Here is a 57,671-nt window from a genome sequence, read left to right on the forward strand (position 1 = left end):
TTACCGCTTACCGCTTACCGCTTACCGCTTACCGCTTACCGCTTACCGCTTACCGCTTACCGCTTACCGCTTACCGCTTAATTTCCGATGAACTTATTCGTTCATTTGTCACTCTTATAAACAAAAACGGAGCGCTTGGGTGTTAAAAAGGAATTATAAAGCATGGATCATTTCAATTACGCTGCATGTTTTGTTATTGCTGCTATTTATTCAACATGGCAAATTTGTGAAGCTGCCTTCAGTTGTCGAGCGACCAAAAGTAATCAACGCTTATGTGAGTGTTGATTTAACTGCGTTACCGAGTGTGAAGAAAACCCAAGAAAAACCTTCACCAGAACAGCCACAAATAATGCCAGATGAGGCTAAGCCTGTGCCACAAAAAGAAGGTATACCGAAGAATGGCTCTGAACAGATAAAAGATGCTAAAGCACTTGAAAGCTTGGTTAGTGAGCAGAGACAAGTGAGCACTGAAAACTCAAAAGCAGCTGCGATACCCTTTAAAAAGCTCAACCCTTATGCGCCAATTCCACAGCTTAATTTTGAAAATAGCGCTACTAGTGCCTCTGCATTTGGACAGGTTGAAGCCGCACATAATAATTCGTCTGTAGGCAGGGTTACAGTGCCTGCGCAATTAACCGTCTCTGATAAAGCAACCGTTGTTTGGCAAAGTGGCGATGGTAGCAAGCGTACCGAGATGCTTAATGGTCAGTGCTATGACATTGACCTTAATTCGGTGTTTGGTAAATCTGGAGTGCCAAGCGGCTCCCCAAGACCCTGTGAAGATAAAGAAGCAAAACTATTTAAACAAATTATGAATAAATGGGGTAAAAAATAATAACAAAACACTTTACCTCAACTTAACTTGAGCTTTTAAAGTGATTTTTTGTTATGGATATCCCTATGAGCTCACTAGAAAACTATTTATTAAGCCTACAGATCAATTGCTATCACACGTCAGTGATACAGGTTTATCAAGTGCAAAAGCACATTTGGCAGTCATTACAAAATAATTCTAGTTATGCGCAGAATGTAATCGAAGAGTTTCAATTAAATGGGCAACCTATGGGTTACCAGCAGAAAGCGCTATTTACACTGGTTTTACAGCACCTCGGTTACAAAATACAGCCAACACCAGAAAACACTTTGTCGGTAAGGCATAACCATTTGTTACATGACATTCGTCTCGTCGAGCAGTTAAACGTATTCGAGGGTTAGGTCATGTTTTGTCGTTTAAAAAGGCACTTAGCCGAAACTAAGCGCCTTGGCTTAACGAAGTTACCAAATCATTTCTACAAATTCTGGGTGATCCACAAATGGGTTGCGGTTACCTTGATGTTCATAAGCAGCTTGGTTACGGTCAAGCTCTAATTGGCTAACAGGATCCTCATTATGCCATTTTAATAACATAGCAACGACCCAGCTCTCAAATACCTGATTTGATGAACCATTCAGTACAGCGTTACTGTAGGTTGTGTTGTTTTGCCATGAGCCAATCACGTTTTCATAGCGTGTTGCCATATAGAAATACGCTCTTGCAAAGTCACCTTTAAATTCATCAATAGGTTCAAAAACTGTTCCTGAGTAATTTAATGAGCTAGCAGCGCTGCCTAATTTGCTGCCGTTACTAGAGGTATAGCTTGCACTAGCTACTTCACCAAATGGGTAGTTACTACGTTTTGAGTTGACATAACCATCAGTGGCAAAAATGTGATGTACGTCTGAATTCATTGGTTCAACTGTTCCACCAAACCAACTTTTCGGGAAAGAATGCTCACGGTTATAGCAATCTGCTTCGCTGTTGTATGTACCACATTGATCGCTCACAGCAACATAGTTGTAGCTGTCTTGGCCTGCCGGGTTTTCTGAATAACGGTCTAAAATTGAGTTGTCATTTTCAAAATACTTATCGCGTGAAGCAACATCGTAAAAACTCCAAATTGCTGAATAGCCCTGCGAGTTGTGACCTTTAATGATGTTGTATAACTCTGTTTTCAGTGCATAACCACTAAGGCCTTGCGTTGTAACATAGTATCCAGTTGGCTCAGTTGGTGTCGTACCACCACCGTCACCGCCGCCTGAGCTATCACCTAAACTAAACGGCGTAGCTTCTGAGCTTTGGAAGCTTGCACCACTAGCAAGTACTGTTTGACCTGACGAAAGGCTATAGCTACCGTTACCGTAAGAGCAACATATGCCATCACCATAACTATCAAAAATAGTAAAGGTATAGTCACCATCAGTTAAACATGCTTGCTCACTGTACTGAGTATTTGCTGCATAGCTGCCGCCTGCTGCCACTGCACTACCTTGGCTATTAGTGATTTGCCAGCTGGTTTCTTCCCCATAGTTATCGGTAGTGAGGGTCAAAGATACTTGGTTATCTGCGCAGCTGCCCATAGGAGGTGGGGTTGAGCCTGTGCTTGGTGCCAAGTTATCTACATAAACTACTTCGCTGCCATCAAAACCTGCGACGTCGTAAAAGCGTAAGCCAACATTAATAGACGTTGTTGCAGAGGCTGTATACTGGTAACTGACTTGTTGCCACTGATTAGTTAATGCTGAATTAGAATAGCCTTGATAGCCATCAACCACTAAGCGTGCTTTTACGCCGCCTTCTGTATGGTAAACCCAAGCAGAAAACTCATAACTTTCGCCCGCCACAACATCAACTAATTGTTGTAAATCGGTATTACTTTGCGTGCCAGTATTTACCACGACTTGCGCTGAGTAATTACCTGAGTAAACCACATTACTATTAGCGCTAAGACTAATACCGCTATCTATGATGCTCCAGCTTGCAGGGCTATTTGCTGACCAAGTTTCGAAGTCGGCATTATTAACATTTGCAAATGCTGAACTCGCTAGACACAGTAAGCCACTGGCTAGCATATATTTATTACATGTCCCGTGTGACATTGTAGTTTCCTTTTTATATTTTAATAGTTTTTGCTGTTCTCAAAATGAACACAGCGAGTATAGGCTAATTGGCTTATGTTGCAATAATGTTAATTAATAAAAGTTTCTTATTTAGGAGTTTTTGCTTTTAACATGTTTTTTTTGGATAAATGCTAAATTAATAACTAAATGGAATATAAAAGCAGATTCTATTCTTTTTTAATCGCATCAGACCTCGTTATTCTTCACGCTCAGATAAACCTTTAAAGCATTTCTATTTGGTCTTTAAAGTCGAAAAAATTGTTCGCGAAATGACAGTAGCAAGTTCATTTCGCAGTTAACTTTTCAGGGTTACGAGGAATAAATTCATGTTGTTAAGTCAACTAAATGCAGCGGCGAGCCCGCTATCGCAAGAGCAAGTACAAAAGCTGCAAGGCTTAGTGGCTGAACTTAATCCAATTCAGCAAGCGTGGGTAAGTGGTTACTTAGCTGCTAATGCCAACGCAGGTGCAATAACGGGTGGTGTTGCTGCCGCTCCAGCTGCTAGTGATGCTGCACCGTTAACTATTTTATACGGCTCTCAAACGGGTAACGCAAAAGGCGTTGCGACTAAGTTAAAAGAGCAAGCAGAGTCGCGCGGTCTAACTGTTAAGCTAGTAAACATGGCTGATTACAAACCAACTGCCCTGAAAAAAGAAAAGTTCATTACTGTTGTTGTTTCAACCTATGGTGAGGGCGAGCCACCAGAAGATGCTGAAAGCCTACATGAATTCTTAACTACTAAAAAAGCACCAAAACTAGATGGTGTTAAAGTGGCTGTGATTGGCTTAGGTGATTCAAGCTACGAGTTCTTCTGCCAAACAGCAAAAGATTTCGAAGAGCGTTTTAACAAGCTTGGCGCAGAAACTATTTTCCAGCGTGCTGACTTAGACGTTGATTACGATGATGAAGCTGCGAAGTGGATTGATGGTGCTCTCGATGCGTTCGAGCCAGATCTTAAAGCGCAGCAAACGAGTGGTGGTCAAGTTGTAGCTATGCCATTTGGGGCAGCTGCACCAGCAGCAAGTCAGTACACTAAGCAAAATCCATTTGCTGCAGAACTAAGTGTTGTACAAAAAATTACGGGTCGTGACTCAAGCAAAGATGTTCGTCATGTTGAAATTTCTTTAGAAGGTTCAGACATCACCTATACACCGGGTGATTCGCTAGGTGTTTACTTCTTAAATGACGAAGCACTTGTAGATGAAGTACTTTCGCTTACACAAATCGATGCATCTAGCACGATTAAATTAGGCGACGAAGAGCTGAGTATTCGTGATGCATTAATCGAAAAATTAGAATTAACCCAGTCATACCCAGGTTTTGTTGAAAAATACGCAACAGCAACTGGCAACCCTGAATTATTAAAGTTAGTTGAAGATAAAGCAGCAATGCGTGAGTACATCGAACCTCGCCAAATCTTCGATATTATTCGTCAAAACCCAGCTCAGCTTGAAGCGCAAACTTTAGTAGATTGCTTACGTAAACTACAAGCACGTTTATATTCGATTGCATCTAGCCAAGCCGAAGTTGAAGAAGAAGTTCACTTAACTGTGGGGCTGGTTGAGTTTGATGCATTCGGTAGCGAACACTTAGGTGGTTGTTCTGGCTATTTAGCACGTCGTGCTGAAGAAGGCTGTAAAGTAAAAGTATTTAGCGAGCATAACGATAATTTCCGTCTACCGGCTAATGATGAAACGCCAATTATCATGGTAGGCCCGGGAACTGGTATTGCACCATTCCGTGCGTTTTTACAAGAGCGTGATGCCCGCGAAGCAAGCGGTAAAAACTGGTTATTCTTTGGTAACCCACATTTTACTCAAGACTTCTTATACCAAGTTGAAATTCAAGGTTACTTGAAATCAGGCTTGCTCACTAAAGTGGATGTGGCGTTTAGTCGCGATCAAGCCGAGAAGGTATATGTTCAAGATAAACTTCGCAAAAACAGCCAAGAAATATTTGCTTGGCTAGAAGCGGGTGCTCATTTCTATATCTGTGGTGATGCAAACCGTATGGCGAAAGATGTTCATCAGGCGCTTGTTGATATCATTAAAGAAAATAGCGGTAAAGATGACGAACAAGCAGAGCAATATTTAAAAGATTTACGTAGCGCAAATCGCTATCAGAAAGACGTGTACTAATCACGTTTAAAAGCTAACAGCCGTCACTGTAACAAATTTAGGAAATACCATGAGCGAACAAGACAAAAACGTAAAGCTTTCTGATAACGAGCGTTTGAAAAGAGAAAGTAACTTTTTACGTGGCACAATTGAACAAGATTTAAAAGACGAGATCACCGGTGGTTTCACTGCTGATAACTTCCAACTGATCCGTTTCCACGGCATGTACCAGCAAGATGACCGTGATATTCGTCCTGAGCGAGCTAAACAAAAATTAGAGCCGTTACATAACGTTATGTTACGTGCTCGTATGCCAGGCGGCATCATCAAACCAGAGCAATGGTTAGCGATTGATAAGTTTGCTGAAGAGAAAACCAGCTATGGCAGTATTCGTTTAACGACGCGTCAAACGTTCCAGTTCCATGGTGTGCTTAAGCCAAACATTAAAGGCATGCACCAAATGCTTAATAGCGTGGGCATTGACTCAATTGCAACTGCTGGCGATGTAAACCGAAACGTATTATGTACGACGAACCCAGTTGAATCTGAGCTTCACCAAGAAGCTTACGAATGGGCTGCTAAGATCTCTGAACACCTATTACCAAAAACCAAAGCGTACGCTGAAATTTGGTTAGATGGTGAAAAGAGTGAAACCACTGAAGAGCCAATTTTAGGTTCAACTTACTTACCGCGTAAGTTTAAAACCACAGTAACAATTCCACCGAACAATGAAGTGGATGTTCATGCTAACGACTTAAACTTCGTGGCGATTGCAGAAAACGGCAAGTTAGTTGGTTTTAACGTGTTAGTCGGTGGTGGTCTTGCGATGACTCACGGTGATACAGCAACGTATCCTCGTAAAGCGGATGACTTTGGCTTTATTCCACTTGAGCACACCCTAAAAATTGCTGAGCATGTTGTGTCTGTACAGCGTGATTGGGGTAACCGCTCAAATCGTAAAAATGCGAAAACTAAGTACACACTAGACCGTGTAGGTTCTGATGTATTTAAAGCAGAAGTTGAAAAACGTGCCGGTGTTCAGTTCGAGCAGAGCCGCCCGTATGAGTTTACTCACCGTGGTGACCGTATCGGTTGGGTTGAAGGTATTGATGGTAAGCACCACTTAACGCTGTTTATCCAAAGTGGACGTATTTTAGATTACCCAAATCAACCTCTTAAAACAGGCTGCCGTAAAATTGCAGAAATTCACCAAGGTGATTTCCGTATGACGGCAAACCAAAACTTGATCATCGCAGGTGTTCCTGCGGATCAAAAAGCCGTGATCGAAGAGATTGCGCGCAACCATGGCTTAATTGATGACAGTCATACAGAGCAGCGTAAAAATTCAATGGCGTGTGTGGCATTACCAACTTGTCCATTAGCGATGGCAGAAGCTGAGCGTTATTTACCAAGCTTAATTGAGAAGACTGAAGCGCTATTAGCTAAGCACGGAATTAGTGATGACAATATCATTATGCGTGTTGTTGGCTGCCCGAATGGCTGTGGCCGAGCAATGTTGGCTGAAGCGGGTCTTGTTGGTAAAGGTCCGGGTAAATACAACGTGTACTTAGGTGGTAACCGTGAAGGTACGCGTATTCCTAAATTGTATTTAGAAAATGTTGGCGAAGAGGTATACCTAGACGCATTCGATAAGCTAATCGGCCAATGGGCAAGTGAGCGTAATGACGGTGAGTGTTTTGGTGATTTTGTAATTCGCAAAGGCATTGTTGCTGAAGTCAAAGTTTCAGTAACCGATTTTCACGCATAATTTTATAAGCGACACCGCTTTAAGGTTTGGAATTAACCATGAGTGAATTTAAAGACATCTTAACGATGAGCAAAGAAGACCAAACAGCCATGCTGGCTGATATTAATGGTCTTCTGGCTGATAAAAGCGCTGAGGAGCGTGTTGCGTGGGCACTTGAAAACTTACCAAGCACGCACTTTTTGTCGTCTAGTTTTGGTATTCAAGCGGCTGTGATGTTGCACTTAGTGACATCACAGCAGCCAGATATTCCAGTGGTACTGACTGACACTGGTTATTTGTTTCCTGAAACCTACCAGTTCATCGAGCAAATGACAGAGCGACTTGCGCTTAATCTTAAAGTTTATAAAGCTGAGCTTAGTCCTGCGTGGCAAGAAGCGAAGTTTGGTAAACTTTGGGAGCAAGGTGAAGCTGGCATCAAACAGTACAATCAACTTAATAAAGTTGAGCCAATGAGCCGCGCATTAAACGAACTGGAAGCCGGTACGTGGTTTAGCGGTTTACGCCGTGACCAATCATCAAGTCGTGCTGATAAGCAGATTGTTGAAATTAGCCGAGGTACAGTGAAAGTGTATCCACTTATTGAGTGGAACAATCGAGATATTTATCAGTACCTAACTAAGCACGATTTGCCGTATCACCCACTTTGGGAACAAGGCTATGTGTCGATGGGGGATGTACACACGACCCGTAAACTTGAGCCTGGAATGACGGAAGAAGAGACTCGTTTCTTCGGTTTAAACCGTGAATGTGGCTTACATATTGATGGTGATGGTATCTAATCCTAAATTCCTATCAGAATTTTCGTAAAGCGCGACCTAGGTTGCGCTTTTTTTGTATTATTTATATACAATTCTCAGGCGTAATTTTGTGAGAGAAATCTATGACTCGTGTTGTTGCTTTATTACTGTTAATTATTGCGCCATTGACTCGGGCTGAAATGCTCAAAGTTGCGCTGTATGACACAGATTATCCCCCTTATCACTTCGCCGATAGTGGCCAGAAGGGACTTGTTGATGAGCTATTAATTCGTTTTGCTGAAAAATACAATCATAATATTCAATATATCCTTGTACCAGAGGTGCGCTCGCAGCACTTACTTGATGAAGGCAAAGTCGACGCTCGTTTAGAGTCTGAACAATGGTATCGAGGAAACAACCAATATTATTGGAGTGATAGTATTTCCGTTGTTGAGGATATTCTTGTAATGCCAACTGGTTGCCATATTCCTAAACTTGATAAGCTCAATGGCTATGTTTTAATGGCTCGGTTTGGTTATACCTACCCGCAGTTTGAATCTATGTTTGCTTCAGGAGAGCTACATCGCGAGGACTTTTATTCTGAGATTGAAATGCTTAACGCTTTGGTTGATATGGAACAAAACCAACGCGTTGCCGTCATCGCAAAAAATACTCTACAGTGGTATAAATCGAAGAATAAAATTTTTAACAAATTCACTGTGAGTGATTACAGTGTTGGCAAAGCGCCGATGCAACTACAGTTTGCTTATAATGAAAAAGGAAAACGAATGAGTGAGCAATTCAGTAAGTTTATTAAAAATCTTAAATCAACTGGTGAATTTGCTAAGATTGAGAGTAACTACCAATAATAGGTAAATGGAATGATTAAGCGTTTTTGTTATCTTGCCGTTATGATGTTACTGACCAGTGTGGCGCTGCTATTTTACATTAAAAAGCCAGACGGTAGGCCTTACCTAGAGCTTAGTATGTTTGAGCGTTACTCAGAAAAAGTCAGCGATGATGTGAGTGATTTTGCTTCGCAGGGTGCCGATACCTTAAGCATTCAAGCTAAAAAACTAACTGAGAAATTGAACTTTAACAAAGATGTAAATGCACCTGTTTTAGTTTATAAATGGCAAGATGAACAGGGTCAGTGGCACTATGCTGATACACCTCACCCAAATTACGCTAGTACCGCAGTAAGTTTAGATCCGAACGAGATAACGGTGCTACCTGCAGAGACTTTTCAGGCTGATGAAAAGCAACCAGCAGTAGTTAAAGCTGACGAAAAATCTTCAGCACTTGGAGTATACGACCCTAAAAATGTACAAAAGATGATGCAAGAAGCCGAGCAGGTAAAACAGCTCATGGAGCAGCGTACTAAGCAGCTTGAAAAGCAGCTAAAAGAGCAAGGTGGCAATTAACTTTGCTTGTTCTGTGCGGTGAGGTCACTTTCCATTTTCATCAGTAAAATAGTGAGATAAATTTTTGTTGGCAGTGAGAATAGCACACCAACAGCAATACACGCTGCGCTGATCATTATGCCATGCACACCCATGCTATCACCTAAGTAATTGCCGGCTAATAAAGAATGCCCCAAAACGATTAAGCATAAACCTAAAATGATGAAGGTTTTTAAGATTCGAATGATGGTTCGTTCAGTCATACAAGCACCTCACTTTAGCCTTAATTAAAGTGTAGGTGCTGTGGTTATTTAATAGATTGTTCTAAATCAAGCAATTGTTGATTATCTATCCAGTTTTACAGGACCGTTGATGTTATCGATACTTAAATCACCTGAACCTGCTTCGATAATTGTCAGGCCTAGTGTGTCATCAACATAAATACTGCCAGAGCCATCGGTAATAATAACAAGTCCTTTGATTTGTCTTACATCTATATCACCAGAGCCGTCTTCGATAGTAAGTGCACCCGCCAGTGTTTTAACGCTGATACTACCTGATTCATCAATAATACGTGCTGGACCTTGGCTGTTCTCGATGCGGATATCTCCTGAGTCATCTTCAATATCAATACGTCCTTGGCCTTGGTCTATCATAATTGAACCAGAGTCATCTTCAATGTTGATATTTCCGCTTACATTGCTAATGCGAATATCGCCCGAGTCATCATCAATATTAATATTGTGACCACCTTCGATCAAAATTGATCCTGAGTCATCATCAATGCTGATATTGTTTTGCATTGCACGTATAACGATGTCACCTGAGTCATCATCGATATCCAGTTTAAGGTTGCTAGGTACAGAGACAATTAAATCAATATGAGGTGATGAACCACTGTAAAACGACAAGCTACCATTATTGAGCTTGCTGATAAGCTCTGCGGTGTCGCCGTGCTTTTCGAGGGTTAGTGTATAGGTTTCATCGCCTTTAGCCGCATAGATATTGGCATTCACAGTGATAGCTGTGGCGTTATGGTCGCCTTTGATGATCAGAGAACCTGCTTCGGCATCAATTTTTAATTCGCTTATATCTGCAGCCGAAACGCTTAAGTCTTGTTGTTTTTGTTCTGCGATTTGACCCGGAGAGACATGAATAACACAGCCAGTTAATAATAAACTTGATGAGATGGCAGTCGCGCAAATTGCGCGTTTGAATGAGGCAATAGTCATATGGATTCCAAAATTATTGTGATTTTTATCTGGTTAGTATTTGCAAACTATGGTCCAATTTTAACATGCTGATTTTTATGTGCTTTTCATTTTTTGTAAATAATTGTGTTGGTCTAAACTGCAATTAATTGGTGTTTTAAACAAAAAAAGGGGCTGAAAATTCAGCCCCTTAGTTAACTTAAATCAATTACTGCTCAGCCAGCATATTACGCAGTACATACTGTAAAATACCGCCGTGCTTGTAGTAATCCCATTCTTTAGGGGTGTCTATACGCACATCAACACTAAAGCTAATTTGTTTGCCTTCACTGTTAGTGGCAATTACGCTTACTTCATTGGTTTTGTCGTATAAACCTTCAAAATCGAATGACTCTTGACCTGTTAGGCCCAGTGATTCATAGCTTTCACCTTCTTTAAATTGCAGTGGTAATACACCCATACCAATGAGGTTAGAACGGTGAATACGCTCATAACTTTGTGCAATAACGGCTTTAACACCAAGTAATAGTGAACCTTTAGCTGCCCAATCTCGTGATGAACCTGTGCCATATTCCGCGCCTGCTAAAATAATGAGTGGCGTGCCATCTTGTTGATATTGCATGGCTGCATCATAAATACTAGCGAGCTCATCGTTTGGTTGTATACGGGTAACACCGCCTTCAGTACCCGGTGCTAATAGATTACGTAAACGCACATTGGCAAAGGTGCCGCGCATCATTACTTCGTGATTACCACGGCGCGAACCATATGAGTTAAATTGTGCTTTTTGTACGCCATGCTCTTGCAAGTAAAGACCTGCTGGGGCATCTGCTTTAATCGCACCCGCTGGTGAAATATGGTCAGTGGTTACTGAGTCACCTAGTTTAGCTAAACAGCGTGCACCACTTATGCTTGGGATCCCTGGAGGCTCAATCTCCATGCCATCAAAGAATGGCGCTCTTTTAATATAGGTTGACGCATCATCCCAATCATAAAGTTTGCCATCAGGAATTTGAATTTTTTGCCAACGATCATCGCCTTGATACACATTGCTATAGCTTGATGCGAACATTTCTTTGGTCACTGTTTCACGGACTAGCTCGCTAACTTCACTGACACTTGGCCAGATATTTTTTAGGTAAATGTCATTACCATTAGGATCTTGTGCAAGGGGCTCGTTATAAACGTCTATATCTGTACGACCAGCTATAGCGTATGCAACCACAAGTGGTGGTGACGCTAAGAAGTTCATTTTCACATCTTGGTGAATACGGCCTTCAAAGTTACGATTACCCGATAAAATAGAGCTGACTACTAGTTTATGTTTTTGAATTGCATCAGTGATTTCATCAGCTAAAGGTCCAGAGTTACCGATACAGGTTGTACAACCATAACCAACAAGATTAAAGCCTAAAGCATCTAAATCATCCATTAAGTCGGCTTTTTTCAAGTAATCAGTCACGACTTGTGAGCCTGGAGCAAGTGAGGTTTTTACCCATGGCTTAACCTTTAAGCCTAATTGCTTGGCTTTTTTAGCAACTAAACCTGCAGCTAAAATAACACTTGGGTTTGAGGTGTTTGTACAGCTCGTAATTGCTGCAATCACACAAGCACCATCTTTAAGCTCAAACTCTTCGCCTTTAAAGTTAACTTTAGCTGCACCCATATATTGCGCTTCGTTCACTGGCTCATCAGGATTGGTTGCTGGGCCTTCATCTTCAATGCGAGCCTCTTGAACATCGCTTTTATCACGGTGTTGCATGCGCTCATCTTGGAAGCCTTTTAAGTGCTCACCAATGATATCACCAGCTTTGTCTAGGGCGATTCTATCTTGCGGGCGTTTTGGGCCGGCAAGGCTCGGCACTACATCATCAAGCGATAGCTCAAGTGTGTCGGTATAATGAGCTTCATCGCCAGGATTACGCCACAAGCCTTGATGCTTCGCATAGTCTTCGATGAGTTTAAGTTGTTTGTCATCGCGGTTTGTTAAACGCAGGTAGTTAATGGTTTCATCATCGATTGGGAAAATACCGCAGGTTGCTCCATACTCCGGCGCCATGTTTGCGATAGTTGCACGGTCTGCAAGTGGTAAATCAGCAAGACCATCACCATAAAACTCAACAAATTTACCCACGACACCATGCTTGCGCAGCATTTCTGTCACGGTTAGCACAAGATCTGTTGCGGTCGTACCTTCTGGCAGGCGACCATTGAGCTTAAAGCCGACGACCTGTGGAATGAGTAAGCTGATTGGTTGACCAAGCATTGCGGCTTCAGCCTCAATACCACCGACACCCCAACCTAGCACCCCAAGACCATTGATCATGGTGGTGTGCGAATCGGTTCCGACTAGGGTATCTGGGTAGGCGAGTGATTTACCATTTTTACTATCGTTAAACACCACACGGGCTAAATATTCTAAATTAACTTGGTGTACGATGCCGGTAGCTGGTGGCACGACTTTCAAATTATCGAAGGCGGTTTGTCCCCAGCGTAAAAATTCGTAACGCTCTTTGTTACGCTCATATTCAAGTTTCGCATTTAAGTCGAATGAGCCATCTTCACCATAGCCATCAACTTGCACTGAGTGGTCTATTACCAGCTCGGCAGGCGATAGCGGGTTAATTTTCGCAGGGTCGCCACCAAGTTTTTCCATGGCATCACGCATCGCAGCTAAATCAACAATGGCTGGAACACCTGTAAAGTCTTGCATTACAACACGAGCAGGCGTAAACGCCACTTCTGCTGACGGTTTGGCTTGTGGGTCCCAGTTTAATAAGGCATCGATGTCTTGCTTTTTAATATTTACGCCGTCTTCATTGCGCAATAGGTTTTCAAGTAAGATTTTTAATGAGAATGGCAGACGTTTTGCTTTGTCGCCTAACCCTTGTAAAGAGTGAATATGATATTGCTCACCATTAATCGTAAGCTGCTTTTGGGTATCAAAACTGTTATTCATTATTTGCCCCTGTGGTTTGAGCAAGCAGTTTGGCTTGCCTTGTTGTTTCCTTTTCGAAATTGACACAGCGTTATTGCAAACTTAATACCAGCTGAGAAATTCATCTAGCTGATGAAAAAATATGCTATCTAATATAGTTGATGCCGATGTGATTTATTTCAAGGGATAGGGACAGATAAATGGGTAGTTATTTTAAACTACCCTCAGAAATAAGTGCTTTTAGTTGAGCCAGTTTTGTTGTTTACCTTTATGGCTAATAAACAGTAATAGTAAACCAATAACGATCACGCAGAATGGCATTGCTAATGCGCTAGTACCAAACATGGCAAGGCTATCTATCACCACAAAATTATAATATTGCTGGACTAATACAGCGATAAACGAGATTAAAAATAACTCTCTGGCAATGGCTTTTTTGGCGAGTAATAAAATGCTCGCAAAGCTTGCTGCAAACACGGCTATTGCAAAGGCAGCCGTTGACCAGAGCGGGATGTTGCGGTATGCGGCTTGTTGTGCTTCAGGGAGTTGGCTAATCATTTCGGGTGTTATCAACAGCTGCATTACAAATGCAATGACGCCTAAAAGATTCCAAACAAATGCTGCCCAAGCAAGTGGCTTGAGCCAAGACGGAGGAGCCATAAATCACCTTTTATTGTTGTTATTATCGCATCCAATTAAAGGTGATTTATGCTAACTAAGCAAGATTTAGTTAACCAAAAGAGATAGGGCGGCGGCCGGTTTTTTCGTCCACTTTTGGCTTTTTAGTACGTTTACGCTTTGATTTTTTTGGCGCTTCTTCACTGTTTTGTGGTTGTGCTTTTTGAACAGATTCCGGTGGGCGAGGGTTCGGTGTAGCATCTTCACTTAATGTAAGTTGGAACAACTCACCATCAAAAGCCAGCACGTCACCACTGTATAATTTTTTCCGCTTTATTGTACAAATTTCATAGTTAACCCCAACATAACCTTCACCAATTAAGGCTTTTGCTTGGCCACCTGTTTCGACTAGGTCGAGCACTTTTAGCAAGTTGCATAGTTCTATTGGCTCTTCTTCTAGTTCAATTTCGATGAAATCTTCGTTCATGTTGGTCTCTCTTAATTCAATCGCAGCCATTATAAAGCCTAGCACTCAATTGAACCAAGATTAAATTTTTAAGCTCTTCAAGCGGTTAAAATTTACAGTAATAAATAATCTTAAACTTTTACAAACAGTAAAAAAACTGCAGTATTTACTGGGTACACTGCGCGCGTTTGGAATTGGTGTACAAATTGCTAAATGCATGTCCGTTTCATTTTTTATTCGTTCAGGAGAAGTTGTAATGGGCGTAAGATCAGCGCTAAGAAAAGAGTTAATGGGTTTGCAAGATTCGTCATTGCTTGCAGCAGATGATGTGCGAGCTTTGTTAACACAAACAATTAAGTCTCAGCCTGAAAAATCAGAACAAGGTTTTGCGTTAATTTCGCGATTTAATGATAATCATAGCCAGCTGAGTTCAGGGGAAACAAATAAAGAAAAACTGCTCCAGCATCAAACCCACCGTTTATTTAAAGATATTCTATATACCCGTCAAAGTGTTAATAGTTGGCTGAAAAAACATCTTAATTAATTGATTTATTGTTTTTCTCACTTTAGACTACAGTTGTAATCCAAAGTGAGAAAGAAAATGAAAAGGATAATTTCAGCAGCCCTATTTTTAATTTTGGCAGGTTGTCAGCAACCAACAGTGTACGTATACACTGAAAAACTTGATGAACAACAGCTGCACACATTAGAGCAAGCTTTAAATAAGCAAAGCTTACCTTATGAATACACAAAGCTACCTATTCCAAGAGACTTTGCTGATGCGACCTTAATGTTATCGAGCGATAAAATTCTGACTCATGAAACCGAGCAACTTGCAGAAATTATGCAGGGGCTGGGTTATCAAGCTGAAATTAAGTACACCACAGATGCCAATCACTTTTACAATCATGGAAATATTGGCTTTTACTTAAGAGCTAAAAATACTGCAACTAGTTTTACTATGCCGACTCGTGTACTCACCACTGGATGTGTTGAAGACAAGTACAATGATCTTGCTGTTACATTTAATGACAAGCAGGCACACTTTACCCTTGCAAGCGGTAGAAAAGTCTCACTAGATTGGGATTATTTATATGGCTACTTAGTCATTTATTATAAAAATTACTCGCAAACATACAGTCATTTAACGCCAAAAGTGAGTACCCCTTTTGGTCTAAAACCATCTGATACTTATCGTTATACGGCTCGCGTTAATAAGCCCAGTTGGTTGAATTGCTCATTGCAAGTGGTGTATATGGACTAACTACCTGATTCGAGGTAATTACTGAGTTTAGTAATACGCTCACTCATGCCTTCGATTATGCGATCTTTAATTTTCTCGCGGATCACATTGGGTAAGCGGATGAGTGCTTCAGGGGTGATAGCTAACAAAATGGTATCGACTCTAGCGCGTGCACTGGTGCTGTGCTCTCGGTTATTAATAAATGCGCCTTCACCGATAAACTCACCGGGCTCGATTGTGCCAAGTTCAAGTAAATGACTTTGTTTGAACACCATGAGTGAGCCACTTAGCACAATATAAAGTCGTTTATCAGTATCATATTGTTTGAAAACTGCGCGGCCCTGTTTGACCAAATATAAATGACTGAAGGACTCTAATAACACTTGTCGCTCACTGAGAGTAAACTCCCTAAAAAACGGCAATCTGTTAATAATTTCCATTTGTTTAATGAGTGGAATGTGCTCGATTAAATTCATTGACTCACATCGGTATAGCTTAAAATTAGCTAATATTGCGCTCTTTTAGCTTGCGGGTCAATGTATTGCGACCCCAGCCAATCTTTACTGCGGCTTCTTGCTTGTGGCCAGCACAGTTGGCAAGAGCTGTTTTAATCAAGCGAGTTTCAAGTTGAGCTTGAATGGCTGGCCAAATATTTGTTTTGCCTTGCTTAAGTTCAAGGTTAAGCCATTGTTGAAATGCATCCAGCCAATCACCTTCTTGCTCAGTAGGCTCGACAGCAACAATCTCCGGTGGTAAATCTTGTTCACTGATAAGCTCACCCGGTGCCATTACGGTTAACCAGCGGCAAGTATTCTCTAGTTGTCGCACGTTACCAGGCCAATTAAACAAGCGTAGCTGCTCTGTGGCTTTCGGGCTTAATATTTTGCTTTCAACTTGTAGCTCTTTGGCACTTTTATGTAAAAAGTGTTGTGCTAGTCGTTCAATATCTTCAGTACGTTCGCGTAGGGCAGGTAAGCGTAAGCGCACAACATTCAAACGATGAAATAAATCGTCACGAAATTTGCCTTGTTTTACTAAATCTTCTAGATTCTGATGCGTAGCAGCAATAATACGTACATCAACTTTAATGCTTTGATGACCACCAACACGATAAAACTCGCCATCAGCTAAAACGCGCAATAAACGTGTTTGTACGTCGAGTGGCATGTCACCAATTTCATCTAAAAATAAGGTGCCGCCATTTGCTTGCTCGAAGCGGCCTTTACGGATGCTGTCTGCCCCTGTAAATGCGCCTTTTTCGTGACCAAATAGCTCTGACTCTACTAACTCTTTAGGAATTGCAGCCATATTCAGGGCGATGAATTGGTTTTCTTTGCGTGGGCTGTGATTATGAAGGGCACTGGCGACAAGCTCTTTACCTGTCCCTGACTCACCGTTAATCAACACACTCATACTTGATGCTGATAATTTACCAATCGCGCGAAACACCTCCTGCATAGCGGGTGCTTCACCTATTATATGTGCATTAGTTTGTGGTGCTTGTTTTCGCTTAGTTTTTTTCGTGGAATTAGCTCGGCATGCACTTTCTACCAGTGCTACAGCTTCATCTAAGTCAAACGGTTTGGCAAGGTACTCAAATGCGCCTTTTTGGAATGCATTAACCGCCGAATCTAAGTCAGAGTGAGCAGTCATGATGATCACCGGTAAGCCCGGGTTTTGTTCAGCAATGGTTTCAAGTAACGCCATACCATCCATACCTGGCATACGCACATCAGATACCAATACCGTGGGCTGGCTAAACTTTAATGCATTAAGCACATCTTGTGCGTTTGCATAGCTTTCAGTTTCAAATCCTGCACGTGCCAACGCTTTTTCTAGTACAAAGCGAATTGAGGCATCATCATCAACTAACCAGACTGTTTTCATGACTACTCCAAAAAACCATTAATCCGTAAAAGGCAAATAGATATTAAACTCTGTATGGCCTGGCCAACTGTCACAATCAATGTGGCCGTCATGTTGGTCAACCAAGGTTTGCGCTATCGATAAACCAAGCCCTGATCCATTTTCTTTGTTGGTGATCATTGGGTAGAACAAGGTTTCACGTAAACTCTTGTCTATACCTGGGCCGTTATCTGAAATTTGTATCAGCAAGGTCTTTTTCGGTGCTTTACCAGGGCGTCTGTGTTGATGATTGATGCGGGTTTTTATTCTTATCTCACCACCATCAACGAGTGCCTGTTGTGCATTACGAATAATGTTCAGTACCACTTGTTGAATTTTACTTTGATCGATGTACACGCTTGGTATACTTGGATCATAGTCTTTCACTAAAGTGATATTGGCATTGTTGTCTAACATGCTCAGTTTAATCACTGACTCCAAAGCTTGGTGAATATTGCCATAAGATTTATGTGGCAATTGATTCGGACCAAGTAAACGGTCTACAAGCTCGCGTAAACGGTCGGCTTGTTCAATGATTAATTCAGCACATTGATCTCGTTCTTGCTGATCAACCTCATACTGCAATAATTGCGCCGCTCCGCGAATTCCACCTAAAGGATTTTTAATTTCGTGTGCTAAACCACGAATTAAGTTTCGTGCAGCTTGATATTGATGCATTTGATTAGAGGCTTGATCGTGACGGATTTCATCATCCATTTGACGGCATTCGAACAATATATAGTGACTATCGTTGTGACTTATACGTCGTGTACTAATGGTCAATTTTGCATGACGAGAATCAACGAACACTACGTCAGCTCTATGCTGATGGCAATCGACACCATCGAATAATGAATACTGAGCTATGCGCTTTAAGTCTATTGAGTGGTAGTTAAATAAATTGTCGAAAGGTTGATTGATGATTCGCTTCGGGCCTAAACCTAAAAGCTCACTGGCGCTATCATTGGCATAAACCAGTTTAAAATCATGGTCGAGTAGAATAACGGCAGTACTTAAATATTTCCAAATACTGTCGAGCAATTCAGAATTAAAGTGTGTATCACTGAGCATGGTTGCACCATTTTAGTGCGTTTCGATTTGTTGCAGCTTAGCATATTCTTTTTGCGTTGCGAGACGTTAAGTTGAAATATTAGTTTCCACTAATTACAGAAGCTCTATGCATGAAAAAGGTGCTGATTGGGCTAACCGAAACGAGTTTATTATTAGCATCATAAAGTTTTGCTTGTAATGTGTGTTCACCGCGGTTGACCTCTCTTAGTGCAAAGGTCGTACTATTACTAGGTTCACTATGGGGCGTACCGTCAAGTAAAAGCTGTACTTTAAACCCTGTTTCAAAGCGTGGGCTAATTCGCGCAGTAACGTATACTGAGCCGGTATTTTCGCGAACAGTGGCTTCGTTTTTAGGAGATGAAATACTGACTTTAAATTTAATAGGTGTGGTGTTTGGCGCGCCCCTATAAAGTATACTGGTATCGGTAGCTGGCATAGTCAAATTTTGGGTATTTATTTTTACTTCGATAGCACCAGGTCGCGGTGTATCAGAAAATACTAAAACGCCGTTCTTATCTTTCCAAGAATATACTTTTTGCGCTGCGCTATAGCCAAAAAAGCTTATAAAAATCAGCAATAATACTAATAAAGTTGTGCTTTTCACCCTGCAACCCTGCATTTTTTATTTAAATAAAACTGTAGAGTAGAACCCGCTCAATTACCATTAAAAAAGCCCGCAAAGCGGGCTTGAGAACACACATTTATTATCTTTCAGATAATTCTGATACAGCGTTATATTAAACGCTGTAGTACATTTCGAACTCAACTGGGTGAGTTGTCATGTTAAGCTTTTCAACTTCTTGGCTCTTAAGAGCAATGTAAGCATCGATTAGGTCATCAGTGAACACACCACCTTGAGTTAAGAACTCACGGTCAGCGTCTAGTGATGCAAGTGCTTCAGATAAAGAAGATGCAACTTGTGGGATCTCAGCAGCTTCTTCAGCAGGTAGATCGTACAAGTCTTTGTCCATTGCATCTCCAGGGTGGATCTTGTTTTTGATACCGTCAAGGCCCGCCATAAGCATTGCTGAGAATGCTAAGTATGGGTTTGCTGTTGGATCAGGGAAACGAATTTCGATACGACGTGCTTTTGCAGACGGTACCACTGGAATACGGATTGAAGCAGAACGGTTACGTGCAGAGTATGCAAGCATTACTGGTGCTTCGAAGCCTGGAACTAGGCGCTTGTATGAGTTAGTAGACGCGTTAGCAAATGCGTTGATTGCTTTAGCGTGCTTGATAATACCACCGATGTAGTAAAGAGCTTCTTCAGAAAGGCCAGCGTATTTGTCACCAGCGAAGATGTTTACACCATCTTTACCTAAAGATTGGTGACAGTGCATACCTGAACCGTTATCACCTACAATTGGCTTAGGCATGAAAGTCGCTGTTTTACCATATAAGTGAGCCATGTTATGGATAACATATTTCATCTCTTGGATTTCGTCAGCTTTTAATACCATTGTATTGAAGCGCGTTGCGATTTCATTTTGACCTGCAGTTGCTACTTCATGGTGGTGAGCTTCTACAACTTGACCAAGTTCTTCAAGAACTAAACAAGTTGCTGAACGCCAGTCTTGTGATGAATCAACAGGTGAACACGGGAAGTAACCGCCTTTAACACCTGGACGGTGACCCATGTTGCCACCTTCGTAATCTTTATCTGAGTTCCAAGCTGCTTCTACAGAATCGATTTTATACATAGAACCAGACATGTCTGATTTATACTTAACATCGTCAAATAGGAAGAATTCTGGTTCAGGGCCGAATAACACAGTGTCAGCAATACCTGTAGAACGCATGTATTCTTCAGCGCGTTTTGCAACAGAGCGCGGGTCACGCTCGTAACCTTGAAGTGTTGAAGGCTCAACTACGTCACATCGTATGATTAGTGTAGCTTCTTCAGAAAACGGGTCCATTTTCGCAGACTCAGGCACAGGCATAAGTACCATGTCTGATTCATTGATACCTTTCCAACCAGCAATTGAAGAACCGTCAAACATTTTGCCGTCTTCGAAGAAATCTTCATCAATTTGGTGATGAGGAATAGAAACATGCTGTTCTTTACCTTTGGTATCAGTAAAGCGTAAATCAATGAACTTAACGTCATTTTCTTTGATAAAATCTAAAACCGATTGTGACATGTGTCCTCCAATTGTTGGGTTTTATTTTTGCTGCATTATTGCTTTTCGCTATTGTAAGCTGGTTTCGTGCCATGTTTTTAACACATTGTTTAGGCTTATAAAAATAAACACGGCTCAGTTTTGTTAACTCTTCAAGCACCAAGTTGGTGCATAAAAAGTTCATTGTGGTGCATAAAAAGTGCAACCTTATTTTTGCACAATTATTGCGCGTGCCAATTTTTCTGCTACGAACACGATTTAGTGCCAAAATATGGTTCAAAAACTAAATTTTCGCCAGTTTTGCGTTCAGATTCACTTTAATTTTCATAAATTTGTCATTTATAAAACAGATACTTATAAAAAGCCTGAAGAAAGTTTATAAATTTATATTGGATAAACTTTCATCCATGCCATTATTAAGGGATAATATGCGCCCTTTTAAATCCTATGCTGGGACATCTGGTGAAAACGCAGGTGACTGCGTAGATCTTGCAGGATCAATGAGATTCAATTTCTCTGAGAAAAAATATGAGCATCGAAAAGTTAAGAAATATAGCGATTATCGCCCACGTTGACCACGGTAAAACAACTTTGGTTGATAAACTGCTTGAGCAATCAGGCACATTAGAAACGCGCGGCGGTAACGAAGAGCGCGTAATGGACTCAAACGACATTGAGAAAGAGCGTGGTATTACCATTTTAGCTAAGAACACAGCTATTTCTTGGAACGACTACCATATCAATATCGTAGACACCCCAGGACACGCCGACTTCGGTGGTGAAGTAGAGCGCGTACTTTCGATGGCTGACTCAGTATTACTACTTGTTGATGCTCAAGAAGGTCCAATGCCGCAAACGCGTTTCGTAACGCAAAAAGCATTCGCACAAGGTTTAACGCCGATTGTTGTTATCAACAAAATCGACAAACCAGGTGCACGTCCTGATTGGGTTATGGACCAAGTTTTCGATTTATTCGATAACCTAGGTGCAACTGACGAACAGTTAGACTTTAAAGTAATCTATGCATCAGCGATCAACGGCTGGGCAACAATGGATTTAGACGAGCCATCAGATAACATGGAACCAATGTTCAAGATGATCGTTGACGAAGTATCTCCACCGGATGCAGATCCTGAAGGTGCTTTCCAAATGCAAATTTCTCAGCTTGACTACAACTCATACATCGGTGTTATCGGTGTAGGTCGTATCAAGCGTGGTACTGTTCGTCCTAACCAACAAGTAACAATTGTTAGTGCAGACGGTACTAAGCGTAACGGTAAAGTTGGCCAAGTAATGAGCTACTTAGGCCTTGAGCGTCATGAAGCAGAATCTGCAGGCGCGGGTGACATCATTGCTATCACAGGTCTTGGTGAGCTGAAAATCTCAGACACTATCTGTGATGTAAATACCGTTGAAGCATTACCACCGCTAAGCGTTGATGAGCCTACAGTAACAATGACGTTCTCTGTAAACACATCACCATTTGCTGGTAAAGAAGGTAAATTCGTAACTTCACGTAACATCCTTGAGCGTTTACAAGCTGAGCTTGTACACAACGTAGCACTACGTGTTGAAGAAACTGACAATCCAGATAGCTTCCGTGTTTCTGGTCGTGGTGAGTTACACTTAGGTATCTTAATCGAGAACATGCGTCGTGAAGGTTACGAGCTTGCGGTTTCTCGTCCACAAGTAATCCTTCGTGAAGTTGATGGTCAAAAAGAAGAGCCATACGAAACACTTACAATCGACTGTCAAGAAGAGCACCAAGGTTCTATCATGGAACAAATTGGTCTTCGTAAGGGTGAACTAACAGACATGTCTCCAGATGGTAAAGGCCGTGTACGTATGGACTTTATGATCCCAAGCCGTGGCTTAATTGGTTTCCAAACTGAATTCATGACATTAACGTCTGGTTCTGGTCTTCTTTACCACACATTCGATCACTACGGTCCACATAAAGGCGGTACTATCGGTGCGCGTAAGAATGGTGTAATGATTGCAAACGCAACAGGTAAAGCACTTACTAACGCATTATTCAACTTACAAGACCGCGGTAAGTTATTCATCGGTCACGGTGTTGAAGTTTACGAAGGTATGGTTATCGGTATCCACAGCCGTGATAACGACCTAACAGTAAACGCACTTAAAGGTAAGCAACTTACTAACGTTCGTGCATCTGGTACAGATGAAGCACAAACGTTAACACCACCACTTAACTATACGCTTGAACAAGCGATTGAATTCATCGATGATGATGAGTTAGTGGAAGTTACACCTCAGAGCATCCGTATTCGTAAACGTCACTTAACTGAAAGTGAGCGTAAACGTGCGAGTCGTGCAGCTAAAGACTAATAAGGTCTTTTAGTTTTTCAAAATTAAAACCGCCGTATTGAAAAATACGGCGGTTTTTTGTTGTATGATTAGCCGTCAGCCGTCAGCCGTCAGCCGTCAGCCGTCAGCCGTCAGCCGTCAGCCGTCAGCCGTCAGCCGTCAGCCGTCAGATCGCAAGTGACTTACACTATGTGTCGCAACTAATGTCCCAACCTGAGTGGGATGGTAATCCTGACCTTGATATTACTTTTCTTGTTGGCGTAATATTTCGTACCACAGTGATTAATGTTTTATTGCTACCTACAGGAATTTTAGGAAAATACTTCCATAACAAAGTTAATGCCACTGGAATTTAGCCTAAGCTCATTCACTAGGAGTGAATTGTTCCAACATTGCTATTAGAGCTATAGCTTTGCTTATTTTTTGTATTTCTAACCTAACTAATTAGTTTAATGAGCAACTCGCAACTTTTTACTAACCCCCCCACTTGTACTATCTTTTCTAAATCTACCTTGCAGGAGAGTAAAATGTATTTAGTTAGACTGATTTACACAAGTGAAATTAGCGATGGATTTGGACCTAATGACATCGAAAATATTCTAGAGAAAGCTAAACAGAATAATGCTAAATGTAATGTAACAGGGCTACTTTGTTTTAATAGTTCTCATTTTATGCAATGCCTCGAAGGGTCACGAAAAGCAGTGAATGAGACTTATCATCGTATTCTTAATGACAAGCGTCATCGTAATATTATCATGCTGAATTATTGTGAAATTTATGAAAGGGAATTTGAAAATTGGTCTATGGGTTATATTCCTTACACTAAACAAGTAAGCCCTATTAATCTTAAATATTCAGGGACCAGCGAATTTAACCCATTAGCCATGTCTGCAGGAAGCGCGCATAAACTTATGCTGGCTTTACGTGACTCATTGCTCAAACATACGATGTAATGCTTGCAGGTGTCGCTACAGTGACACTTGCTCGCCTTCATTTAATATGTAAAGAGGAACTTGGCTGTTCATCTGCTTTTGCATATGTAGTAATCTCAATAACGCAGAGTGACTCGAGTGATCACCCATTTGCCAGCTTGAGTTGCCATAACCCCATGGGATCATCACTTTACAGCTTAGTTCCTCTGCCGCGTTTAATGCATCTTCTGGCGTTGTGTGAACATAACGATACCATTTGCCATTTTCTTCATGGTAATAGGAAGCTATCGGCAGCAAACACACATCAATCTCGCCATATTTTTGGTTAATATCTTGAAAATGTTTTGAGTAACCGGTATCGCCAGCAAAAAATAAGGTTTTACCATTTTGTTCTAGTAACCAGCCATTCCAGAGATCTTTGTTGTGGTCGTCGTAAATGAAAGGCACCATTATACGGCTACTAAAATGGTGCGCTGGCACCGCATTAACCGTTAAGTCATTAATTTGTGTACTTGCGTACCATGCCATTTCTGAAATATTAAAGCCACCCGTCGGGAAGTTATCTGCAAACCCTAATGGCACTAAATAGCGCGGAGCATTGCCAATTTCTTCTATATCCGCTTTGTTAAAATGGTCATAGTGAATATGTGAGTACATTACCGCATCTAAGCCATTAAGTTGTACTTTTGATGGCCAAAAACCGGGTTTGCGATAGATGCCCCCTGCTAGCTTAAAGGCTAAGTCTACGGGTGAATCAAACTGATCCTTAACAGGGTCAAACAACAGCTGTTCACCATTGGGTGACTGAATATAAAAGCTAGCATGGCCTAACCAACGAACCTTAAAGCCTGAGTTGATTGCAGGTACATTTTGCTGTGCTTGATATTGGCATTGTGAGTTGCTGTCGTCGCACAGGAGTAGTTCTGACGCTTCATAGCAATTGTCAGTGCAGGTTGTTGGGTATTCTTTATCACCAGGATAAAGGTTGTGGTAGCGACCTTCGTACTCACCCTCGGTTTTTAATGGAGTGATGGTGCCTTCACCGGCAATAACATTAACAGTGTTTGAATTACTGCATGCACTCAAGAGTGCTGCTGCAATAAGTGTTGAGAGAGTTTTTAAATGCATACCATGCTTACTTTTTATTCTTTGCCGTGAGTTTAGCAAAATAAAATTTAAGATAAATCATTAAAAAGTAACAAGAGGTTACACAAAAAAGCCTACGTTTAAGTAGGCTTTTGTTACTAATAGCTTGAGTTGGTTAGCCCGCTTTATTCATTTGCTCAATGAACTTATTAGAGTCTTCAATTGATTTGTTCATGTCGTCCATTAACACTTTTATATCGCGTTTTAGGCTTGTGAACTCACCTTTGATTGCAGTAACGGCCTGCGCATTGAGGTTATGTTTTAAATACAGAACATTATCATGTAGTGATGATAATACCGGCTCCATTTTGCTTTCTGCACTGCGCATTGAGCGAAGTAGTTGATCAAATTGGCGCTTAGTTGCATTGAGCTTTTTGCTGCTTTCACGTTTTAGTGAGGCGCTTTTGTATTGCTCTAGCTCATCGGCCCATTCATCAAATAGGGCTTCAGCTACATCTTCTACTTTATTGATGTTACTTGTTACATCATTCGCTGCCGCTAAGCTCGACTCGTAGTCATCATTAAGTTGATTGTAGGCATCTTGTAGTTCACCACCTTCAAAGTTGATTAGTGTGGTTAATCTATCTAATGCTGATTGAAACTCTTCTTGCGATTCTTGCTGCGCCTCTTTTGTTTCTTCTACGCGATCAACTAAAATGTCGCGCTTATGCACACCGACAGACTCCATGGCTGAGTAATAAGCTGACTGACAGCCTGTTAATGCCATTGTTACTGCAAATAGTGGTGCACTTAAAAGTGTCAGTTTTTTCATTGAGAATCCTTTTTAGGTACCTGTCATTTCAAATTATGTGGTGGATTGCTATGATTATCAAAACATTTTAGCAGAAATTAGATTCTATGGATGAGAAGCTCAGTCGTTATAAGCTGCAAATAAGCATTTTCTTGAAGCAACAACCTACTTGGTGGATGCAGTATCTTAATCGTTGTATTGACGATCAAATCACTGTAAATGCTGGTTATTTGGCTTATGTAACCCTGTTATCGATCGTACCTTTAGTGGCTGTCGGTGTGGCAATCTTTTCTGCTTTTCCTGGGTTCGAAAGCACATTGGTGACCATAGAAAACTTTTTGTTTACTAATCTTGTGCCGACCTCTACAGATGTAATTAAAGAGCATATCAGTGCTTTTGCAGGTAATGCTAATAAAATGACTGCTGTCGGTGTGGGCTTTTTAGCAGCGGTTTCCTTACTACTTATCCGGAATGTTGATGCTACATTAAACCGAATTTGGCGTATTAAGAAAAAACGCCCAATGATGATTTCGTTTGCCGTATACTGGATGGTGCTCAGTTTAGGCCCTGTACTACTAGGTGCAAGTATTGGTGTGACCTCATACATTGTCTCTTTAGTGTCATTTGCTGATCAGGGGATTCCCGGATTTAGCGGCTTTTTATTGAAATTATTACCTTACATAATTTCAATGATTGGCTTCATTATGCTCTATACTTTAGTTCCTAACACACGAGTTCCATTTAGAGCGGCAATTCCGGGCGCTTTGTTTGCAGCTATGTTGTTTGAGCTGACAAAAAAAGGCTTTGCTTTGTACATCAGTCACTTCCCATCGTACGAGGTTATTTATGGGGCGTTGGCAACAATACCTATTCTGTTTGTATGGGTGTATTTGTCGTGGATTGTCGTATTACTCGGTGCAGAATTTACTGTATGTATCAGCCCTGAGAATATTGAGGACACGCCTGATATAGAGGTTTAAATATACTGCACCTAAGGAGAGCGAGGTGCAGTTACATCCACATTATGTTGCTAACCGTGACTATCATTTGAGTGTTGGTGATGGTCATCAAATCCATGTTCAAGAATATGGTGCGTCTACGGGAATTGCTGTGGTGTTATGTCATGGCGGTCCTGGCGCGGGGCTGTGCCCAGAAAATTGCCGCTTTTTCGACTTAGAACGTTTTCGGGTGATCATGTTCAGCCAGCGTGGCTGTGGTCATTCTACACCTCATGATATATCTAAAAATACCACTTCCGAATTAGTCGCAGACCTTGAGTTGTTACGCAACCAGTTAGGTATTGATAAGTGGCTTGTTTGTGGCGAATCTTGGGGCGCCACGTTGGCACTTGTATACGCAATAAATCATCGGGAACATATTGCAGGACTTATTTTACGGGCCAGCTTTCTAGCTTGTAATAGCGACTTTGAATGGCTCTATACAAAAAATGGAGCCGGCGCGCATTTTTATCCAGAATGCTTCAATGAGTTTGCGCACAATTACTCCGATTGGCATGCCTTACTCGATTTTTATCAGCAACAGTTAAACAGTGACGATCAAATAAAAGCAAGTAAATTTGCCAAACTATGGTGTCATTGGGAACAGGTGCTGTGCCATGGTGAGCCATTAACAAACTGGGGTTTACAAGAGCCTCATGTAGGGTTAAATCAAGCAAGGTTAATGGTGCATTATTTTCGTAATCACTGCTTTATCGAAGAGGCCTTTATCCCAGAAAATGCACATTTACTTACTCATTTACCTATTTGGTTTATTCATGGCCGCGCCGATTTGATCTGTCGATATAGTGCGGTACAGCAGCTTGCTGAACAGTTAAATGCACAATTATTGATTTTAGATGGCATTGGGCACAGCAGCGATAATCAGGTATATTTGGCGGCAATGCGACGTGCCGCAGATTTAATGTATATCAAGTTATCGAGGGATCAATGCAAGGCTTAATTCAAAGAGTAAAACAGGCAAAAGTAGAAGTGGCAGGCGAGGTAGTGGGTGAAATTTCACAAGGTATTTTGTTGTTATTAGGTGTTGAAAAACAAGACACCGAGCAAAGCGCTCAGAAGCTTTTACATAAAGTCAGTAATTACCGCATTTTTACCGACGAACAAGGAAAGATGAATTTAAGTTTGAAGGATATTAAGGGTGAGCTATTAGTGGTTTCGCAGTTTACGTTAGCAGCTGACACTAAAAAGGGCATGCGTCCGAGCTTCTCAAGTGCTGGCACACCTGAACAAGCAAATACGCTCTATGAGTATTTTATCGCTGAAGCTAAAAAATCGGGCCTAACAGTCGCTGCTGGGCGTTTTGGTGCTGATATGCAAGTAAGCTTATGCAACGATGGTCCAGTTACTTTTAATTTAGCTGTGTAATACCAACTCGCAATAATACTTAATCATTTTGAGGGATTAAACCTGTCGCTAACTGCGTTAAAAATTTCTCATTTAGAACAACTAAATAACGAAATTTTTGCCTTGTTATCAACGAGGTTTTATTGCCTCAAAATAGACTACTTAATTAAGCGGGTTGGTATAAGTATTTTTACTTTTTGATCATCACTATGTGGTTCACATAGTCTGGGATTTTCACAATACTTGGGCGCTTACCAAACTCGGTGATCAGTAGGTGCTCAAGTTGCTTTAGTTGCGATGGGTGATTAGATAAAAAATTAATAAACAATAAACCACCTTTTGCCATTGCAGCTCTTAATTTAGTGTAAAACTGGTGCTTATATAAAAATAGCGGTGCGTCTACTTCACTGAATAAATCTAAGATAATCCAATTGTATTTGTTATTTTGCTCTAAAACTTGTTGCGCATCAAAACAGTGTAGATTATTGGCATGATCGCCACCAAAGTAGCGTTTATAGCAGTGGATTATGTCGGGATTTTTATCAACTGATGTCAGCTGGCTGTCGGGGTAGGTGTGCTGTAAGTAGTTACGAATAGCACCGCCACCTAACCCTAATTCTAAAATTTTTTTAGGCTCTTCTAAGTCTTGCCAAAGCTTTGCAAGGTATTGTAAATGAGGAAAAAGCAACCTCGCAGGGCGACGTTTCTCAATGACGGATTGTAGAGTTTCGTTGATCAGTAACCAGCGTAATTGGTTAAGTTGTCTAACTTGAATACTGTAATTGCCTTGCTTATGCCAATAGATGAGTTGCCCTAATCGGTGGCAGTCCTCAATAAAACTATGTTTTACTGCGCCACTGGGTTCAATAAAATGTTCCATATTTCGGGCCTTTAGCTATTTATTTATAAAAATAAGACAATTATTTCAGCATAGACCAGTAGGCATAAAGTGCAATTGTGCATTAGTTTTTACAGCTTGGAATAATAATTTAGACTGGGTCACCAAAGTATTATTCCAACTTGTTAGAAGATCGCGTATCGTAATTCGCATTCCAAAGGCCACGTGAGAAAAACAACAGACAGTGGCTGAATTATCACAGGAGTTTTTATGTTTAAAGTGACCACCCCACAAAGCAGCGAAGATTGGCAAGCGTATTATTCACTACGTTGGCAGGTTTTAAGAGCGCCTTGGGGCGAGCCGCGTGGTTCTGAGCAAGATGACTTGGAGCAAGACGCAGAGCACCGCTTTATCAAAAATAATGACGGCGAAGTTTTAGGTGTAGCTCGCCTACATTTTAATAATCATCAGCAAGCGCAAGGTCGCTATATGGCGGTGGCTGAAGGTAACCGTAACCAGCATATCGGTAGTCGTTTATTACATGAATTAGAAAAAATAGCATGGACTCAAGATGCCGATGAATTGGTATTGTTTGCTCGTGAACGCGCGCTTGATTTCTACAAGCGCCATGGCTACGAAGTAAAAGAAAAAGCGCATCTCGCGTATGACGATGTGCAGCACTGGAAAATGGTAAAACAAAAACCGTCTGAACCGGGTTGGTTTCGTCATCCAAACTGGACACAAGTACTACAAAATACTTGGCGTGAGTCGATTCCAATCAGTGATGCGATGGGGATTAAAGTTGAAAGCTATACTGATTGGCAGTTTACTACTCGTGCTGATTTAGATGCGAACTTAAACCTTCATAATACAATGTTTGCTGGTTCTATTTATAGTTTAGCAACGCTAACAGGGTGGGGGGCTACTTACCTTGCGCTGAAAGAAGCAGGCCTTGAAGGAAATATCGTGTTAGCTGATGCTAATATTAAATACCTTAAGCCACTGAATAACGATCCTCGCGGGAGCGTTGAATTGGCTGGTTGTAAAGGTAAGTTAGCGGATTTAGAGTCTAATGGTAAAGCAAGCTACCATGTGCCAGTGAATGTATATGATGGTGATGTGTTAGTTGCTGAATTTGAAGGCCACTTCATCGTTAAAAAATAACGACTATTTAGAGCGAGCTAACTAAAGCTCGCTCTTTATTACAGTTAAAGCAAGTCAGTTAACAGAATACCGACACCAAAGCGTTCAATATCAGCATTGTAGTCAATCAAGCTCTCGCCATAGCCATTAAAGTATTGTGCGTAACCACGTAACCTGCCCCAAAGAGGAAAAGACCAATCTAACTGGATTGCACCACGGTTATCTGAGTTTAAGTTATTACGCGTCATAAAGCTGAATTCATGCTCGTTGTAACGGTATGCACCTGAGAATTCAAAATAACCCATGTATTTGTAGATATCTGGATTATCATCGCCACGTGCTTTTAGCTCATCATCTTTTTTATCTTCAGGAATGCGATACCACGGCTTAAAGCTAAATACAAAGCCATCTTTTTCCCATAAGAAATCAGCATAGATACGGTTCCACGAGCGTGAATTAGGTTGGCTTCGACCATTAGATTGATGCGAGGCACCAATTGCGATTGCCATTTCATCACCCCACAGTACATGCTCAGGATCAAGATAGTTCATCCAGAATATCTCCGGTTCGTAATTGGTTTCACGAAATGGTGATGAAATATCTTTGTTATAAAACTGCCAAAACGACTGCAATGTAAAAGCAAAAAAGATACCTTGGTCTTTATCTGAGAAGCCTTCGAAGATAGGTACTTTAATTGATAGTTGGTATTTCACTTCAAGGTTATCGAGTGGCTCGCCATCGACCTCTTCAGCAAGGTCTTTTAAACCATCAAAAGGGCGCTCATTAGGGTTAGACACGTAAGAGAGCGGTAAAATGTAGTTACGCTTATGTGGAGTGATTACATTACGGTTTTTCTTGCTCACTTCTTCACGAGCTTTGCGTTTGTCTAAAGCCGTGAGCTTTTTGCTCTCGTCTAAGTCAGAGCACTTTTTACGAAGTTCTTCGAGTGTTTGTTTACCGTCACCGCCAATAGCTTCGTTCAAAATACACTGCTTTACGAGTTCTAGCGCGTCATCTTGTTCGTTAGTTTGTGGTTGTTCAGTTTGAGCGAATACAGGTACAGAAAATAAGCCAGCGGCTGCCAGCCAAATGCGCCATCCCATTGCAGTTCCCTTTCAGTAGACTTGTAAGTAGGTATAATTATAACGATTTTTACATAAGTAACCGTGAACTTGTACTGAATTGTTGAAATTTTGGGTAAATAGAGAGCCCCAAGCTAAGCTTGGAGCTCTGCTGTAACGGCCTAAGGGCATAAGCCGTCGACTCTCACGCAATGAGAAGGTGTGAGCTTATAGCTCAAATACGTTTGTAAAAAACTTATAAAGTTCAGTACCTTGATTCACGCTTGCTGAAGCAAAATGCAAAATAGCGATGGCGTCTTTATCAAAACTTAATGTTTGAAGGGGTTGCTCAGAAAGGTAGCGCTCCATTCGTAAAATGTGGGCTATAGGTTCGCCTGCTTTTACATGGCCTCCAAGCGGGGCAAGGTATTCCACCATGCCACCCATAGGCGCATAGTAAGCAACATAATCTTCAAGCATACAGGCATAGCGTGTTATCGCTTTTGGTTTATAAGCAGCATCCACAAATACCTCTTTGTGAGTGAGGTAACTTAAAATACTATTTGCATCTTCAAGGGCTGCACTTAAATCGATTTTTTCTTGGCTACCTAATTCAACGGTAAATGCTTCAACTTGAACTGCAAATTCACGGCCTTGTTTGGCAAGTTCTTCAGAAAGCGACCACCAAGGACAGAAGATCGCTTCATCCATCGCTCCATCAAAGTCACTTGGGATCAATAAGATATGTTCAATGTTGAAATAGCTTGCGCTGTCTTTGGCATATTCTGGGCAATAGAGGTGCTGACTTGAGATAGGTCCTGTGTGTAGGTCTAAAACAATATCCGCCTGATGCGCAAGCTTTTGCAGGTTCAGAGCAATGCGCTTACCTGTTGTTAGGCTGTAGTCAGGACCGGTTAGTTGGCTGTCGATGTCAGTAACGAGTGCCTCTTTGAATGCCGCTTTAAGAGTCGCATCATCACTGCCTTTGTGCAGTTCAGCAATCTGTGAGGGTAATGCTTTGTTAAAGCGGTACATGCGGTTCCAGTTGGTACCAGTAATTGGATCGAAGCGACCCAGAGTAAACTCACCTGATTTTTGGTTACAACCAATTGGGTTGGCATAAGGCACAAGAGTAATGTCGCCACGTAGCTTTAGAGATTTTAGCTGTTCAAGTAACTGATAAATTACTGCATTACCTTGTACTTCTGCGCCATGCATATTAGCTTGTATATACACGCTTGGTCCTGTGCCATCGCCTTTTAAGCGATACACAGGGATTGTCAGTGGAAGGCCGTTGGCAATCTCGCCAACCACAATATTCTCTTGGCTGATTAGTTCTTTACTCATGGCGATTACCTTAAATAATAGCTAGCATCTTCAGCGCTACGGATGCACTCAATACTGCCTTGTTCAAGGATGTATTCAGCCGCTAATTCGTGGCATAAAAAGTACGGCATACTTTCGGTAAAGCCGTATGCGCCACACTGGCTGAATACCAACCAGTCTTGCTCATTTAAATCGCTAGCTAAGAGGTGCTCACCTAAGCAATCAAGCGCGGTGCAAAGTGGGCCGTATAACGTCATTGCTGCAGGCTCAGCCGTCGATTCGCGTAGTAACGCCGCAGGAAAATCTTGGCTTGTCACAGCTGGGCGAAGTAAATGGTTAATACCGCCTGATAAAATCACCTGCTGTTGATTGTAATTTTCTTTACGCTCAACAATCGGCGTTACGTAATGACCACATTCGCCTACTGCATAGCGACCAAGTTCCATCCAAAGCTCATTGACACCGGCATCCGCTTTAATGCTCGCCAGAGTCTCGATAAGTGCAGACCAATCAAGTCGGTTAGCATCTTGAGTATAAGGAATGCCTAGGCCACCACCCAAATCGAGAACATTAAGGTTAATATTTAATGAGTTAGCGAGTCGTTGTAATGGCTCAATCATGGCACGCCATAGCTCAGCGAGTTTATCGGTGCTGAGCATGTTGCCCCATTGGAAAATATGCAGACCATCAAAGTTAAGTGCTGGGTAATTACTTACTGTTAGTACTTGCCATTCATCACAGCCCAAACCAAAGGGGGTGAGACTATCGCCGCCAAGTGGGTTCTTTTCACTGTCTGGCCAACGTAGTTGTACACGCAATAATACTTGCAGCTGGCAATTTGCTTTTGTTGCTTGTTCGTTTAACCAGCGAACTTGGTTAATGCTCTCTGCCACAAAAGTACGTACACCGCGAGCAATAAAATGTGAAATTTGTTTAGGGCTCTTTGCAGGCCCAGTATTGAGCACGCGCTCGCTATCGATGCCTTGAGCAAGTACTTGCTCAAGTTCACCTTTACTTGCAACATCAAAATTAAACCCTGCGCTGTCTAAACATTGAATAATGCGAGACAGCGGGTTGGCCTTGACTGCGTACCAAAGTTTCACATCGGTTTGCGCCGTCAGTTGATTTAAATGTGCAGTTAATTTATCTAAATCATAGATAAAAAATGGCGTATCAAGGTGCGTTGCTACTTGTTCAACTGCTTGCTTGATGGGCGTGCTCATAAAGCTCATTAACGTAAAACCTCTTCTAACAGTAATGATGCATCGCTTTGTTCATCTCGGTATTTCACGATCAATGCACAAGACATGCTTAGGCCTTGCTCACGAGCCCATGCGTTTGAAGCAGGACGAGAACCTGGGATCACAATCGCGTTTTCTGGGATTGCTTCACCTTTGTTTAGCTGGCGCTCATTAATACAATCGTAGACTGGAATGGTTGCAGATAAACGCACACCCGGCGCAAGTACCGCGCCTCTTTTCACAACTACACCTTCAACAATTACGCAGCCTGCGCCGATGAATGCATCATCCTCAATAACCACTGGGCTTGCACCAATAGGCTCAAGCACGCCACCTAATTGTACTGCTGCACTTAGGTGAACATTTTTACCCACTTGTGCACATGAACCCACTAATGCGTGGCTGTCGACCATAGTACCTTCGTCGATGAACGCGCCAATATTCACATACGCTGGTGGCATAATAATAGTGCCTTTAGCAACGTGTGCACCACGACGAACACTGCTACCACCTGGTACCATACGTACGCCTGCATCTGCTGCAAAGCCTTGTGGTGCTAAGTTGTGCTTATCAACAAAACCACCTGGGAACTCGGTGTTAGTGCCATTTTTAAATGCTTCTAAAATGCCTTGTTTAACTTCAATATTAGCATGCCAGTTGCCGTTCTCGTCTTGTGTTGCTGCGCGAACTGCGCCTGATTCTAAGTTGTTTAATAATTCTAACCAGCTCATGATAAAACCTGTTTTTAGTTCCAAGATAAAATAGTGTTATTTGCGTGGGTGATGCCGTCTGTTTGCTCAAGCTCTAAATGCGTAAGTGGCGGACGTAAATGCGGGGTATTTATTTTACCTTGCAGGTGCATCAGTACTTTTACGGGGATTGGGTTTGCTACAGCAAATAGACTTTGAATTGCTTGCGACCAATCAGTGAATAGATTTGGGTATTGACCACTTAAACAGCGTTTAACAAACTCATGGGTTTGGCTTGGCCAAGCATTAGCGGCAACCGAAACTAAACCTTTTGCACCGGCTTGAGCAAAATACGGCATAAGTGCATCATCGCCACTGAAAATGGCAAGTTTTGGCGATGCCGTTCTAAAGCCTTCAAACTTGCTAATATCGCCGCTGGCTTCTTTTAAAGCCCAAAGGTTTTTGTGGTCGGCAAGGTTTTTAATTACCTGTGGTGAAATTTCAACTGCGCTGCGCCCTGGTACGTTATACAACATACAAGGGTGATGACTAGCGTTAAGTAGGCTTTCAAACCAATGTGTTTGACCCACAACACCAGGTTTTGCATACAGAGGTGAGCCTAACAGGTAGCCATGAATTGGCAGCTGATTGCAGTATTCAACCCATGCAATTTGCTGCTTTAGGTTCATGCCACCCACAGCGATCATCAGTGGCACACTCGGTGCCAATTGGCAAACATGCTCGACAATGGCTTGTTGTTCTTTAAGTGAAAGCGCTAGTCCTTCACCGGTACTGCCAAGCAATAAAATGCCGTTATTTGCGGCTTGCTGTTCAGTGACCAGTTGCTCTAGGGCCGTGTAATCGACCTCGCCAGATTCAGAAAATGGCGTGACAAGCGCTGTCCATAATGGATAGTCATTTAAATCAAAATTGTTGATCATCTCTCACGAACTTATAAGGTATTCGAAGAGTATATGCGGGAACATTTGAATGGGGCCGCATGTCGTCATTCGAACAAGGTATAATTCGAAGAGCGAATGGGCTTAAAATAATAAAGACGCGACGGCCTTATTATACTAAGACCAGAAGCTCTCCACCAAACTAATCAATAGCGCTTTGCTATTGTTGGTGACAGTCGCTGGGATTCAGCCCAGTCGCCCGAAATAAGCACCTCACAAACGGTGTTACTTCTCGGCGTTAATTCCCCTCACGTATGATCAACAGAGTCTGTGCTCTTCCCATACGTTACCTGAATAACGCACCTCTTCCAGCCCTTTATGCTCGCTTTTAAGGTAAAAGCCAACATAGTTAAATAGGGTATTGGCGGCGATTAAAGCATTTTAGCCATCTAGGTGTCAAGCTGATGAGTTTGTTTTTTAGTGACCAATTTTGCAACATGGTTACGTATAACCGTGTTTTTACGTACACTTAGCGTTAACCAAATAAATTGGAAAAATGATGGAAAAATTTAACGATATTTATCAGCGAGCCGTATCTCGAAAGGGTAGCGAAGACATGCTGCGTGCACTGCTATCAAACCCGCTCGATGATACTGATATTGCCAAAATGCATGATGATTTATGGTTAGAAGAGTTTACTCGTAAAATCTTTCAAAGTGGTTTTTATTGGTCAGTTATTAACAATAAATGGGCTGGTTTTTGCGAAGTGTTTTGGGATTTTAGCATTGAAAAATTGTTAATGATGCCGCCGGATATGCTCGAGCAAAAAGCCAGTGATGAACGAATTGTTCGTAATTTTAAAAAAGTACAAACAATCCCTGAAAATGCGTATATGATCCATGAAGTCGCGGAGAAACATGGCAGCTTTAGTCAGTTTATTGCTGACTGGCCAAGTGATAATATTATTGGGTTATGGGCTTATCTCAAAAAGCATGGTGCACGTTTAGGCGGGAATACTGGCCCATACGCTTTACGGGCGCTAGGTAAAGATACCTTCTTGCTTTCTCGTGATGTAGAAGCCTACTTGCGTGCCCACGAGTTGATAGACGGTGGCTTACAAACTAAAAAGTCACTACAGTCAGCGCAAAACTTCTTCAATGAATTACAACAGCAAAGTGGCTATAGTCTGCAGGCACTTAGTCAGCTTGTTGCCTATGGTGTAGGTGATAACCGCGTAGGTGTAGCAACGCGTTAAGGAAAATTATGAAACTGCAACCTCGATACACAGACATTAGTGAACTGCTCACGATTGAAGATATGCCTAGTGCTGTAGCTGAGCCTAAATTGCTACTGTTTAATGATCAGTTAGCTGATAATTTTTCGATTAATCATGACAGCGAGTTTTTAGCTAAATTCTTAACTGGTTCAACAATAAGTAACGACGTTGCACCAGTTGCACTTGGTTACTCAGGTCATCAATTTGGTCATTTTTCACCGCGTCTGGGTGATGGCAGAGCACATTTACTTGGTGCTATTGCAGATCAAGATGGCACATTGTGGGACTTACAGCTAAAAGGCGCTGGCGCAACTGTATTTTCTCGTGGTGGTGATGGTCGCTGTGCAATTGGTCCTGCGGTGCGAGAATATATTATGAGTGAAGCTCTTAATGCTCTAGGTATTGCTACTACACGTTGTTTAGCAGTCGTTGCTACCGGTGAAACCGTATATCGCCAACCGCCTCGTACAGGCGCCGTAGTTACTCGTTTAGCTAAAAGTCATATTCGTGTCGGCTCATTTCAATACTTAGCAACGCAAGGGGATATTGAAGGGCTAGAAAAGCTGGTCGATTACGCAATTAATTGTCATTTCTCTGAAATTAGCAGTGCTGGTGAGCAACGCTACATTGAGTTTTTAACTGCTGTATTAGATAAACAAGTTGAGCTGGTCGTAAGTTGGATGCGAGTTGGCTTTATACATGGTGTAATGAATACCGACAACACTTTGATTAGTGGTGAAACTATCGATTATGGCCCATGTGCGATGATGAACCAGTTTGACCTAGACACGGTGTTCAGTTCGATTGATCACCAAGGGCGCTATTCATTTGGTAATCAGCCCAATATTGCCAATTGGAATGTTGCGCGTTTAGCTGAAAGCTTGATTCCTTTATTTGATGAGCAAGATGGTGCCGTAGAAAAACTTTCGTCGGTTGTGAATGGTTTTGCTGATAAATTTAATGATGCATTTAATGCTATGTGGCAGCAGAAATTAGGGTTAGCAGGTCAGCAAGAAGGTGATCATGTTTTGGTTTCAGAATTACTTGCTTTAATGAAGCAGCATCAACTTGATTATACCAATACATTTAATGCACTCACTGAATCTTTAGTAAGTGATTTTACTGTGGATTGCAGGTTGAAAGGGTGGGTTTTAAAGTGGAAGCTAAGAACAACTGCTGAAAGTTACAGCGTCATGAGAGCCGTTAATCCTGCAGTCATCCCGCGTAATCATAATATAGAAAGCATAATAGCTGAATTTGAAAAAGCAGGTAGTAGCTTATTATTAAATGATTTTCTTGAAGTGATTTCAGAGCCATACACATACTTTAAAGAACATCAAAGTTGGTACGAGTTGCCAAGTGATGGTGACAAAAACTATCAAACTTTCTGTGGCACATAAATGATAGTTACACCTCTGAAAGAAAAAAGTTATTTATCGCTTTAAAATGTTCGTAGATTGAGCAGGACATTGACTGGTGATATCATTGATTTAAAGTAAATTATTGCTTTAAGTGGTGTTACACTACTATGCTGGTAGTTTGAAAGTTTTAATTAGTATAAATTGCCACTGAATAGATTACTTTTATTAATAGTAAAGTATTAGTAAATATAAAATATAGCTGTTTATAAAATTTCATTAAATTAGTTTTTAAGCTGCTATATAGTTTTAAGTACTCGAAATACATTAGCTTCAATAGCTTTATTGTGAAAATGGGAAGGAAATAATGAAACTAAAATCACTTACTATTGCGTTAGCACTTGCTGCAACTAGTACAACAGGCTTCGCTGCCGAAAAAGAAGGTTTTTATATTGGCGCATTCGGCGATTACTATGATAACTCTTGGGAAAATGTTCGCGATTATCCGCCAGGTGGATTAAATGTAGATGATTCAACTGGATGGGGTCTGGAATTAGGTTATCGTTTTAGCGATTATTGGAGCGCTCGTTTAGAGTACGCTGATATGGACTTCGATTGGAATGCAGAGCTTAATGATGGCACATCTGTAAGTGGTTCAGAAAGCGGCAAGCGCTACGGTATCGATGCGCTATACCATTTAGGTGGCGGCCCTTTCTACGGTATTTTCGGTCTTAAAAATCTGGATGCAGTTGACGAAGATCTAATGTTCGCAAACGTAGGTGCTGGTTACCAGCACTACTTCACAGATAACTTTGCTTTTAATGCTGAAACATCTTTATACCAAGGTCTTGATCGTGGTTATACAGATGTTGGTGCTAAACTGGGTATTAGCTATATCTTTGGCGATCAAAGTGCGCCTGCTCCGGTAGAGCCTGCACCTGTAGTCGCTGCACCAACTGACAGTGATAATGACGGTGTAATGGATGCAGATGATCAGTGTGCAAACACACCGATGACTGATGCTGTCGACAGCACTGGTTGTACTCTATATGAAGAAAAAGAGGCAACTATAACTTTACTAGTTACGTTCCCGCATGACGTTGCAGAAGTACCTAATCAATACTTTAGCGACATTGCAGATGTTGCAGCCTTTATGAAAGAAAATGAAGGTACTTCAGTAGTACTTGAAGGGCATGCATCAGCAGTTGGTGACGCTGATTACAACATGATGCTTTCTGAAAAGCGTGCTAAAGATGTTGCTGAAGAGCTCGTTAAAGACGGCATTTCTTCAGATAGAATCTCTACGGTTGGCTATGGTGAAGAGCGTTTGAAAAATAAAGCGTATACACTTGAGGCACATGCAGAGAATCGTCGCGTAGAAGCTCAAATCACGAGTGTTGAAAAAGTTAAAGTACTTCGTAAGTAAGTTATTATATTTAAGGTAGAAATTCCTTATTTAGTTAATAATATATAACTAGGCCGGACTAATTTTATTAGTCCGGCTTTTTTGAATGAAATTCAATATTTACTTTCCTAAGAAACAAGTTAATCTTAATTTGTACCAGTTTTAGATGTAATAACCATCATATATTGATATGAATCACCTAATCAAAGTTCAAATTATTGTAGTATGGTGTTTAATCACCTTGTTGAATTATTATTAGGTTATATAATTATTTTTAATGACGTGTAATTTGCACCAGTCCGACATGGACTACTAAGGTGTTTTATGTCGCTGTATTTAGTTGATGCTATGGAATTATAAAAATTTACTAGTTGTTTGAGTTCATTAAGTTTGGATTAATTACTCATCACCTATCTTGACTGAGTGTAGGCTACACTGCCTTTAGTTACTAAAATGGAAGGGAATGAAACATGAAACTAAAATCACTAACTATAGCTTTAGCGCTTGCTGCAACAAGTGCTTCAGGTATCGCTGCAGAAAAACAAGGTTTTTATATAGGCGCATTTGGCGATTATTATGATAACTCTTGGGAAAATATCCGTGACTATCCACCTGGCGGTTTAGATGTAGATGACTCAACTGGGTGGGGTTTGGAATTAGGTTACCGCTTCAGCGATTATTGGAGTGCTCGTTTAGAATATGCTGATATGGATTTTGACTGGAGCGCTGAAACCACAGCCGGTACCACTGTAAGTGGCTCTGAAAGTGGTAAGCGTTACGGTATTGATGGCTTATATCATTTTGGCGGTGGTCCTTTCTACGGTATTTTTGGTTTAAAAAATCTTGATGCTGTTGATGAAGATCTAATGTTTGCTAACGTAGGTGCCGGTTACCAACATTACTTCACCGATAACTTTGCATTCAACGCTGAAACATCTTTATATCAAGGTCTTGACCGTGGTTACACAGATGTTGGTGCAAAGCTAGGTCTTAGCTATATATTTGGTGATCAAAGCGCTCCTGCTGAGCCAGTAGAGCCAGCTCCAACTGTTGTTCCTGTAGCTGTTGAGCCAGTAGATAGCGATGGAGATAATATCCCAGATGCTGATGACCAGTGTGCAAATACACCAATGACAGATGCTGTTGATGGTACTGGTTGTACATTGTATGAAGACCGTGAAGTGTCTAAGACTTTACTAATCACATTCCCTAACAATACATCTAAAGTATCTCAACAATACTTAGACGATATTGATGCTGCTGCTGCGTTTTTGAAAGAGCACCCAGGAACAGACGTAGTACTTGAAGGTCACTCTTCGTCAGTAGGTAAAGCTGACTACAACAAGTGGTTATCTAAAAAACGTGCTGATGCTGTTGCTAAGAAACTAATTGAAGATGGCATTGACCCAATGCGTCTTACTACTGTTGGTTTAGGTGAAGAGCGTCTTAAAAACCCAGCAAATACGCCAGAAGCTCACGCTGAAAACCGTCGTGTTGAAGCGAAAGTGACTGTTATTGAGCGTGTTAAAGTAGAGCGTTAATCTAACCCTTTACGCAAATTTTAAAACCCAGCCTAGTGCTGGGTTTTTTCATTTTAAAGCCCTAGAAATTGATAGATAGGAATGATTCTTAATAAATATTCATTTGAATAGCGTTTTTTTCTAGTACTATTCATGCTATTTATAGTGAGTATTAAAGCCTCTAACTACGGCATGGATTTTCATCTATACTTAAAAGCTTTATAATTAACCGTCAGAATACTATAAGTACTGGGTCTTAATTGGTATTTAGCTTACTACTACCGAGTACTTTCACGTCACCAAGAGGGCAATATTGTGCTACAAGAATATCGTAAACACGTAGAAGAACGTGCCGCGTTAGGTATCGTACCAGCGCCATTAGATGCTCAGCAAACGGCTGATCTTATTGAATTAATCAAAAACCCACCGGCAGGCGAAGAAGAATTTATTGTTGATCTTCTAGTTAATCGCGTACCACCAGGTGTTGATGATGCTGCTTACATCAAAGCAGGTTTCTTAGCTGCAGTTGCAAAAGGTGAAGCGAGCTCTCCACTTGTATCAAAAGAAAAAGCAGCTGAGCTACTTGGTACTATGTTAGGTGGTTACAACATCGCACCTATGATTGATCTTTTAGATGACGAAGCGCTAGCACCAATCGTTGTTAAAGGTTTATCAAACACATTATTAATGTTCGATGCTTTCTACGATGTAGAAGAAAAAGCGAAAGCAGGTAACGAGTTTGCTAAGCAAGTAATCGAATCTTGGGCAAATGCTGAGTGGTTTGTAAACAAGCCTGCAGTTGCTGAAAAAATCTCAGTTACAGTATTCAAAGTAACTGGCGAAACAAATACTGATGACCTTTCTCCTGCACCTGATGCATGGTCACGTCCTGATATTCCACTACATGCTTTAGCAATGCTGAAGAATGAACGTGATGGCATCAATCCTGACAAACCAGGTGAAGTTGGTCCAATCGCACAGCTAGAAGAGCTTAAAACGAAAGGTTTACCTCTTGCATACGTTGGTGATGTAGTTGGTACGGGTTCTTCTCGTAAATCTGCAACTAACTCTGTACTTTGGTTCATGGGTGATGATATTCCTCACGTACCAAACAAACGCGTTGGTGGTGTATGTTTAGGCGGTAAAATCGCTCCTATCTTCTTCAACACAATGGAAGACTCTGGTGCGTTACCAATTGAGCTACCTGTTGATGAGCTAAACATGGGTGACCAAATCGATATCTTCCCATACGAAGGTGTTGTTAAGCGTCACGGTACAGATGAAGTTATCTCTACTTTCTCTCTTAAATCAGACGTAATTCTTGATGAAGTTCGTGCTGGCGGTCGTATTCCACTTATCATCGGTCGTGGTTTAACTGATAAAGCGCGTGCATCACTAGGTATGGAAGCTGAAGATATCTTCCGTAAGCCAGCTCTTGTAACTGATTCTGGTAAAGGCTTCACATTAGCTCAGAAGATGGTTGGCAAAGCATGTAACATGCCTGGCGTACGTCCTGGTCAATACTGTGAGCCGAAAATGACAACTGTTGGTTCGCAAGATACAACAGGTCCTATGACGCGTGACGAACTTAAAGATCTAGCGTGTTTAGGTTTCTCTGCAGATTTAACAATGCAGTCTTTCTGTCATACATCAGCTTATCCTAAGCCAATCGACGTAAATACTCACCACACACTTCCTGATTTCATCATGAACCGTGGCGGTGTATCACTACGTCCAGGTGACGGTGTAATCCACTCATGGTTAAACCGTATGTTATTACCAGATACAGTAGGTACTGGTGGTGACTCGCATACTCGTTTCCCTCTAGGTATTTCATTCCCTGCGGGTTCTGGTGCGGTAGCATTCGCAGCAGCAACTGGTGTAATGCCTCTTGATATGCCAGAGTCAATCTTAGTACGTTTCAAAGGTGAAATGCAGCCAGGTATCACATTACGTGACCTAGTACATGCTATCCCTTACTACGGTATTAAAGAAGGTCTTCTTACTGTTGAGAAGAAAGGTAAGATCAACGAATTCTCTGGTCGTGTACTAGAAATCGAAGGTGTTGAGCACCTAACTGTTGAGCAAGCTTTCGAACTTTCTGATGCGTCAGCTGAACGTTCAGCTGCAGGTTGTACAGTTAAGCTTTCTAAAGAGTCTATCGCTGAATACCTAGAGTCAAACATCGTAATGCTTAAGTGGATGATCTCTGAAGGTTACGGTGATGTGCGTACTATTGAGCGTCGTATCAATGCAATGCAAGAGTGGTTAGCTAACCCTGAACTTATGGAAGCTGATGCTGACGCAGAGTACAAACATGTACTTGAAATTGATCTTGCTGACATCAAAGAGCCAATCCTTTGTGCTCCAAATGATCCTGATGATGCACGTCTTCTTTCAGACGTAACAGGCGAGAAAATCGACGAAGTATTCATCGGTTCTTGTATGACTAACATCGGTCACTTCCGTGCTGCAGGTAAATTACTAGATGGCTTCAGTGGTCGTATCCCAACTCAACTTTGGGTTGCACCACCAACGAAGATGGATAAAGACCAGCTTACTGACGAAGGTTACTACGGTATCTTTGGTCGCGTAGGTGCACGTATCGAAACTCCAGGGTGTTCACTATGTATGGGTAACCAAGCACGTGTTGCTGATAAAGCAACTGTTGTTTCTACCTCTACGCGTAACTTCCCTAACCGTCTAGGTACTGGCGCGAACGTATTCTTAGCATCAGCAGAGCTTGCTGCAGTAGCAGCAATCCTAGGTAAATTACCTACACCTGCTGAGTACCAAGAGTATGCAGATAAGATCAATGCAACGGCAGCTGATACATATCGTTACCTGAACTTCCACCGTATGCCTCAATACACTAAAAAGGCAGACCAAGTAATCGTTCAACAAGCTGTTTAATTAGAGATAAATTAAATTGCAAGAAAAGCCCGCATTAAGCGGGCTTTTTATTTTAGATAAAATTTCTAAATTACTTGTTTATTCGATCTTAAAACTACATAAACAATCATTGCTGTTTACATAATAACGCAAAAATTTCCTATCAATTGCATTAAAATCCTCGCCAATATTCTCAACGAATTAAGGCGAGATCTAAATGACTACATTAAACAACCAGAACCTTCTACAACTTCGTTTTGTAAGCCAAGCGCATATTGACGCAGTAAAACCTTCTTTTGCTAACCTACCTGCGAATCCATACGCAGATGGTGAGTTTCGTAAGCGTCGTTATTCAGTAATTAAAGTTGTTGATGGAGAATTAAAATTACAACCAACAAAAGCATTCGTGCAAGATGACTCAATTAATACCTTTCAAGGTAATGTTGAGCGTACTTATGAAAACCTAGAAGATAGCTTATTAGCGACTGATGGCATGAAGCAAATCGTTAATCAGTTTCGTGATATGACAGGTATTAGCGATGACCGCAATATTGAAATTCACCAATTTAGAATGCTTGCTATCGACAGCGACACACCTGCTGCGCCTGAAGGTGTTCACCAAGATGGTTTTGATCACGTTTGTGTATGTGGTGTATCACATGAAAACCTAGAAGGTGGTGAGCTACTTGTTTATGAGCACCAACAAGCTGAGCCATGTTTCAAAATGGAAATTAAGGACGGCATGTTTGCGCTTATTAATGACCGTGAAGTATGGCATAACGCAACCCCAATGAATAAATTAGACGCAAGCAAAGAAGGTTACCTTGATTGCTTCGTACTAACTGCGTAAGGGTATATCATGAACTTAACGCAATTACGTCGCCAATTCCCTGCGCTTATGCAACAAGTTGCCGGTCAGTCACCGATTTTCCTTGATGGCCCGGGTGGCTCTCAAGTGCCACAGTCAGTTTTAAGTGCCATGACTGCTTATTTGGGTTACTACAACTCAAACTTAGGCGGTGCATTTTTCTCAAGTGACAAAACAGTAGAGTTAATGGCAAACGCTCGCCAAGCTGCAGCCGACTTATTAAATGCGCCATCTAAAGAGCAAATCGTGTTTGGTGCAAACATGACAAGCTTAACGTTTAGCTTTAGCCGTGCAATCTCGCGTGATTGGACTGCAGGTGATGAAATTATCGTCACCAATGCTGATCACTTCTCAAATGTATCATCTTGGCAGCAAGCTGCTGAAGATAAAGGTGCTACTGTAAAAACAGCCCTTATCAACGAAGCTGATTGCAGCTTAGATATGGCACACTTGGAAAGCCTTTTATCTAACAAAACAAAGCTTGTTGCAGTGACATATGCATCGAACACTACTGGCTCAATTAATGATATTAAACGCATCGTTGAACTTGCACATGCTGTTGGTGCGCTAGTATATGTTGATGCCGTTCATTATGCACCTCATGAGCTTGTGGATGTACAAGCACTTGATTGCGACTTCTTAGCCTGCTCTGCGTACAAGTTCTTTGGCCCTCACCTTGGTATTGTATATGGCAAACGTGAGCACCTAGAAGGTTTCACGCCATATAAAGTTGAGCCTGCAAAAGATGTTGCGCCAGGTCGCTGGGAAACTGGAACACAAAGCTTTGAAGCATTGGCTGGCTTAATTGCTGCTGTGGACTACATTGCTGCAATTAGTGAGCTTGATGATAGTCACTCACGCCGAGATAAATTAGCTGCTGCATTTGCTATCACTAAACAACACGAAATGGCATTAAGTAAGCATTTCTTAACGCGTTTGGCTGATTATCCGCGTATCAAGTTGTTCGGTATTGATGCTTTAGATCGTTTATCTGAGCGTACACCGACTTTTGCACTAACTTTTGCAGACATTGAGCCACGTATTGTTTCTGAGTTTTTAGGTAAGCAGCACATTTGTGTGTGGGATGGTAACTTCTATGCCCAAGGCTTATGTAAGCAGCTAGGGGTATTAGAAACCGGCGGCGTAGTTCGCATTGGTTGTATGCACTACAACACTATTGAAGAGCTCGATAAAGTTTTTGATTTATTTGATCAATTACTAGCAGATTAAAGCCGAGCTTTTAGCTTCAAACCTTAAGTTATAAGCAGCCCTAGTAGGCTGCTTTTTTATGGGGGGAGATCTACAGAGCAGTCAGTTACTTATAGTTTAAGTTGTTACAGTTATGAGTTATCAAGAAAACTAGTTTTAAAGTGCTTTCTGGCTTTGAAAGGTGCTGAAGCAATGATGAAATTTAAAGAAAGTAACAAGATAACTATTAAGATGGTTAGCCAGTTTAAAGCCATCTGAATGAGAGTAGGAGGTTCATAAAATCCAAAATGCATGAAATCGGCAATTAAAATTTTATTTTTATAAATTAGGCTGTTACAAAAATTGCCAAGTGCAAAAAAAGATATACTAACCAGAAATAGCATAGTAGTTATAGTTGCCACTTTGAGCTTTAAAATATTTACCTTTATATATTTCGTTAAAAAATATAGCAATACTAAAAACGCAATACTGCTTACAAAGAGCGTGGCACCTAGCCCCAGAGTTAGTAGATTTGAAACCACCCATACTGGCTTTACAGTTATTGGCAAATCATTCGGATTTATGTCGTCAGTCACTAAAAAGATATAAATAGACATATAAGTCAAAATACTGATTACAGTGATCGGAATATGCCAAAGTAATTCACGTTTTTCTTTTTTACGAGCTGTTTTATGTGCGGTATTTCTCTGTGCAAGTCTTTCTAAAGGATCCATTCTTTACTTACTTGAGTAATCATTCAAAAAATTTACCTTTGAGAAAGGTAAATTGCAAGTGAGCATAGCCATTACTAGTGCTCCTATTTCTCAAAGCAAATAAAAAAGCGCGACATCAAATGCCGCGCTTTTCATAATTTTTAGCAACTTACATCGCTTTAAATCTAATCGCTGTGCCGCCACTGGTAGCAAGCTTTAACGTCAACTTATCATCAGCAGTAACAATGCGTTTTTCTACTTTTAAGTCGTAAGGGTTATTAACCCACTGTGCTTTATCACCGTCACGGTAGATTTGCGCTTCAAACTTTTTGCCTTTATCTAAGAAGTCTAATTTCACTTCTAAAGTGCGGGCTTTTTCGTCTGTGACAGCGCCTAGATACCAGTCGTTACCTGAGTATTGCTCACGCTTGCGCTCTTTACGTGCAAATACAACGTAATCGCCAACTTCGCCTTGTAGTGCAATACTTTGTTGCCAATCAGTTGGTACGTCCTGAATAAACTGAAATGCATCTGGCTTGGCCAAGTAATTACGTGGTAAATCAGCGGCCATTTGAATTGGGCTGTACATTACAACATATAGCGCTAATTGCTTCGCTAGAGTTGTTTGTGGGCGATTGGTATCGGCACCTAGACCGTTAAAGCCCATATCAAAAATACCTGGTGTGAAGTCCATTGGGCCGGCAAGCATACGGGTGAAAGCAAGCATTGGAATGTGCTCAGGTGGGTTCGGCGGTGTACCCCATGCGTTAAACTCTTGGCCACGAGCACCTTCACGAGCAATCCAGTTCGGGTATGTACGACGTAGGCCAGTATCTTTTACTGGCTCATGCGTATTGATACTAATCTTATGCTTAGCAGCAAGTTTCACGTTGTATAGGTACTCGTTTACCATGAACTGACCATCGTGCCATTCTTTACGCACAATGCCGTTTTCATCGATACGCTTGATGTTACCACCGTCAGCTACATAACCTGTTTTAACTTGGCTTACATTTGATTTTTCATATAACGCAAATGCAGCTTCCATTTGGTTACGGTAGTTAGTCACGTTACCTGAAGTTTCGTGGTGACCAATTAATTGCACGCCTTTTTCTTTGCCGTAACGTGTTAGCTCTTCAATATCAAAGTCGTCATAAGGTTGAGTAAAGCTAAATACATCACCGTTATAAAACCAGTCGCCATCCCAGCCAATATTCCAGCCTTCGACTAGCACGCCATCAAAGCCATATTTAGCAGCGAAATCCATATAATATTTAGTGTTTGCAGTGGTTGCACCATGAATTTTACCGCTACCCCAAGTATTTTCATTGATGTGCATACCCCACCAAATACCTACGTATTTACCCGGTTTAACCCAAGATACATCACCGAGTTTATTCGGCTCGTTTAGGTTTAAGATGATATCAGAATTGATTAAATCAACGGCTTCATCACCAATTTGAATTGTACGCCAAGGTGTATTGAATGCGCCGTGCTTTTTAACTGCTACACCGTCTGACCAAGGTGTTAAATCTGCTTGGAAAGTACCATCACGACGTTGATTTAAAACCATGCCTGCATAATCAACAAGGGCAGCTTCGTGAATACTGATATGCACACCATCTTTATTTTTTAAAGTAAATGGTGTGTGCACAAGTGCGGCTTTATGAAGTGGGGTAGTGTTATAAACATACTCATAACGGTTCCAACCTCGGGCGGGGATCCACCAAGCTGTTGCATCTGATGAATCTGTAATAGCAAACTCTGTAAGCTCTTTAGTGATTTCTACATCATCATAGCCAGCTTGTTTTGGTAATTCGTATCGAAAACCTACACCATCATTAAAAGCGCGAAAACGTACTGTAAACGTGCCACCTTGTGGTTGTGGCTTTTTAAAGGTAACAGCGACTTCGTTATGGTTATCAACTACCGTTTGGCGTTCACCCCAAGGTTGCTCCCAGCTGCTTTTTACCGAATCAGTGGTTTGGCTGCTAATTTTGTAACCTTCGCTCATTGCTGGTTGTTGTTTAAAAACAAGGCCTAACGAAGAGTTAGCAATGACTTGTTTACCTGCAAAGCTGATTTCGTAGCTAGGTGTGTGTTGCTCATCTGAGATAGTTACTTTGATCTGCCCATCAGGTGAACTGACGGTTGTGGTTTGTGCTAGGCAAGTACCTGAAAAGGCTGCTAACATTAAGGCAGTTAATCGCATTGTTGTTCCTTGGCGGCTTATGGTTATGGATTGTTGTCACGTATTCACATACATCCTTAAAGCATAAAGTGACTTGCCGGTTAATACGAGAGATCTGCATACGTATTCAACAAAGTGAACGTTGCGATACCAAGTCCAGCACCTAAAAAGGTTTAGCAAAAATGACAAGAATAACCCTGTTGCTACTACTATTGTTTAGTCAATGTTTATTGGCACAGCAAATACAGATAGTTGATAAGCAGAATCAACCTCTCAAAAATGCCGTGGTTTGGCTTAAAGGTTCAAAACAAGTTACAGCTCTTGATAGTCATTACACTATGAGTCAAAAAAAACGTGCCTTTGTGCCTCATGTGCTGGCAGTGCCACAAGGGGCTAATGTTGAGTTTCCTAACCTTGATTCAATCATGCACCACGTTTATTCATTTTCTAAAACAAAGCAATTTGAGTTAAAGCTTTACCACGATAAACCAGAAAAACCGATTAACTTTGCACAAACAGGCGTTGTCGAGCTTGGTTGTAACATTCATGACTGGATGCTGGGTTATATTGTAGTCGTTGATGGCGGTATTTATGGGCAAACCGATGAGCAAGGTATGGTTGAACTAAGCTTACCTGAAGGTAAGTTTACTTTGGCTGTTTGGCATGACCGATTTAATGATATCAGCACACCAGAAACCATCGAGATCAAAAACACGGCTAAGCAATTAAGTTATCAGTTAAAACAAACTTTATTACCAAAATTAGAACTAAGCAGCGACGAATTTGATGATTATTAATAAATGGCACACCTTGGCATTATTTAGTGTTGTGGGGTTACCTATACAGGCCTTTGCCGAGCATGATGGGCAGCTAACCGTAACGGCTGTGCGTGGCGACCAACTGTCGAGCTATCAGCGTAAGGGAATCGGCTTATACCGTTATGACCAAGAGCATGATGGTGTCGTAATATCACAAGCTATGCTAAGTAGTCGTTTTGAATTAAATAGCGATTGGTCTGCGCATACTGTGCTTAACGCTCATCCAGATCCTGAACTGACAGTAGGCTTTACTCAGGCTTATTTACAATATCAGCCTCTCACTGCAAGTCGCTACAAATGGGCTGTTAAAGCTGGTGGCTTTTATCCAAAAATGTCACTAGAGAATCCACAAAGTGGCTGGATGTCACCTTATAACTATACTAATTCTGCGATTAATACATGGATTGGTGAAGAGGTACGTGCTTTTGGTTTAGAGGCAAGCATTAAGCGCCCAGGTCGACAGTTTAGAAGTAACCACAGCTTTGAAGGGGTTGCCTCGGTGTTTAAAGGCAATGATCCCGCCGGTACTTTATTGTCATGGCGGGGCTTTGCTATGCATGATAGGCAAACTACCTTTAATGAAAATATTGATTTTGCAACCCCTAATTCATTTAATTGGTATCAGTTAAGTAAGCAAGCTGAGCATGTTGAGCCTTTCGAAGAAGTTGATGGCCGCTTTGGTTATTACGTTGGCGCGCATTGGGATTATCAGAAGCGATCGCAATTACGTGTTTATTATTATGATAACAATGGCGATCCAGGTGCTTTGAATACCGATACTGGTCAATACGCATGGGATACTCGCTTTTTAAGCGTTGCTTGGCTATATAAAGTTAATAAGCAAACACGCATTATTGCGCAATTGTTAGATGGTAAAACTTCAATGGGCCCTCACCGTGGGGTAGATAATGATTTTTATAGTCATTTTGTTTTATTAAGCCACAAGTTAGACCAGCATCGTCTCACAATTAGGTATGATTATTTCAAGGTTAGCGATCATGATGATTGGCAATTTGATCCTAACCAAAGTCGTGGAGAAGCTTTAACCGCAAGTTGGCGTTATCAACTGTCAACTCAGTGGCAAGTAGGTGCTGAATATTCAGTGCTGAGCAGTGACGCTCAAAACAGACCCGGTATGGGATTTAATGAGCATAACTCGCAGCAGCAATTGCAATTTTCAGCGAGTTGGTTTTTTTAATTTCATACACTTTTTTAGTTTTTCTACTAACATTCTAATGAACGTGCTGATTAGAATTTGAATTGGGATAATGTATGAAGTTACAAAGCATTCGCGTCAAAAGCTCTTTACCAATTGTGCTACTTGGCATTGCTGTCGTCATTTTAATTGCCGGCTATACCTATCTAATTAACCTTCAAAAAGAAGCGATTGATGCACAGTCAGAACGTTTCTTAAATGCGGTTTCTGTGGTTGTTAATGCTGACCGAGACCTGTACCAAGCTAAAGTGGCAGAGTTGCATCTTGTTACTCAAATGAAAGGTGATAAAGAGCAACTAACAGATCACCAAGAAAATGCCGAGCAAGTTAAAGAACGATTTAAGCAATATCTATCTTATATGTCGCCATACTCTGAGATTACGAGTCAATTCCGTAACTTTGATAGCGCATTTGATGCATGGTACACAGCATCAACAAGTTACATAAATAACCCTGCTGATGCTTCGCAAAGACAAGCTGCAGAGCAATCCTTTTCGGCACTACGTGATATTTTAGATAAAGCCGGTGAAGCGGCAGATAAAACCTCTCAAGCAGAAACAGAAAAGCTGATGGATAAAGTAATGGGCTTTAAAGTGATGCTTATGCTGATGATTGCAGTTGTTCTGGCAGTTGCTGGTTGGTTTAGTTATTTTGTGCCACGCCAGCTTACAAAACAAATTAACTTTGTCACAGAACGAATTAACGAAATTGCCTCTGGAGATGGAGATTTAACAGGTCGTATTAATGTTAAAACGCAAGATGAATTTGCTGAGTTGGCTACTGCATTCAACCGCTTTTTAGATAACTTACAACAGTTAATCAAAGATATTTTAGAACAAGCGAAAGAGCTACATAATCTTGGTAATGATTTAGACAACTTTGCTAATCAAAACCACCAAGTAAATCAAAAGCTCAGCCAAGCGTCTGAGTCGATAGTCAGTGCTGTACACGAAATGAGTGTAGCAAGTCGCGAAGTGGCCAATGTGGCGCAAAACTCATCTCATGAAGCCGATAATTCACAACAGCTAGCTAAACAAGGCTTAGCTGCGGTTGATAATTCAAGCCGTAAAATTATTGCGCTGTCAGACAACATGGAGCATGCCAGCCAGCGTTCAACAGAATTGCAGCAAAGCTCAGACAACATCGCCAAAGTGCTTGAAGTAATTCGAGCAATAGCTGAACAAACAAATTTGCTTGCTCTGAATGCTGCAATTGAAGCCGCGCGCGCCGGTGAGCAAGGTCGCGGTTTTGCGGTCGTTGCTGATGAGGTTCGTACCCTAGCAACTCGCACACAAGAAAGTACTAATGACATTCAAACTATGGTTGAACAGTTTGCTACAAGCGTTGAGCAGTCACTGCAAGCTATTAATAGTGGTAAGCGCTATGCCGATGAAGCGGTTGAGTCATTTACACAAACCAATGATGTGCTTAACTCAATGCAAGAGTCATCAGTTAAGGTAAATGATATGGCGATGCAGACAGCGCAAGCGACGGAAGAGCAAACTGCTGTGGCAGATGAAATTAGCCAAAATTTATCAGACTTAAACGATCAAACCCAACAAGGGGGCGGCTTAGCAAGTTCAACACAAGAAGTAGCTAATCGTATGAACCAACTCACTGATGAGCTCAATCATTTAGTAAATCGATTTAAAGTCTAATCATAAGCCAACAAAAAAGGGCTCAATGAGCCCTTTTTTACATCTAGCTAAAACGCTTACTTTTTCTCAAAAGCACGCTTCATATAATTTGGTGTCGCTAATGCGCCGTGGTGAATACCTGCATTATAGTACTCTGTGCTTTGCGCCAGTGTATTTGCATCATCTTCACGAAACCCTGCGAATGCTTCTGACTTACGAGCAAGGGTTACTGACCATAAGCCACTTGGGTAAATTGGCTGTGGGAAAGGCAGAGTTTGTAGATCAACAAAGCCCACTTCTGTCATCGCATCGCGCATTTCTACTAATAGTGGCATATGCATAAGTGGTGATTCACTTTGCTGAATTAAGATACCGCCAGGGCGAAGTGCAGTTAAACAGCTCGTATAGAAAGCATGGTTGAATAAACCTTCGCCTGGACCAACAGGATCTGTACCATCGACAATCACTACATCGATTGATTCAGGCGCTGCTTCACGCATGTACTTGATGCCGTCGTCAAACATCACTGTAGCGCGAGGATCTTGATTTGATTCACACAGCTCAGGGAAGTATTTAAGTGACATTTGTGTCACGACTTCATCGATATCAATTTGTGTTACGCTTTCAACACCTGGGTGCTTTAATACTTCGCGCAATGTACCGCAGTCACCACCACCAATGATCACAACATTTTTTGGATTTGGGTGTGCAAGCAATGCCGGATGGCTGATCATCTCGTGATAAAAAAAGTTTTCACGGCTACTTACCATAGTACAACCGTCAATAATCATCAGATTACCGAAGTCAGTTGTTTCGTACATTTCTACTTTTTGAAATGGCGACTGTTGTTCATCAAGCTTTTTAGTAATGCGTAGTGAAAAGGCACTACCATCACGGTCACTAATTTCAGTGAACCAGTTGTTTTGATCTAAATTAGCCATCTTGCTCATACACTTTTGGTTAATGGTAAAAAAGGGGGGCAATTTTGCCAGTGCTTGACCAATTGCTCAATCAAATTTTAATCAGTATAGCGAATATTTTTTATCACTTTGGCATATAGCGCAATTTTTGTTAGCGTGGTCAGCCCTAGCGTATTAAAATGTGCGTTTATATTTAATGAAATTACAGAAGATATTGCCATGACTTGGGGTTTAGACAAAGCACGCGATACATACAATGTTGCTCACTGGAGTGACGGTTACTTTGACATTAACGCGCAAGGTGAGCTGGTGGCTTACCCTGATGGTGATCAAACTAAAGCTGCGGTGTCTTTATCTGAACTGACCGAGCAATTCAAAAAGCAAGGTCTTACTTTACCTGTACTAGTACGCTTTACTGACATTCTACAAAATCGTGTTGATACTCTGACGAGTGCTTTTACCAAAGCGTGTAACGCCCGTGAATATCAAGGTAGTTATACTTGTGTTTATCCAATTAAGGTTAATCAACAGCGCTCTGTTGTGAGTAAACTACTCGCTCATCCAAGTGGTTTAGTGGGCCTTGAGGCCGGCTCAAAGCCTGAGCTTATGGCGATTTTAGGTGTAGCGAAAGAGCCAATTACCATTGTATGTAATGGCTACAAAGACAGTGAATTTTTGCGCTTGGCCTGTATTGGTCAAGGCATGGGGCACAAGGTTCACATTGTTGTTGAAAAACTCTCTGAACTGACTACCTTGTTAGCTGAAATTGATGACTTAGGAATTGAGCCATCAATCGGTATCCGTATTCGCTTAAACTCGGTAGGTAAAGGTAAATGGCAAAATACCGGTGGTGAAAAAGGCAAGTTTGGTTTAACTGCAGGCCAAGTACTTTCTGCTGTTGAGCTACTTAAGTCGCGTAATAAACTTCATTTAATGCAACTAGTGCATTTCCATATTGGCTCTCAGATTGCCAATATCCGTGATATTCATCGGGCACTGCGTGAATGTGCTCGCCATTTTGCTGAGTTAACTCAGTTAGGCGTGCCACTTAATACAGTTGATGTAGGTGGCGGTTTAGGTGTTGATTATGAAGGGTCTGGTTCACGTAGTTCGTGTTCAATGAACTACAGTGTTGATGAATATGCACGTAATGTAGTGAATGCGTTTGCTGAAGTGTGCCAACAACATGACCTTAAACACCCAGCCATTATTACCGAATCAGGTCGTGCGTTAACAGCGCATCATGCGGTATTAATTACTGATGTTATCGATGTTGAGCGTGCGCCAAATCATGAAAACCCAACAGCGCCTGAGGCCGGTAGCGTATTGGTACTAGATGAAATGTGGCAGTGTTTACAGCGTTTAACACCGCGTATGGCGCTGGAAATTTATCATGATGCAATGCATCTATTTAGTGAAGCTCATGATCAGTATGTGCATGGCTTACTCACTATGCTTGAATGGGCGAAGCTTGAGCAGCTGTATTTCACCATTTTACACCGCGTTCGAGCATCCCTCAGCGAAAATGCCCGTGCCCACCGTGAAGTGTTAGACGATTTAAACGAAAAACTGGCCGACAAGCTATTCGTTAATTTCTCATTATTCCAATCACTGCCTGATGTTTGGGGTATTCAGCAATTATTCCCTGTGATGCCTGTTGAAAACCTACATCAGCCGTTAACGCAACGCGCTATTATTCAAGACATTACCTGTGACTCTGATGGACAAATTCGTAACTATGTTGAAGGTACCGGCATTGAGAGCAGCTTACCTATACCTGAGTACAAGCAAGGCCAGCAATATCACATTGCGATGTTCTTAGTGGGCGCGTATCAAGAAATTTTAGGTGATTTACATAACCTATTCGGCGACACAGATTCAGTGCATGTTGAGCTTACTGAAGCCGGTTATCAGCTGACTAACGCGATTAAAGGTGACAGCGTTAAGGACGTATTAAAGTTTGTTGATTATGATAGTGACATTCTTGCTGAAAACTTTGCGAAACGGGTTAAGTCACTGGCAATTGATGAGCAATCTAAGGCACAATATTTGTCAGAACTAAATGCTGGCCTTTCTGGCTACACGTATTTTGAAGATTAAGCATTAAAGGAATAAGTAGTAATGTCCATGATCCGTTGTGTGTTCAGTTTTTTATTCTACACCCTCAATACACTTTTTTGGTTCGTGCCCATCTTTATTTGTGGCGTGATTAAACTGATCCCAATTAAACCTCTGCAAAAATTAATGAGTTGGGTTGCTAAGCAATGCGCCACTATGTGGGTGAGTTGTAACAGTATTAACCAAAACTTATTTGCTTCTTATAAGCTAAACGTAACCGGACTTGAGCAGCTCAAAGCAAAAGATTGGTACTTGGTGATCGCTAATCATCAAAGTTGGGTAGATATTGTTGTAATGCAACGCGTGTTTAATCGCCGCATTCCTTTTTTAAACTTTTTCTTAAAAAAAGAACTAATTTACGTGCCTTTCTTAGGTCTTGCGTGGTGGGCATTAGATTTTCCCTTTATGACTCGCACTAGCAAATCACAATTAAAGAAAAACCCTAAATTACGTGGCAAGGACTTAGAAACAACGCGCAAAGCTTGCGAAAAGTTCAAAGAAATGCCGGTAAGTATCGTTAACTTTGTTGAAGGCACACGTTTTACTGCCGAAAAACATTCACGCCAAAACAGCCCTTTTGAACACTTGTTAAAGCCAAAAGCGGGCGGGGTTGCGTTTGTTATGCAAGCTATGGGTGAACAAATTTCAAAAGTGGTCAATGTAACCATTCATTATCCTGATGGTATTCCGAGCTTTGTTGATTTTGCCAGTGGTCGTGTTACGCAAGTTGATTTGCGAGTAGAAGTGATGGAAGTGAGCCCTAATTTAATCGGTGATTACACCGGTGATGCTGACTTTAGAGTTAACTTTCAAGCTGAGTTAAATCGCATTTGGGATGAAAAAAATCAGCAGCTAGCCGAGTTAGAAGCAAAAACGCAGTAGTATTGCTAACGCAGTCGAGAGCACATATATGTTAAAGAAATTTTTACCAAATTGGTTAACAGGCATCCTAGTCAGCATTGTTTTGTTTGCTAATGTGATTATTTGGGGCACGCTAGTGCTGCTGTTCGGTGTGCTTAAATTATTACTACCGTTTAAAGTGGTTAGCGATATTCTCCATGTAGCTTATCGTGGTTGGTGCAAAGGTAACCGTTTCGCTTTGTGGTTAGGTTGCCCAACGATTGATATCGATATTAAAGGCAATATCAGTAAAGATGGTTGGTACTTACTTATTTCTAATCATATGAGTTGGCTCGACATTGTTGTGTTAAGTGCGATTGATGTGTTACCTGCGCCAAAATTCTTCTTAAAAGACGAGCTGAAGTATGTGCCGTTCATTGGCACCGGCGCTTGGGCTATGGGTATGCCTTTTATGAAGCGCGTTAGCAAAGCGCAGCTGGCAAAAAATCCCAAGCTGAAAGGACTTGATGTAGAGCGTACCAAACGCAGTTGCCGCGATTTTCGTAATCACCCAACGACTATAATTAACTTTGTTGAAGGCACTCGCTTTACTTGTCAAAAACACAGTAAACAGAATAGCCCGTTTACTTACCTCTTAAAGCCAAAAGCGGGTGGTACTGCATTTGCCCTTGAGGTATTAGGTGAGCAGTTTGATGCATTATTAAATACCTCGATTATTTACCAGGGGGAAGGCGAGCATATTTGCCGAAATCTGATGCGTGGTCGTCTTAATGTCATAAAAGTTGAGATGCATGTGCAAGCAATTAGCGCAGATATGATTGGTGATTATCAGCATGACAGAGCTTTTAGAACAGCTTTTCAACAACATATTAATGAGTTATGGTTGCAAAAAGACGCCCAGCTACTAACTTATCATCAAGCCCAGCAAGCTGAGTACCTTGCCAACATCAATAAAGAGGTTGAAGCGCCATGAAGCAAACTCACCTGCAAGAATTGGTGATGCCTTGGTTTGAATCAATGCCAGACGCGACGCTGTTAAGCGCATTAACGGCGACAGCTATCGGCGTTGGCTCATTACTAATAATCTATACGTTTACCCGCCGCCTGCTACTGCCGGGCATCCAAAAGGTTGTTACTCGTCTTTCACCAGAGCGCATTGGCGCGCTGACACCTATGCTCAATAAGCTCAATCGTCGCTTTGCTGGAGCATTGTGTTGCGTTCTTTATTTGGCAACTTTTGATTACGTATATCCTGTCCATGATGTTGCCTCGTTGGTCCTTAAAACCGTGGGGCAAGTTGCCCTGATCATTTATGGTGGTTTCATTTTAAGTAGTGTGGTGAGTATTGCAGGTGGTATTTATAACCAACTTGACTTTGCCCGTGATATTCCGATTCAGGGTTTGATACAGGTAGTAAAACTTATCACTTTTAT

51 protein-coding genes and 1 riboswitch (1 of these 52 running past the window's edge) are annotated in these 57,671 nt (G+C 41.4%); of the genes, 29 read left to right on the forward strand and 22 right to left on the reverse strand.

Going from position 1 to position 57,671, the window contains the following annotated elements:
* Positions 1 to 139 precede the first annotated feature (139 nt).
* Positions 140 to 835, forward strand: a complete 696-nt coding sequence (locus HCZ11_RS17145; protein ID WP_167659047.1) for a hypothetical protein — start codon at positions 140 to 142, stop codon at positions 833 to 835.
* Positions 836 to 900: 65 nt separating this feature from the next.
* Positions 901 to 1,215, forward strand: coding sequence for a hypothetical protein (locus HCZ11_RS17150; RefSeq protein ID WP_130050015.1), 315 nt, complete (start codon positions 901 to 903; stop codon positions 1,213 to 1,215).
* Between the two features lie 60 nt (positions 1,216 to 1,275).
* On the opposite strand, the gene HCZ11_RS17155 is transcribed toward HCZ11_RS17150, so the two are convergent.
* A complete protein-coding gene (locus HCZ11_RS17155; protein ID WP_130050014.1) occupies positions 1,276 to 2,916 on the reverse strand; it encodes an endonuclease in 1,641 nt (546 codons plus the stop codon).
* Between the two features lie 347 nt (positions 2,917 to 3,263).
* Between HCZ11_RS17155 and HCZ11_RS17160 the strand changes: the two genes are divergently transcribed.
* The 5 genes from HCZ11_RS17160 to HCZ11_RS17180 all read left to right on the forward strand — a co-directional run bounded on the left by HCZ11_RS17160 (position 3,264) and on the right by HCZ11_RS17180 (position 8,983).
* Positions 3,264 to 5,075, forward strand: coding sequence for an assimilatory sulfite reductase (NADPH) flavoprotein subunit (locus HCZ11_RS17160; RefSeq protein WP_130050013.1), 1,812 nt, complete (start codon positions 3,264 to 3,266; stop codon positions 5,073 to 5,075).
* 49 nt (positions 5,076 to 5,124) lie between these two features.
* Positions 5,125 to 6,822, forward strand: coding sequence for an assimilatory sulfite reductase (NADPH) hemoprotein subunit (gene cysI, locus HCZ11_RS17165; protein ID WP_130050012.1), 1,698 nt, complete (start codon positions 5,125 to 5,127; stop codon positions 6,820 to 6,822).
* Positions 6,823 to 6,860: 38 nt separating this feature from the next.
* A complete protein-coding gene (locus HCZ11_RS17170) occupies positions 6,861 to 7,601 on the forward strand; it encodes a phosphoadenylyl-sulfate reductase (RefSeq protein WP_130050011.1) in 741 nt (246 codons plus the stop codon).
* A gap of 101 nt (positions 7,602 to 7,702) precedes the next feature.
* Positions 7,703 to 8,428: an ABC transporter substrate-binding protein gene (locus HCZ11_RS17175; RefSeq protein ID WP_167659048.1), complete on the forward strand. Its 726-nt coding sequence runs from the start codon at positions 7,703 to 7,705 to the stop codon at positions 8,426 to 8,428.
* A gap of 12 nt (positions 8,429 to 8,440) precedes the next feature.
* Positions 8,441 to 8,983 (forward strand): DUF4124 domain-containing protein, encoded by a 543-nt coding sequence (locus tag HCZ11_RS17180; protein WP_130050009.1) that lies wholly within the window; start codon positions 8,441 to 8,443, stop codon positions 8,981 to 8,983.
* Here HCZ11_RS17180 and HCZ11_RS17185 read toward each other — a convergent pair.
* The 5 genes from HCZ11_RS17185 to HCZ11_RS17205 form a co-directional block, all read right to left on the reverse strand.
* A complete protein-coding gene (locus HCZ11_RS17185) occupies positions 8,980 to 9,225 on the reverse strand; it encodes a hypothetical protein (protein ID WP_167659049.1) in 246 nt (81 codons plus the stop codon). The two genes, HCZ11_RS17180 and HCZ11_RS17185, sit on opposite strands and share 4 nt — an antisense overlap.
* 81 nt (positions 9,226 to 9,306) lie before the next feature.
* Positions 9,307 to 10,194, reverse strand: a complete 888-nt coding sequence (locus HCZ11_RS17190; protein ID WP_167659050.1) for a DUF4097 family beta strand repeat-containing protein — start codon at positions 10,192 to 10,194, stop codon at positions 9,307 to 9,309.
* Positions 10,195 to 10,381: 187 nt separating this feature from the next.
* Complete coding sequence (acnA, locus tag HCZ11_RS17195) at positions 10,382 to 13,132, reverse strand: aconitate hydratase AcnA (RefSeq protein WP_130050006.1); 2,751 nt, start codon at positions 13,130 to 13,132, stop codon at positions 10,382 to 10,384.
* 219 nt (positions 13,133 to 13,351) lie between these two features.
* Positions 13,352 to 13,771: a hypothetical protein gene (locus tag HCZ11_RS17200; RefSeq protein WP_167659051.1), complete on the reverse strand. Its 420-nt coding sequence runs from the start codon at positions 13,769 to 13,771 to the stop codon at positions 13,352 to 13,354.
* Between the two features lie 70 nt (positions 13,772 to 13,841).
* On the reverse strand, positions 13,842 to 14,216 hold the full coding sequence (locus HCZ11_RS17205) for an RNA-binding S4 domain-containing protein (RefSeq protein WP_130052215.1): 375 nt from the start codon (positions 14,214 to 14,216) through the stop codon (positions 13,842 to 13,844).
* A gap of 235 nt (positions 14,217 to 14,451) precedes the next feature.
* Here HCZ11_RS17205 and HCZ11_RS17210 point away from each other — a divergent pair, with 235 nt between their 5' ends.
* Together HCZ11_RS17210 and HCZ11_RS17215 are read left to right on the forward strand one after the other, a co-directional pair.
* Positions 14,452 to 14,739 carry a hypothetical protein gene (locus tag HCZ11_RS17210; RefSeq protein ID WP_062566674.1) on the forward strand — a complete coding sequence of 96 codons (288 nt, stop codon included), beginning with the start codon at positions 14,452 to 14,454 and terminating at the stop codon, positions 14,737 to 14,739.
* 57 nt (positions 14,740 to 14,796) lie between these two features.
* On the forward strand, positions 14,797 to 15,459 hold the full coding sequence (locus HCZ11_RS17215; protein ID WP_130050003.1) for a hypothetical protein: 663 nt from the start codon (positions 14,797 to 14,799) through the stop codon (positions 15,457 to 15,459).
* On the opposite strand, the gene HCZ11_RS17220 is transcribed toward HCZ11_RS17215, so the two are convergent.
* From HCZ11_RS17220 to glnA, 5 genes are all read right to left on the reverse strand, one after another.
* Positions 15,456 to 15,914 carry a Crp/Fnr family transcriptional regulator gene (locus HCZ11_RS17220; RefSeq protein ID WP_130050002.1) on the reverse strand — a complete coding sequence of 153 codons (459 nt, stop codon included), beginning with the start codon at positions 15,912 to 15,914 and terminating at the stop codon, positions 15,456 to 15,458. The two genes, HCZ11_RS17215 and HCZ11_RS17220, sit on opposite strands and share 4 nt — an antisense overlap.
* A gap of 25 nt (positions 15,915 to 15,939) precedes the next feature.
* The gene (ntrC, locus tag HCZ11_RS17225; protein WP_130050001.1) at positions 15,940 to 17,325 is read right to left on the reverse strand and encodes a nitrogen regulation protein NR(I); all 1,386 of its coding nucleotides are present in this window, start codon (positions 17,323 to 17,325) and stop codon (positions 15,940 to 15,942) included.
* An 18-nt stretch (positions 17,326 to 17,343) separates the two neighbouring features.
* Positions 17,344 to 18,414 carry a nitrogen regulation protein NR(II) gene (gene glnL / locus HCZ11_RS17230; RefSeq protein ID WP_167659052.1) on the reverse strand — a complete coding sequence of 357 codons (1,071 nt, stop codon included), beginning with the start codon at positions 18,412 to 18,414 and terminating at the stop codon, positions 17,344 to 17,346.
* A gap of 79 nt (positions 18,415 to 18,493) precedes the next feature.
* Positions 18,494 to 19,018, reverse strand: coding sequence for a DUF4124 domain-containing protein (locus HCZ11_RS17235; protein ID WP_348708369.1), 525 nt, complete (start codon positions 19,016 to 19,018; stop codon positions 18,494 to 18,496).
* Between the two features lie 133 nt (positions 19,019 to 19,151).
* Complete coding sequence (gene glnA / locus HCZ11_RS17240) at positions 19,152 to 20,558, reverse strand: glutamate--ammonia ligase (RefSeq protein ID WP_130049998.1); 1,407 nt, start codon at positions 20,556 to 20,558, stop codon at positions 19,152 to 19,154.
* A 507-nt stretch (positions 20,559 to 21,065) separates the two neighbouring features.
* On the opposite strand from glnA, the gene typA reads away from it, so the two are divergent.
* Positions 21,066 to 22,889 (forward strand): translational GTPase TypA, encoded by a 1,824-nt coding sequence (gene typA / locus HCZ11_RS17245; protein ID WP_130049997.1) that lies wholly within the window; start codon positions 21,066 to 21,068, stop codon positions 22,887 to 22,889.
* A gap of 506 nt (positions 22,890 to 23,395) precedes the next feature.
* Complete coding sequence (locus HCZ11_RS17250; RefSeq protein ID WP_130049995.1) at positions 23,396 to 23,821, forward strand: BLUF domain-containing protein; 426 nt, start codon at positions 23,396 to 23,398, stop codon at positions 23,819 to 23,821.
* Positions 23,822 to 23,836: 15 nt separating this feature from the next.
* Here HCZ11_RS17250 and HCZ11_RS17255 read toward each other — a convergent pair whose 3' ends face one another.
* Positions 23,837 to 24,928 carry an MBL fold metallo-hydrolase gene (locus tag HCZ11_RS17255; RefSeq protein WP_167659054.1) on the reverse strand — a complete coding sequence of 364 codons (1,092 nt, stop codon included), beginning with the start codon at positions 24,926 to 24,928 and terminating at the stop codon, positions 23,837 to 23,839.
* Between the two features lie 133 nt (positions 24,929 to 25,061).
* Entirely contained in the window at positions 25,062 to 25,718 is a 657-nt protein-coding gene (locus tag HCZ11_RS17260; protein WP_130049993.1) for a DUF2959 domain-containing protein, read from the reverse strand.
* Positions 25,719 to 25,804: 86 nt separating this feature from the next.
* Here HCZ11_RS17260 and HCZ11_RS17265 point away from each other — a divergent pair, with 86 nt between their 5' ends.
* From HCZ11_RS17265 to dtd, 3 genes are read left to right on the forward strand one after another with little or no spacing between them, the layout of a single operon-like run.
* On the forward strand, positions 25,805 to 26,677 hold the full coding sequence (locus tag HCZ11_RS17265; RefSeq protein ID WP_055198935.1) for a virulence factor BrkB family protein: 873 nt from the start codon (positions 25,805 to 25,807) through the stop codon (positions 26,675 to 26,677).
* Between the two features lie 25 nt (positions 26,678 to 26,702).
* Positions 26,703 to 27,656 carry an alpha/beta fold hydrolase gene (locus tag HCZ11_RS17270; protein WP_167659055.1) on the forward strand — a complete coding sequence of 318 codons (954 nt, stop codon included), beginning with the start codon at positions 26,703 to 26,705 and terminating at the stop codon, positions 27,654 to 27,656.
* Positions 27,644 to 28,081, forward strand: a complete 438-nt coding sequence (gene dtd / locus HCZ11_RS17275) for a D-aminoacyl-tRNA deacylase (protein WP_130049991.1) — start codon at positions 27,644 to 27,646, stop codon at positions 28,079 to 28,081. The genes HCZ11_RS17270 and dtd overlap by 13 nt, the downstream gene beginning before the upstream one ends.
* A gap of 169 nt (positions 28,082 to 28,250) precedes the next feature.
* Here dtd and HCZ11_RS17280 read toward each other — a convergent pair whose 3' ends face one another.
* Complete coding sequence (locus tag HCZ11_RS17280) at positions 28,251 to 28,940, reverse strand: spermidine synthase (RefSeq protein WP_130049990.1); 690 nt, start codon at positions 28,938 to 28,940, stop codon at positions 28,251 to 28,253.
* A 228-nt stretch (positions 28,941 to 29,168) separates the two neighbouring features.
* On the opposite strand from HCZ11_RS17280, the gene HCZ11_RS17285 reads away from it, so the two are divergent.
* Positions 29,169 to 30,062, forward strand: a complete 894-nt coding sequence (locus tag HCZ11_RS17285; protein ID WP_167659056.1) for a bifunctional GNAT family N-acetyltransferase/hotdog fold thioesterase — start codon at positions 29,169 to 29,171, stop codon at positions 30,060 to 30,062.
* A 44-nt stretch (positions 30,063 to 30,106) separates the two neighbouring features.
* Here HCZ11_RS17285 and HCZ11_RS17290 read toward each other — a convergent pair whose 3' ends face one another.
* From HCZ11_RS17290 to dapA, 5 genes are all read right to left on the reverse strand, one after another.
* The gene (locus HCZ11_RS17290) at positions 30,107 to 31,144 is read right to left on the reverse strand and encodes a phospholipase A (protein WP_130049988.1); all 1,038 of its coding nucleotides are present in this window, start codon (positions 31,142 to 31,144) and stop codon (positions 30,107 to 30,109) included.
* A 186-nt stretch (positions 31,145 to 31,330) separates the two neighbouring features.
* Positions 31,331 to 32,449, reverse strand: coding sequence for a succinylglutamate desuccinylase/aspartoacylase family protein (locus HCZ11_RS17295; protein ID WP_167659057.1), 1,119 nt, complete (start codon positions 32,447 to 32,449; stop codon positions 31,331 to 31,333).
* A 5-nt stretch (positions 32,450 to 32,454) separates the two neighbouring features.
* Positions 32,455 to 33,660: a PLP-dependent decarboxylase gene (locus HCZ11_RS17300; RefSeq protein WP_167659058.1), complete on the reverse strand. Its 1,206-nt coding sequence runs from the start codon at positions 33,658 to 33,660 to the stop codon at positions 32,455 to 32,457.
* Entirely contained in the window at positions 33,660 to 34,400 is a 741-nt protein-coding gene (locus tag HCZ11_RS17305) for a 2,3,4,5-tetrahydropyridine-2,6-dicarboxylate N-succinyltransferase (protein ID WP_130049985.1), read from the reverse strand. The genes HCZ11_RS17300 and HCZ11_RS17305 overlap by 1 nt, the downstream gene beginning before the upstream one ends.
* Positions 34,401 to 34,414: 14 nt before the next feature.
* Positions 34,415 to 35,299 (reverse strand): 4-hydroxy-tetrahydrodipicolinate synthase, encoded by an 885-nt coding sequence (dapA, locus tag HCZ11_RS17310; protein WP_130049984.1) that lies wholly within the window; start codon positions 35,297 to 35,299, stop codon positions 34,415 to 34,417.
* Between the two features lie 137 nt (positions 35,300 to 35,436).
* Positions 35,437 to 35,633: riboswitch (Lysine riboswitch) on the reverse strand.
* Between the two features lie 183 nt (positions 35,634 to 35,816).
* Here dapA and HCZ11_RS17315 point away from each other — a divergent pair.
* The 7 genes from HCZ11_RS17315 to HCZ11_RS17345 all read left to right on the forward strand — a co-directional run bounded on the left by HCZ11_RS17315 (position 35,817) and on the right by HCZ11_RS17345 (position 45,806).
* Positions 35,817 to 36,512 carry a DNA-3-methyladenine glycosylase I gene (locus HCZ11_RS17315; protein WP_130052214.1) on the forward strand — a complete coding sequence of 232 codons (696 nt, stop codon included), beginning with the start codon at positions 35,817 to 35,819 and terminating at the stop codon, positions 36,510 to 36,512.
* Positions 36,513 to 36,520: 8 nt separating this feature from the next.
* Positions 36,521 to 37,933 carry a YdiU family protein gene (locus HCZ11_RS17320; RefSeq protein ID WP_167659059.1) on the forward strand — a complete coding sequence of 471 codons (1,413 nt, stop codon included), beginning with the start codon at positions 36,521 to 36,523 and terminating at the stop codon, positions 37,931 to 37,933.
* Positions 37,934 to 38,258: 325 nt separating this feature from the next.
* Positions 38,259 to 39,317 carry an OmpA family protein gene (locus HCZ11_RS17325; protein WP_130049982.1) on the forward strand — a complete coding sequence of 353 codons (1,059 nt, stop codon included), beginning with the start codon at positions 38,259 to 38,261 and terminating at the stop codon, positions 39,315 to 39,317.
* Positions 39,318 to 39,766: 449 nt separating this feature from the next.
* Positions 39,767 to 40,837: an OmpA family protein gene (locus HCZ11_RS17330; protein WP_130049981.1), complete on the forward strand. Its 1,071-nt coding sequence runs from the start codon at positions 39,767 to 39,769 to the stop codon at positions 40,835 to 40,837.
* 294 nt (positions 40,838 to 41,131) lie between these two features.
* Positions 41,132 to 43,729, forward strand: coding sequence for a bifunctional aconitate hydratase 2/2-methylisocitrate dehydratase (acnB, locus tag HCZ11_RS17335; RefSeq protein WP_130049980.1), 2,598 nt, complete (start codon positions 41,132 to 41,134; stop codon positions 43,727 to 43,729).
* 196 nt (positions 43,730 to 43,925) lie between these two features.
* Positions 43,926 to 44,558, forward strand: a complete 633-nt coding sequence (locus HCZ11_RS17340; RefSeq protein ID WP_130049979.1) for a 2OG-Fe dioxygenase family protein — start codon at positions 43,926 to 43,928, stop codon at positions 44,556 to 44,558.
* Between the two features lie 9 nt (positions 44,559 to 44,567).
* Complete coding sequence (locus tag HCZ11_RS17345; RefSeq protein WP_167659060.1) at positions 44,568 to 45,806, forward strand: cysteine desulfurase-like protein; 1,239 nt, start codon at positions 44,568 to 44,570, stop codon at positions 45,804 to 45,806.
* Between the two features lie 110 nt (positions 45,807 to 45,916).
* Here HCZ11_RS17345 and HCZ11_RS17350 read toward each other — a convergent pair whose 3' ends face one another.
* Together HCZ11_RS17350 and HCZ11_RS17355 are read right to left on the reverse strand one after the other, a co-directional pair.
* Entirely contained in the window at positions 45,917 to 46,498 is a 582-nt protein-coding gene (locus HCZ11_RS17350; protein ID WP_130049977.1) for a hypothetical protein, read from the reverse strand.
* A 148-nt stretch (positions 46,499 to 46,646) separates the two neighbouring features.
* Positions 46,647 to 48,689, reverse strand: a complete 2,043-nt coding sequence (locus tag HCZ11_RS17355) for a glycoside hydrolase family 97 protein (protein ID WP_167659061.1) — start codon at positions 48,687 to 48,689, stop codon at positions 46,647 to 46,649.
* 161 nt (positions 48,690 to 48,850) lie between these two features.
* Between HCZ11_RS17355 and HCZ11_RS17360 the strand changes: the two genes are divergently transcribed.
* From HCZ11_RS17360 to HCZ11_RS17370, 3 genes are all read left to right on the forward strand, one after another.
* The gene (locus tag HCZ11_RS17360) at positions 48,851 to 49,465 is read left to right on the forward strand and encodes a methylamine utilization protein (RefSeq protein WP_130049975.1); all 615 of its coding nucleotides are present in this window, start codon (positions 48,851 to 48,853) and stop codon (positions 49,463 to 49,465) included.
* Positions 49,455 to 50,684: a hypothetical protein gene (locus HCZ11_RS17365; protein WP_167659062.1), complete on the forward strand. Its 1,230-nt coding sequence runs from the start codon at positions 49,455 to 49,457 to the stop codon at positions 50,682 to 50,684. Before HCZ11_RS17360 ends, HCZ11_RS17365 begins: the two co-directional genes overlap by 11 nt.
* 74 nt (positions 50,685 to 50,758) lie before the next feature.
* Complete coding sequence (locus HCZ11_RS17370; protein ID WP_130049973.1) at positions 50,759 to 52,360, forward strand: methyl-accepting chemotaxis protein; 1,602 nt, start codon at positions 50,759 to 50,761, stop codon at positions 52,358 to 52,360.
* A 56-nt stretch (positions 52,361 to 52,416) separates the two neighbouring features.
* Here the strand turns inward: HCZ11_RS17370 and speE are convergent, their stop codons facing one another.
* Positions 52,417 to 53,280: a polyamine aminopropyltransferase gene (gene speE, locus HCZ11_RS17375; protein WP_054562846.1), complete on the reverse strand. Its 864-nt coding sequence runs from the start codon at positions 53,278 to 53,280 to the stop codon at positions 52,417 to 52,419.
* Positions 53,281 to 53,478: 198 nt separating this feature from the next.
* On the opposite strand from speE, the gene speA reads away from it, so the two are divergent.
* The 4 genes in view from speA to HCZ11_RS17395 are tightly spaced (at most 28 nt apart) and all read left to right on the forward strand, a layout consistent with a single transcriptional unit that may run on beyond the window.
* Positions 53,479 to 55,359 (forward strand): biosynthetic arginine decarboxylase, encoded by a 1,881-nt coding sequence (speA, locus tag HCZ11_RS17380; protein ID WP_130049971.1) that lies wholly within the window; start codon positions 53,479 to 53,481, stop codon positions 55,357 to 55,359.
* Between the two features lie 21 nt (positions 55,360 to 55,380).
* Positions 55,381 to 56,259 carry an acyltransferase gene (locus HCZ11_RS17385; protein WP_130049970.1) on the forward strand — a complete coding sequence of 293 codons (879 nt, stop codon included), beginning with the start codon at positions 55,381 to 55,383 and terminating at the stop codon, positions 56,257 to 56,259.
* Positions 56,260 to 56,287: 28 nt separating this feature from the next.
* Positions 56,288 to 57,211: an acetyltransferase gene (locus HCZ11_RS17390; protein ID WP_130049969.1), complete on the forward strand. Its 924-nt coding sequence runs from the start codon at positions 56,288 to 56,290 to the stop codon at positions 57,209 to 57,211.
* A protein-coding gene (locus HCZ11_RS17395; RefSeq protein WP_130049968.1) for a mechanosensitive ion channel family protein crosses the window boundary here: on the forward strand, positions 57,208 to 57,671 show its beginning. Its footprint extends 787 nt past the window's final position; the window shows 464 of its 1,251 coding nt (coding positions 1-464); it begins with the start codon at positions 57,208 to 57,210; the stop codon falls past the right edge of the window. Before HCZ11_RS17390 ends, HCZ11_RS17395 begins: the two co-directional genes overlap by 4 nt.

The organism is Pseudoalteromonas sp. HF66, from assembly GCF_011806445.1.
GTDB lineage: Bacteria > Pseudomonadota > Gammaproteobacteria > Enterobacterales > Alteromonadaceae > Pseudoalteromonas > Pseudoalteromonas apostichopi.

What these genes read in the sequence shown, in the direction of transcription:
- HCZ11_RS17150 (WP_130050015.1), top strand. Translation starts at nt 901, where the DNA reads ATGAGCTCACTAGAAAACTATTTATTAAGCCTACAGATCAATTGCTAT.
- HCZ11_RS17155 (WP_130050014.1), bottom strand. Translation starts at nt 2,916, where the DNA reads ATGTCACACGGGACATGTAATAAATATATGCTAGCCAGTGGCTTACTG.
- HCZ11_RS17160 (WP_130050013.1), top strand. Translation starts at nt 3,264, where the DNA reads ATGTTGTTAAGTCAACTAAATGCAGCGGCGAGCCCGCTATCGCAAGAG.
- cysI (WP_130050012.1), top strand. Translation starts at nt 5,125, where the DNA reads ATGAGCGAACAAGACAAAAACGTAAAGCTTTCTGATAACGAGCGTTTG.
- HCZ11_RS17170 (WP_130050011.1), top strand. Translation starts at nt 6,861, where the DNA reads ATGAGTGAATTTAAAGACATCTTAACGATGAGCAAAGAAGACCAAACA.
- HCZ11_RS17175 (WP_167659048.1), top strand. Translation starts at nt 7,703, where the DNA reads ATGACTCGTGTTGTTGCTTTATTACTGTTAATTATTGCGCCATTGACT.
- HCZ11_RS17180 (WP_130050009.1), top strand. Translation starts at nt 8,441, where the DNA reads ATGATTAAGCGTTTTTGTTATCTTGCCGTTATGATGTTACTGACCAGT.
- HCZ11_RS17185 (WP_167659049.1), bottom strand. Translation starts at nt 9,225, where the DNA reads ATGACTGAACGAACCATCATTCGAATCTTAAAAACCTTCATCATTTTA.
- HCZ11_RS17190 (WP_167659050.1), bottom strand. Translation starts at nt 10,194, where the DNA reads ATGACTATTGCCTCATTCAAACGCGCAATTTGCGCGACTGCCATCTCA.
- acnA (WP_130050006.1), bottom strand. Translation starts at nt 13,132, where the DNA reads ATGAATAACAGTTTTGATACCCAAAAGCAGCTTACGATTAATGGTGAG.
- HCZ11_RS17200 (WP_167659051.1), bottom strand. Translation starts at nt 13,771, where the DNA reads ATGGCTCCTCCGTCTTGGCTCAAGCCACTTGCTTGGGCAGCATTTGTT.
- HCZ11_RS17205 (WP_130052215.1), bottom strand. Translation starts at nt 14,216, where the DNA reads ATGAACGAAGATTTCATCGAAATTGAACTAGAAGAAGAGCCAATAGAA.
- HCZ11_RS17210 (WP_062566674.1), top strand. Translation starts at nt 14,452, where the DNA reads ATGGGCGTAAGATCAGCGCTAAGAAAAGAGTTAATGGGTTTGCAAGAT.
- HCZ11_RS17215 (WP_130050003.1), top strand. Translation starts at nt 14,797, where the DNA reads ATGAAAAGGATAATTTCAGCAGCCCTATTTTTAATTTTGGCAGGTTGT.
- HCZ11_RS17220 (WP_130050002.1), bottom strand. Translation starts at nt 15,914, where the DNA reads ATGAATTTAATCGAGCACATTCCACTCATTAAACAAATGGAAATTATT.
- ntrC (WP_130050001.1), bottom strand. Translation starts at nt 17,325, where the DNA reads ATGAAAACAGTCTGGTTAGTTGATGATGATGCCTCAATTCGCTTTGTA.
- glnL (WP_167659052.1), bottom strand. Translation starts at nt 18,414, where the DNA reads ATGCTCAGTGATACACACTTTAATTCTGAATTGCTCGACAGTATTTGG.
- glnA (WP_130049998.1), bottom strand. Translation starts at nt 20,558, where the DNA reads ATGTCACAATCGGTTTTAGATTTTATCAAAGAAAATGACGTTAAGTTC.
- typA (WP_130049997.1), top strand. Translation starts at nt 21,066, where the DNA reads ATGAGCATCGAAAAGTTAAGAAATATAGCGATTATCGCCCACGTTGAC.
- HCZ11_RS17250 (WP_130049995.1), top strand. Translation starts at nt 23,396, where the DNA reads ATGTATTTAGTTAGACTGATTTACACAAGTGAAATTAGCGATGGATTT.
- HCZ11_RS17255 (WP_167659054.1), bottom strand. Translation starts at nt 24,928, where the DNA reads ATGCATTTAAAAACTCTCTCAACACTTATTGCAGCAGCACTCTTGAGT.
- HCZ11_RS17260 (WP_130049993.1), bottom strand. Translation starts at nt 25,718, where the DNA reads ATGAAAAAACTGACACTTTTAAGTGCACCACTATTTGCAGTAACAATG.
- HCZ11_RS17265 (WP_055198935.1), top strand. Translation starts at nt 25,805, where the DNA reads ATGGATGAGAAGCTCAGTCGTTATAAGCTGCAAATAAGCATTTTCTTG.
- dtd (WP_130049991.1), top strand. Translation starts at nt 27,644, where the DNA reads ATGCAAGGCTTAATTCAAAGAGTAAAACAGGCAAAAGTAGAAGTGGCA.
- HCZ11_RS17280 (WP_130049990.1), bottom strand. Translation starts at nt 28,940, where the DNA reads ATGGAACATTTTATTGAACCCAGTGGCGCAGTAAAACATAGTTTTATT.
- HCZ11_RS17285 (WP_167659056.1), top strand. Translation starts at nt 29,169, where the DNA reads ATGTTTAAAGTGACCACCCCACAAAGCAGCGAAGATTGGCAAGCGTAT.
- HCZ11_RS17290 (WP_130049988.1), bottom strand. Translation starts at nt 31,144, where the DNA reads ATGGGATGGCGCATTTGGCTGGCAGCCGCTGGCTTATTTTCTGTACCT.
- HCZ11_RS17295 (WP_167659057.1), bottom strand. Translation starts at nt 32,449, where the DNA reads ATGAGTAAAGAACTAATCAGCCAAGAGAATATTGTGGTTGGCGAGATT.
- HCZ11_RS17300 (WP_167659058.1), bottom strand. Translation starts at nt 33,660, where the DNA reads ATGAGCTTTATGAGCACGCCCATCAAGCAAGCAGTTGAACAAGTAGCA.
- HCZ11_RS17305 (WP_130049985.1), bottom strand. Translation starts at nt 34,400, where the DNA reads ATGAGCTGGTTAGAATTATTAAACAACTTAGAATCAGGCGCAGTTCGC.
- dapA (WP_130049984.1), bottom strand. Translation starts at nt 35,299, where the DNA reads ATGATCAACAATTTTGATTTAAATGACTATCCATTATGGACAGCGCTT.
- HCZ11_RS17315 (WP_130052214.1), top strand. Translation starts at nt 35,817, where the DNA reads ATGGAAAAATTTAACGATATTTATCAGCGAGCCGTATCTCGAAAGGGT.
- HCZ11_RS17320 (WP_167659059.1), top strand. Translation starts at nt 36,521, where the DNA reads ATGAAACTGCAACCTCGATACACAGACATTAGTGAACTGCTCACGATT.
- HCZ11_RS17325 (WP_130049982.1), top strand. Translation starts at nt 38,259, where the DNA reads ATGAAACTAAAATCACTTACTATTGCGTTAGCACTTGCTGCAACTAGT.
- HCZ11_RS17330 (WP_130049981.1), top strand. Translation starts at nt 39,767, where the DNA reads ATGAAACTAAAATCACTAACTATAGCTTTAGCGCTTGCTGCAACAAGT.
- HCZ11_RS17340 (WP_130049979.1), top strand. Translation starts at nt 43,926, where the DNA reads ATGACTACATTAAACAACCAGAACCTTCTACAACTTCGTTTTGTAAGC.
- HCZ11_RS17345 (WP_167659060.1), top strand. Translation starts at nt 44,568, where the DNA reads ATGAACTTAACGCAATTACGTCGCCAATTCCCTGCGCTTATGCAACAA.
- HCZ11_RS17350 (WP_130049977.1), bottom strand. Translation starts at nt 46,498, where the DNA reads ATGGATCCTTTAGAAAGACTTGCACAGAGAAATACCGCACATAAAACA.
- HCZ11_RS17355 (WP_167659061.1), bottom strand. Translation starts at nt 48,689, where the DNA reads ATGCGATTAACTGCCTTAATGTTAGCAGCCTTTTCAGGTACTTGCCTA.
- HCZ11_RS17360 (WP_130049975.1), top strand. Translation starts at nt 48,851, where the DNA reads ATGACAAGAATAACCCTGTTGCTACTACTATTGTTTAGTCAATGTTTA.
- HCZ11_RS17365 (WP_167659062.1), top strand. Translation starts at nt 49,455, where the DNA reads ATGATTATTAATAAATGGCACACCTTGGCATTATTTAGTGTTGTGGGG.
- HCZ11_RS17370 (WP_130049973.1), top strand. Translation starts at nt 50,759, where the DNA reads ATGAAGTTACAAAGCATTCGCGTCAAAAGCTCTTTACCAATTGTGCTA.
- speE (WP_054562846.1), bottom strand. Translation starts at nt 53,280, where the DNA reads ATGGCTAATTTAGATCAAAACAACTGGTTCACTGAAATTAGTGACCGT.
- speA (WP_130049971.1), top strand. Translation starts at nt 53,479, where the DNA reads ATGACTTGGGGTTTAGACAAAGCACGCGATACATACAATGTTGCTCAC.
- HCZ11_RS17385 (WP_130049970.1), top strand. Translation starts at nt 55,381, where the DNA reads ATGTCCATGATCCGTTGTGTGTTCAGTTTTTTATTCTACACCCTCAAT.
- HCZ11_RS17390 (WP_130049969.1), top strand. Translation starts at nt 56,288, where the DNA reads ATGTTAAAGAAATTTTTACCAAATTGGTTAACAGGCATCCTAGTCAGC.